The sequence below is a fragment of the Alphaproteobacteria bacterium genome (genome assembly GCA_017308135.1).
In the GTDB taxonomy this organism is placed as follows: Bacteria; Pseudomonadota; Alphaproteobacteria; order CACIAM-22H2; family CACIAM-22H2; genus Tagaea.
The window spans coordinates 1-56,636 of the sequence record JAFKFM010000007.1 but is presented as its reverse complement, the minus strand read 5'-3'; the positions used below and the strand labels follow the sequence as shown (position 1 = coordinate 56,636).

General features: G+C 65.0%; 51 protein-coding genes (1 of these 51 running past the window's edge). 28 read left to right on the top strand and 23 right to left on the bottom strand.

Features of this window, described 5'->3' with window-relative positions:
• A protein-coding gene (locus tag J0H39_04725; protein ID MBN9496041.1) for a hypothetical protein crosses the window boundary here: on the top strand, positions 1 to 936 show its 3' portion. 198 nt of this gene lie to the left of the window's left edge; only the last 936 of its 1,134 coding nucleotides appear in the window; the start codon falls outside the window, past its left edge; the stop codon is at positions 934 to 936.
• Here J0H39_04725 and J0H39_04720 read toward each other — a convergent pair.
• Positions 920 to 2,194 (bottom strand): pentapeptide repeat-containing protein, encoded by a 1,275-nt coding sequence (locus J0H39_04720; GenBank protein MBN9496040.1) that lies wholly within the window; start codon positions 2,192 to 2,194, stop codon positions 920 to 922. The genes J0H39_04725 and J0H39_04720 overlap by 17 nt on opposite strands.
• Positions 2,195 to 2,273: 79 nt before the next feature.
• On the opposite strand from J0H39_04720, the gene J0H39_04715 reads away from it, so the two are divergent.
• Genes J0H39_04715 through J0H39_04705 form a run of 3 tightly spaced genes read left to right on the top strand, consistent with a single transcriptional unit; the run spans position 2,274 to position 5,076 of the window.
• Positions 2,274 to 3,383: a hypothetical protein gene (locus J0H39_04715; GenBank protein MBN9496039.1), complete on the top strand. Its 1,110-nt coding sequence runs from the start codon at positions 2,274 to 2,276 to the stop codon at positions 3,381 to 3,383.
• Positions 3,384 to 3,385: 2 nt separating this feature from the next.
• Positions 3,386 to 4,297 (top strand): SMP-30/gluconolactonase/LRE family protein, encoded by a 912-nt coding sequence (locus J0H39_04710; protein ID MBN9496038.1) that lies wholly within the window; start codon positions 3,386 to 3,388, stop codon positions 4,295 to 4,297.
• 38 nt (positions 4,298 to 4,335) lie between these two features.
• Positions 4,336 to 5,076 carry a DUF4197 domain-containing protein gene (locus tag J0H39_04705; GenBank protein MBN9496037.1) on the top strand — a complete coding sequence of 247 codons (741 nt, stop codon included), beginning with the start codon at positions 4,336 to 4,338 and terminating at the stop codon, positions 5,074 to 5,076.
• 3 nt (positions 5,077 to 5,079) lie between these two features.
• On the opposite strand, the gene J0H39_04700 is transcribed toward J0H39_04705, so the two are convergent.
• Entirely contained in the window at positions 5,080 to 5,550 is a 471-nt protein-coding gene (locus J0H39_04700; protein ID MBN9496036.1) for a MarR family transcriptional regulator, read from the bottom strand.
• Between the two features lie 79 nt (positions 5,551 to 5,629).
• Here J0H39_04700 and J0H39_04695 point away from each other — a divergent pair, with 79 nt between their 5' ends.
• Complete coding sequence (locus J0H39_04695) at positions 5,630 to 7,486, top strand: FAD-binding monooxygenase (protein MBN9496035.1); 1,857 nt, start codon at positions 5,630 to 5,632, stop codon at positions 7,484 to 7,486.
• Between the two features lie 31 nt (positions 7,487 to 7,517).
• On the top strand, positions 7,518 to 9,392 hold the full coding sequence (locus J0H39_04690) for a gamma-glutamyltransferase family protein (GenBank protein ID MBN9496034.1): 1,875 nt from the start codon (positions 7,518 to 7,520) through the stop codon (positions 9,390 to 9,392).
• A 64-nt stretch (positions 9,393 to 9,456) separates the two neighbouring features.
• Here J0H39_04690 and J0H39_04685 read toward each other — a convergent pair whose 3' ends face one another.
• Together J0H39_04685 and J0H39_04680 are read right to left on the bottom strand one after the other, a co-directional pair.
• Positions 9,457 to 10,083, bottom strand: coding sequence for a hypothetical protein (locus J0H39_04685; GenBank protein ID MBN9496033.1), 627 nt, complete (start codon positions 10,081 to 10,083; stop codon positions 9,457 to 9,459).
• A 51-nt stretch (positions 10,084 to 10,134) separates the two neighbouring features.
• The gene (locus J0H39_04680; GenBank protein ID MBN9496032.1) at positions 10,135 to 11,079 is read right to left on the bottom strand and encodes a hypothetical protein; all 945 of its coding nucleotides are present in this window, start codon (positions 11,077 to 11,079) and stop codon (positions 10,135 to 10,137) included.
• A 318-nt stretch (positions 11,080 to 11,397) separates the two neighbouring features.
• Here J0H39_04680 and J0H39_04675 point away from each other — a divergent pair, with 318 nt between their 5' ends.
• Together J0H39_04675 and pcaF are read left to right on the top strand one after the other, a co-directional pair.
• Complete coding sequence (locus tag J0H39_04675; protein MBN9496031.1) at positions 11,398 to 12,912, top strand: 3-hydroxyacyl-CoA dehydrogenase; 1,515 nt, start codon at positions 11,398 to 11,400, stop codon at positions 12,910 to 12,912.
• Between the two features lie 25 nt (positions 12,913 to 12,937).
• Positions 12,938 to 14,143, top strand: coding sequence for a 3-oxoadipyl-CoA thiolase (gene pcaF / locus J0H39_04670; GenBank protein MBN9496030.1), 1,206 nt, complete (start codon positions 12,938 to 12,940; stop codon positions 14,141 to 14,143).
• Here pcaF and J0H39_04665 read toward each other — a convergent pair.
• On the bottom strand, positions 14,140 to 15,837 hold the full coding sequence (locus J0H39_04665) for a hypothetical protein (protein MBN9496029.1): 1,698 nt from the start codon (positions 15,835 to 15,837) through the stop codon (positions 14,140 to 14,142). The genes pcaF and J0H39_04665 overlap by 4 nt on opposite strands.
• Positions 15,834 to 16,832, bottom strand: coding sequence for an NAD(P)H-quinone oxidoreductase (locus J0H39_04660; GenBank protein MBN9496028.1), 999 nt, complete (start codon positions 16,830 to 16,832; stop codon positions 15,834 to 15,836). Before J0H39_04660 ends, J0H39_04665 begins: the two co-directional genes overlap by 4 nt.
• Before the next feature lie 29 nt (positions 16,833 to 16,861).
• Between J0H39_04660 and J0H39_04655 the strand changes: the two genes are divergently transcribed.
• The 3 genes from J0H39_04655 to J0H39_04645 are packed head-to-tail and all read left to right on the top strand — an operon-like array spanning position 16,862 to position 18,618.
• On the top strand, positions 16,862 to 17,044 hold the full coding sequence (locus tag J0H39_04655) for a DUF1192 domain-containing protein (GenBank protein ID MBN9496027.1): 183 nt from the start codon (positions 16,862 to 16,864) through the stop codon (positions 17,042 to 17,044).
• Positions 17,045 to 17,104: 60 nt separating this feature from the next.
• Positions 17,105 to 17,887 (top strand): 3-hydroxybutyrate dehydrogenase, encoded by a 783-nt coding sequence (locus J0H39_04650; GenBank protein ID MBN9496026.1) that lies wholly within the window; start codon positions 17,105 to 17,107, stop codon positions 17,885 to 17,887.
• A gap of 5 nt (positions 17,888 to 17,892) precedes the next feature.
• A complete protein-coding gene (locus J0H39_04645; GenBank protein ID MBN9496025.1) occupies positions 17,893 to 18,618 on the top strand; it encodes a phosphatidylcholine/phosphatidylserine synthase in 726 nt (241 codons plus the stop codon).
• Here the strand turns inward: J0H39_04645 and J0H39_04640 are convergent.
• Positions 18,615 to 19,382: a GntR family transcriptional regulator gene (locus J0H39_04640; GenBank protein MBN9496024.1), complete on the bottom strand. Its 768-nt coding sequence runs from the start codon at positions 19,380 to 19,382 to the stop codon at positions 18,615 to 18,617. The two genes, J0H39_04645 and J0H39_04640, sit on opposite strands and share 4 nt — an antisense overlap.
• A gap of 169 nt (positions 19,383 to 19,551) precedes the next feature.
• Here J0H39_04640 and J0H39_04635 point away from each other — a divergent pair, with 169 nt between their 5' ends.
• Entirely contained in the window at positions 19,552 to 20,694 is a 1,143-nt protein-coding gene (locus tag J0H39_04635; GenBank protein MBN9496023.1) for an iron-containing alcohol dehydrogenase, read from the top strand.
• A 1-nt stretch (position 20,695) separates the two neighbouring features.
• Here J0H39_04635 and J0H39_04630 read toward each other — a convergent pair whose 3' ends face one another.
• Complete coding sequence (locus J0H39_04630; GenBank protein MBN9496022.1) at positions 20,696 to 21,715, bottom strand: LacI family DNA-binding transcriptional regulator; 1,020 nt, start codon at positions 21,713 to 21,715, stop codon at positions 20,696 to 20,698.
• Between the two features lie 88 nt (positions 21,716 to 21,803).
• On the opposite strand from J0H39_04630, the gene J0H39_04625 reads away from it, so the two are divergent.
• From J0H39_04625 to J0H39_04610, 4 genes are read left to right on the top strand one after another with little or no spacing between them, the layout of a single operon-like run.
• Entirely contained in the window at positions 21,804 to 22,937 is a 1,134-nt protein-coding gene (locus J0H39_04625; protein ID MBN9496021.1) for a mandelate racemase/muconate lactonizing enzyme family protein, read from the top strand.
• A gap of 38 nt (positions 22,938 to 22,975) precedes the next feature.
• Positions 22,976 to 24,232 (top strand): sugar ABC transporter substrate-binding protein, encoded by a 1,257-nt coding sequence (locus J0H39_04620; protein ID MBN9496020.1) that lies wholly within the window; start codon positions 22,976 to 22,978, stop codon positions 24,230 to 24,232.
• A complete protein-coding gene (locus J0H39_04615; GenBank protein ID MBN9496019.1) occupies positions 24,232 to 25,164 on the top strand; it encodes a sugar ABC transporter permease in 933 nt (310 codons plus the stop codon). Before J0H39_04620 ends, J0H39_04615 begins: the two co-directional genes overlap by 1 nt.
• A complete protein-coding gene (locus tag J0H39_04610; GenBank protein MBN9496018.1) occupies positions 25,161 to 25,994 on the top strand; it encodes a carbohydrate ABC transporter permease in 834 nt (277 codons plus the stop codon). Before J0H39_04615 ends, J0H39_04610 begins: the two co-directional genes overlap by 4 nt.
• Here J0H39_04610 and J0H39_04605 read toward each other — a convergent pair.
• From J0H39_04605 to J0H39_04575, 7 genes are all read right to left on the bottom strand, one after another.
• Entirely contained in the window at positions 25,991 to 27,277 is a 1,287-nt protein-coding gene (locus J0H39_04605) for a TRAP transporter large permease (GenBank protein ID MBN9496017.1), read from the bottom strand. The genes J0H39_04610 and J0H39_04605 overlap by 4 nt on opposite strands.
• Complete coding sequence (locus J0H39_04600) at positions 27,274 to 27,756, bottom strand: TRAP transporter small permease (GenBank protein MBN9496016.1); 483 nt, start codon at positions 27,754 to 27,756, stop codon at positions 27,274 to 27,276. Before J0H39_04600 ends, J0H39_04605 begins: the two co-directional genes overlap by 4 nt.
• A 19-nt stretch (positions 27,757 to 27,775) precedes the next feature.
• Entirely contained in the window at positions 27,776 to 28,798 is a 1,023-nt protein-coding gene (locus tag J0H39_04595; GenBank protein MBN9496015.1) for a TRAP transporter substrate-binding protein, read from the bottom strand.
• Between the two features lie 18 nt (positions 28,799 to 28,816).
• Positions 28,817 to 29,839 (bottom strand): C-terminal binding protein, encoded by a 1,023-nt coding sequence (locus tag J0H39_04590; protein ID MBN9496014.1) that lies wholly within the window; start codon positions 29,837 to 29,839, stop codon positions 28,817 to 28,819.
• A 4-nt stretch (positions 29,840 to 29,843) separates the two neighbouring features.
• Entirely contained in the window at positions 29,844 to 32,174 is a 2,331-nt protein-coding gene (locus J0H39_04585; GenBank protein MBN9496013.1) for a dehydrogenase, read from the bottom strand.
• 84 nt (positions 32,175 to 32,258) lie between these two features.
• Complete coding sequence (locus J0H39_04580; protein ID MBN9496012.1) at positions 32,259 to 33,059, bottom strand: SDR family oxidoreductase; 801 nt, start codon at positions 33,057 to 33,059, stop codon at positions 32,259 to 32,261.
• A gap of 90 nt (positions 33,060 to 33,149) precedes the next feature.
• Positions 33,150 to 33,932, bottom strand: coding sequence for a GntR family transcriptional regulator (locus J0H39_04575; GenBank protein ID MBN9496011.1), 783 nt, complete (start codon positions 33,930 to 33,932; stop codon positions 33,150 to 33,152).
• A gap of 47 nt (positions 33,933 to 33,979) precedes the next feature.
• Between J0H39_04575 and J0H39_04570 the strand changes: the two genes are divergently transcribed.
• The gene (locus J0H39_04570; GenBank protein ID MBN9496010.1) at positions 33,980 to 34,309 is read left to right on the top strand and encodes an NIPSNAP family protein; all 330 of its coding nucleotides are present in this window, start codon (positions 33,980 to 33,982) and stop codon (positions 34,307 to 34,309) included.
• A gap of 23 nt (positions 34,310 to 34,332) precedes the next feature.
• Here J0H39_04570 and J0H39_04565 read toward each other — a convergent pair whose 3' ends face one another.
• The 3 genes from J0H39_04565 to J0H39_04555 all read right to left on the bottom strand — a co-directional run bounded on the left by J0H39_04565 (position 34,333) and on the right by J0H39_04555 (position 38,779).
• Positions 34,333 to 35,349 (bottom strand): iron ABC transporter substrate-binding protein, encoded by a 1,017-nt coding sequence (locus J0H39_04565; GenBank protein ID MBN9496009.1) that lies wholly within the window; start codon positions 35,347 to 35,349, stop codon positions 34,333 to 34,335.
• Between the two features lie 198 nt (positions 35,350 to 35,547).
• A complete protein-coding gene (locus J0H39_04560; protein MBN9496008.1) occupies positions 35,548 to 37,602 on the bottom strand; it encodes a gluconate 2-dehydrogenase subunit 3 family protein in 2,055 nt (684 codons plus the stop codon).
• Positions 37,589 to 38,779 carry an MFS transporter gene (locus J0H39_04555; protein ID MBN9496007.1) on the bottom strand — a complete coding sequence of 397 codons (1,191 nt, stop codon included), beginning with the start codon at positions 38,777 to 38,779 and terminating at the stop codon, positions 37,589 to 37,591. The genes J0H39_04560 and J0H39_04555 overlap by 14 nt, the downstream gene beginning before the upstream one ends.
• A 192-nt stretch (positions 38,780 to 38,971) precedes the next feature.
• Between J0H39_04555 and J0H39_04550 the strand changes: the two genes are divergently transcribed.
• The 6 genes from J0H39_04550 (at position 38,972) to J0H39_04525 (ending at position 45,677) form a co-directional block, all read left to right on the top strand.
• On the top strand, positions 38,972 to 40,300 hold the full coding sequence (locus tag J0H39_04550; protein MBN9496006.1) for a sugar ABC transporter substrate-binding protein: 1,329 nt from the start codon (positions 38,972 to 38,974) through the stop codon (positions 40,298 to 40,300).
• A 78-nt stretch (positions 40,301 to 40,378) separates the two neighbouring features.
• Complete coding sequence (locus J0H39_04545; protein ID MBN9496005.1) at positions 40,379 to 41,266, top strand: sugar ABC transporter permease; 888 nt, start codon at positions 40,379 to 40,381, stop codon at positions 41,264 to 41,266.
• Positions 41,263 to 42,156 carry a carbohydrate ABC transporter permease gene (locus J0H39_04540; GenBank protein MBN9496004.1) on the top strand — a complete coding sequence of 298 codons (894 nt, stop codon included), beginning with the start codon at positions 41,263 to 41,265 and terminating at the stop codon, positions 42,154 to 42,156. The genes J0H39_04545 and J0H39_04540 overlap by 4 nt, the downstream gene beginning before the upstream one ends.
• 56 nt (positions 42,157 to 42,212) lie before the next feature.
• The gene (locus tag J0H39_04535; GenBank protein ID MBN9496003.1) at positions 42,213 to 43,163 is read left to right on the top strand and encodes a sugar phosphate isomerase/epimerase; all 951 of its coding nucleotides are present in this window, start codon (positions 42,213 to 42,215) and stop codon (positions 43,161 to 43,163) included.
• Between the two features lie 22 nt (positions 43,164 to 43,185).
• Positions 43,186 to 44,298 (top strand): lactonase family protein, encoded by a 1,113-nt coding sequence (locus J0H39_04530; GenBank protein ID MBN9496002.1) that lies wholly within the window; start codon positions 43,186 to 43,188, stop codon positions 44,296 to 44,298.
• A 110-nt stretch (positions 44,299 to 44,408) separates the two neighbouring features.
• A complete protein-coding gene (locus J0H39_04525) occupies positions 44,409 to 45,677 on the top strand; it encodes a hypothetical protein (protein MBN9496001.1) in 1,269 nt (422 codons plus the stop codon).
• Here the strand turns inward: J0H39_04525 and J0H39_04520 are convergent.
• Entirely contained in the window at positions 45,674 to 46,729 is a 1,056-nt protein-coding gene (locus J0H39_04520; protein MBN9496000.1) for a LacI family DNA-binding transcriptional regulator, read from the bottom strand. The genes J0H39_04525 and J0H39_04520 overlap by 4 nt on opposite strands.
• A gap of 140 nt (positions 46,730 to 46,869) precedes the next feature.
• Between J0H39_04520 and J0H39_04515 the strand changes: the two genes are divergently transcribed.
• The 3 genes from J0H39_04515 to J0H39_04505 all read left to right on the top strand — a co-directional run bounded on the left by J0H39_04515 (position 46,870) and on the right by J0H39_04505 (position 50,337).
• On the top strand, positions 46,870 to 47,934 hold the full coding sequence (locus J0H39_04515) for a sugar phosphate isomerase/epimerase (protein MBN9495999.1): 1,065 nt from the start codon (positions 46,870 to 46,872) through the stop codon (positions 47,932 to 47,934).
• Positions 47,931 to 49,091 carry a Gfo/Idh/MocA family oxidoreductase gene (locus J0H39_04510; GenBank protein ID MBN9495998.1) on the top strand — a complete coding sequence of 387 codons (1,161 nt, stop codon included), beginning with the start codon at positions 47,931 to 47,933 and terminating at the stop codon, positions 49,089 to 49,091. Before J0H39_04515 ends, J0H39_04510 begins: the two co-directional genes overlap by 4 nt.
• 61 nt (positions 49,092 to 49,152) lie before the next feature.
• Positions 49,153 to 50,337, top strand: coding sequence for an ABC transporter substrate-binding protein (locus J0H39_04505; protein MBN9495997.1), 1,185 nt, complete (start codon positions 49,153 to 49,155; stop codon positions 50,335 to 50,337).
• Here J0H39_04505 and J0H39_04500 read toward each other — a convergent pair.
• From J0H39_04500 to J0H39_04490, 3 genes are read right to left on the bottom strand one after another with little or no spacing between them, the layout of a single operon-like run.
• The gene (locus tag J0H39_04500; protein MBN9495996.1) at positions 50,334 to 51,812 is read right to left on the bottom strand and encodes a tripartite tricarboxylate transporter permease; all 1,479 of its coding nucleotides are present in this window, start codon (positions 51,810 to 51,812) and stop codon (positions 50,334 to 50,336) included. The genes J0H39_04505 and J0H39_04500 overlap by 4 nt on opposite strands.
• A 7-nt stretch (positions 51,813 to 51,819) precedes the next feature.
• Positions 51,820 to 52,260, bottom strand: coding sequence for a tripartite tricarboxylate transporter TctB family protein (locus J0H39_04495; GenBank protein ID MBN9495995.1), 441 nt, complete (start codon positions 52,258 to 52,260; stop codon positions 51,820 to 51,822).
• A gap of 40 nt (positions 52,261 to 52,300) precedes the next feature.
• Positions 52,301 to 53,440 (bottom strand): mandelate racemase/muconate lactonizing enzyme family protein, encoded by a 1,140-nt coding sequence (locus J0H39_04490; protein ID MBN9495994.1) that lies wholly within the window; start codon positions 53,438 to 53,440, stop codon positions 52,301 to 52,303.
• 162 nt (positions 53,441 to 53,602) lie between these two features.
• On the opposite strand from J0H39_04490, the gene J0H39_04485 reads away from it, so the two are divergent.
• A complete protein-coding gene (locus J0H39_04485) occupies positions 53,603 to 54,625 on the top strand; it encodes a tripartite tricarboxylate transporter substrate binding protein (GenBank protein MBN9495993.1) in 1,023 nt (340 codons plus the stop codon).
• 36 nt (positions 54,626 to 54,661) lie between these two features.
• Here J0H39_04485 and J0H39_04480 read toward each other — a convergent pair whose 3' ends face one another.
• Positions 54,662 to 55,513: a phytanoyl-CoA dioxygenase family protein gene (locus J0H39_04480; protein ID MBN9495992.1), complete on the bottom strand. Its 852-nt coding sequence runs from the start codon at positions 55,511 to 55,513 to the stop codon at positions 54,662 to 54,664.
• A 194-nt stretch (positions 55,514 to 55,707) separates the two neighbouring features.
• Here J0H39_04480 and fliG point away from each other — a divergent pair.
• A partial coding sequence (gene fliG / locus J0H39_04475; GenBank protein ID MBN9495991.1) for a flagellar motor switch protein FliG occupies positions 55,708 to 56,636 on the top strand: 929 nt, incomplete at its 3' end.

The following is a 56,636-nucleotide window of genomic DNA, read 5'->3' as shown; positions in this document are numbered from 1 at the left end:
GGCGCCAAGACCTTCGCCGAAGTCTGCAAAATCCTGAAGACGCGGCCGATCAAGGTCGATCTGCCCTTCACCATCGGCGACGGCAAGGGCGAGGTGAAACCCGTCATCCTCGACCAAGTGGCGCGCCGATACGCGATCTCGCTAACCGAGCATCGCGCCGTCATCCTGTTCGACATCGTCGGCTTCTCGAAGGTCGATCCGCTGGAGCAGGTCGCCCAGCTCGCCAGCCTCGAATACTCGATCAATTCGGCGGCCAAGAAACTGGGCGAGGCCGGGCTCGACGTCGAAATCGCGCGCTCGACCACCGGCGACGGGTTCTATGTCTGGAACCGCGCGCGCGGCTTCGAAGCCGATATGCGCCTTTACGCGGCCCTGGTGCTGATCCTGGCCGACAACGCGGTCGCGCGCTCGCGCGGCGAGCCGCGCCTCGTGCCGGTGTTGCGCACCTGCTATTCGATCGGCAGTCACTACGCCTATCACCAGATCGAAGGAACGCGCCCGCGCGGCTTCGAATATCTGGTCGGCGAAGTGACGATCCAGCTCGCGCGCTTGGTCGGCAAAGCGCAACCGGGCCAGATCTGCATCGGGCGCTTCATCCGCCCGACCGAGCCGCCGGTGGTGCGCGAGCTCGACACGCTGATGTTCCTGGCGCGCGTCGAGAAGATGCTGGAGAAACTTTCCGGCGTGACGATCGGCGGTTACGGCATCGCCAGCGCCAATTCGCAATTGACCGGCGGCAAGATCGGCGAGGCGCAATTCCCCGTGCTGATCTACCGCATCGTCGACAAGCACGGTTACAACCACGATCTGTTCAACGCGCGCATCGCCGTGCGGCGCAACGATGCCGATCCGATCGTGGTGGGTTTGCGGCCCGAACAGTTCAAGGATTTCGAAGCGACGCCGGTACCGTACGAAATACCTAAGACGCCGGCGTGATCTTCTTCTTCATCCGCGCGTCGAGCGTCACATCGGCGAAATCGATCGACATGATCTGCGTATCGTCGATCAGCACGTCGCGCAGATCGGCTTGCGGCATCGGCGTGTTGCCGAATTTGGCGCCGCGCAGATCGGCCGCACGGAAGATCGCTCCCGCCAAATTCGACGGAAACGACCGGCCCGGAATGGGGACGAGCGGCGTGAAGTCGCAATCGCGCAGATCGGAGCGTGTGAGCTTGGCGCCCGCGAGATTGACGCCGCGCAGATCCGCACCCGCGAATTTGCAATCGCGCAGATCGGCCCCGGCGAGACGCGCCCCCTGCAACTGACAGCCGGAGAGATCGAGCCCGACCAGCGTCGCGCGCTCGGCACGTAAACCGACCAGGACCTTGCCGCGCAAGGAGGGCAGGCCGCGGCAATCGACACCGGACAGATCGGCGACCTGACCTTGCGCCCCGCCCGTATCGGCCCACAGCGCATGCAGGCGCAGCAGCTCTTCCGGCGCCATGCCGACTTCGGAAAGCGGCTTGCCCGCCGGCGCGTCGGTGACCGCATCCGTCATATCCACGCCGTCGAGCACGGCCGAACCGAATTTCACGCCCGACAGCACCGAGCCCGCGAGATTGGCGCCGGTGCAATTCGCCCCGGTGAAATCCGCACCCGCCAGATTGGCGCCCTGGAACTTCGCCTTTTGCAGTGTGGCGCGCGCGAATTTGCAGTCGCGCAAAACGGCGTCGGTGAAATCGGCGTGCGAGGCGGACATGCCGTCCATATTCGCTTCGGACAGATTGGCGGCTTCGAGCTTCGCGTCGGTCAGTTCGGTCGCACCGACATGGCCGAGTTTGAGCGCGTGAAGATTTCCGCCCTTGTCCTTCTGCGTCAGCGAGCCTTCGCGCAGATCGGCCTGGATCAGATTGGCGCGCGTCAGATTGGCGCCGCGCATCGACGCCCCGCGCAGATCGGCGCGCATCAGCGAGGCGCCTTCCAGATCGGCTTCGCGGAAATCGCAGGCGAAGAGTTGCGCGCGGTCGAGCACGCAATCCGACATCATCGCGCCGCGGAACGACGCCCCCGTGCAATCCGCCTCGGTCAAATTGGCGCCGGCCAGCGCCATGCCCGACAAATCGGCGAAGGCCAGCATCGCGCGCACGCCGCCGGGCTTGCCCGTGCGAAACCGCTCGTGCAAAGCGACGACATTCGCCAATTCCGCATGCGAATATTTGCGGCGCTGGATTTTCGACGGTGATGCAGACAGCATAGGTTGCGAGCCGCCCCTTTGGCCCGAATGGGTTACCCATTAGAACGTCTATTTAACAAGCCAGACGCGGATTAGGCAAATGAAGTCCCGCAGCACGGAATCTCCGACACCGCCCCGGACACCGCGCCCGCCGGTCCGCCGGGCGATCGACACGGTGCGCGATCTGGCCCCGGCGGTGACGGCGATTTCCGCCCTGACGGCGACGATTTTCCACGTTCTTTACAGCTATCGCATGGGCTTGCCGCTGCTGGGCGAGCTGGCCGCGACGTCGTTCGTCGTCGTCACCTTCGCAGGCATGGTGCTGCTGGTGGCGCTGTTCCAATTCGCCGCATTTTTTCCGTTCATCGCTTTGGGCGGGCTCGACGACCAGGACCAAGCCGATTTGCGCGCCGCGTTGGCCGGGCCGACCGAGACGCGCAAACGCGGCCAATGGGGCGCTTGGACCGACGCCAAAGGATTCACCGTGTGCTTCGGCTGGATCTATTGGGCGGCGTTGCTCGCGCTCGCCGTGCTCGGCGGGCTCGCCGGCAATCAAGGCGACGGCGTGCTGTTGTGGTTCCTGATCTCGGCATTGATCGCGGCGGCCATCGCGGCGAATTTTCGTCTGAAAAGCCCCGAAGCGCCGGCCGAGGTTTTACGCCGCATGGCGGCGACACTGAAACTTGGGCTGCCGCTCGCCTTCCATGTCGCGATCTCGATCGCGGTCTTCGCCATTCCGGCCGGCGTGCTGCTGTTCGATTCGAATCCGCGCGCTTTCGCGTGGCTCGGCATGCTCGCCGTGCTCGGCTCGGCCGCGTTCCATTATCTGGTGGTCAGCGATCGCTTCTCGCGCGATCTCGCCATCCGCATCGGCCTGGCGCTGGCGGTGCTGGCGATCCTCGCCTGGCCGGGGGCGTCGTATCTCTACGCCCGTGCGCTTTACACGCTGGGCACGGGCGGCGGCTTCCTCGCCGAAATCGAAACCAAGGATTACGGCGGGATCGTCAGCGGCTTCACCACCAAGGCGCGCACGCGCTGCGTGCTGCTGGTCACACCCAGCACCGTGTTCGTGCGCGCGGGCAACGTGACGAACGCTGACAGATGCCGCGTGCGCCCGCTGGGCCCGCTGGAATTTCCCGACCCCACGCCCTTGCGCGACGTCGAAGCGATCGCGCGCGTGGAGATCGTGCGCTTCGGCCCGCCGCGATGAACATGAACCCCTTCGCGCCGCTCGAACGCATTCCCGTTTCCCGCTTCACGTCGCTGCCCGACGCGTTGCGCGATCCGCGCCGTTGCGAATGGGCCGACGCCAACAAGCGCGGCGAGGCGGTCCATTCCTTCCTCGAAGGACCGTGCTTCGATGCGGCCGGGAATCTTTGGTGCACCGACATTCCTTTCGGCCGCATCTTCCGCATCGCGCCGTCGGGCGACTGGACGAAGATCGCCGAATACGACGGCTGGCCCAACGGGATGAAGATCGCGCGCGACGGCCGCGTGTTCGTGACCGACGCGCGGCACGGAATCATGATTATCGATCCCGCGCGCGGCGCGGTGACGCCTTTCTTGCGCGGCTATCGCGCCGAGGGCTTCAAGGGCGTCAACGATCTGACTTTCGCGGCCAACGGCGATCTCTATTTCACCGATCAAGGCCAGACGGGCATGCAAGACCCGACGGGCCGCGTGTTCCGCGTGAAGGCGTCGGGCGAGATCGACGTGCTGTGCGACACGATCCCGTCGCCCAACGGGCTGGTGCTCGATTTGGCCGAGCGCGTGTTGTTCGTCGCGGTCACGCGCGCCAACGCGATTTGGCGCGTCCCGCTGTTCGAACGCGGTATCTCGGCGAAGGTCGGCAGTTTCATCCAATTGTCGGGCGGCGGCGGGCCGGATGGAATCGCGCTGGACGAAGACGGCGGCCTTGTCGTCGCACATCTCGGCTTGGGCGTGTGGCGCTTCGATCGGCTGGGCCTGCCCACGCATTTCATCGGCGAGCCTGGCGCCTTCGTCACCAACATGGCGTTCGGCGGGCCCGACCGGCGCACGCTCTATATGACCGAAAGCGAAACGGCCACGATCCTGACCGCGCGCATGCCGTTCCCCGGCAAGAGCATGGCCTCGCAACGTTGATCGGCGATAGACTGGCCCCGAAACTTCGGAGGCCCGCCATGAAACGCCGCACGATTCTGTTGGCCGCACTCGCGTTGCCCGTTTCCGCCCAGGCGCAAAGCCTGCTCGATCAGGGCCGGAACCTGTTGAACCAGGGCGGCGTTGCCATGCCCGGCACCGGCGGCACACGCGGCCGGGGGCTTTCGGCAAGCGAGATCGCACAAGGCTTGAAGGACGCGCTCGAAAAGGGAGCTGGCGCCGCCGTCGCACGGCTGGGCCGCGCGGACGGGTTCCTCGGCGACGCGGCGGTCAAAATCCCGCTGCCCGATACGCTCGCCCGGGTTCAATCAGCACTCCAAACGGTCGGGCTGTCGGGCATGGCCGACGATCTGCAAACACGCCTCAACCGCGCGGCCGAGCAAGCGACACCGGTCGCGCGCGACATCTTTCTGCGCGCGATCCGCGCGATGACGCTGTCGGATGCGCAAGGCATTCTGAACGGACCCAACGACGCGGCGACCGCCTATTTGCGCCGCACGGCGGGCGGCGATATCGGCAATCTGATGCGCCCACCGATCGACCGCGCGCTGCAAAACGTCGGCGCGATCCAGTCCTACGAAAAAATGATGGGCGCCTATCGCAACATTCCCGGCGTGCCCGATGCGCGTGGCAACCTTGCCGACTGGACCCGCGACAAGGGCGTCGACGGCATCTTCCATTACGTCGCGCGCGAGGAAGCCGATATCCGCGCCAATCCCGCCGCGCGCACGACCGAATTGCTGCGCAAAGTCTTCGGCTAAGCCTTAACCTTTGCGCATCGGCGCGCGGCTGAGTTCGTTGCTGGCGTCGATCGCCTTGCGCAACAGCCGCAACAACTGCGCGGACTCCGAAGCGTCGAGCCCGCGCAGCATCGCTTTCTGCGCGGCGGCGACGGCGGGTTCGATGCCGGCCAGCGTGCGCTTGCCCGCAACCGTGATTTCCAGCACCCGCGCGCGGCGGTCTTCGGCGCTGACGCGGCGCGAGACGAGACCCTTCTGTTCCAGCCGATCGACCACGCCGCCGATCGTCGTGCGGTCGTATGCGATCAAGCCCGCGAGCGTGGCTTGGTCGATGCCCTTATGCGCCTTGACCGCCGCCAGCGCCGCCAGCGCCGCGTATTGCACGGGCGTGAGGTCGTAGCCCGCCGCTTCCGCTTCGGCCACGAACACCGACACGGCGATCTGCTGGAATCGCCGCGCCAAATGCCCCGGCCTGTTCAGAACTTCCGCGATCATCGCCGGCTCCCGGTCGTTAAATTGACAAGCATACTGATCATCAGTATTGTGACTAAAATCTCTTCCGGGAGCAAGCGCGATGCAGTTCCATCTCGACGGTTTTCAGCCCGGCGATCCCGATATCGCCGATCCGGTCGCACGGCTGGGCAAGCCTGGGTCGCCCGGCATTTTGCCCGCGACGGCCGACGTATTGATCGTCGGCTGCGGCCCGGCGGGCTTGACGCTCGCCGCCCAGCTTTCGGCCTTCGCGGACATCAAGACCTGCATCGTCGAGCAGAAGCCCGATCGCCTGCTGCGCGGCCAAGCCGACGGTGTCGCCTGCCGCACGGTCGAAATGTTCCAGGCTTTCGGCTTTGCCGAGCGCGTGGTGCGCGAAGCCTATTGGGTCAACGAGACGACATTTTGGAAGCCCGCTACCAATGGCATCGCGCGCAGCGGGCGCATTCAGGACACCGAGGACGGCTTGTCGGAATTCCCGCATGTGATCCTCAACCAAGCGCGCATCCATGATTTCTATCTCGACGTGATGCGCAATTCGCCCGCGCGCATCGAGCCGCATTACTCGCGCAAGCTCGCGGGTCTAACGGTCGATCGTACGGCGGCGCATCCGGTGACGGTCACGCTGGAACGCACCGATCCCGGCCATGAAGGCCAGATCGAAACGATCCGCGCACGTTATGTCGTGGGTTGCGACGGGGCCCGCAGTGTCGTGCGCAAAGCCATCGGTCGCACGCTGGAAGGCGATTCCGCCAATCAAGCTTGGGGCGTGATGGATATTCTGGCGGTCACCGACTTTCCCGATATCCGCTTCAAATGCGTGATCCAGTCGCCCGCCGGCGGCAGCGTGGTGCTGATCCCGCGCGAAGGCGGCTATATGGTCCGCGTCTATGTCGAGATGGACAAGCTCGATTCGCGCGAACGCGTCGCCGATCGCAAGCTGACCGTCGAGGACGTGATCGCCGCCGCGCAAAAGGTCTTCGCCCCCTATACGCTGGACGTGAAGGACGTCGCCTGGTGGTCGGTCTACGAGATCGGCCAGCGCATGTGCGAGCGTTTCGACGACGACGCGACGGCCCCGCGCGTTTTCATCGCGGGCGACGCGTGCCACACCCACAGCCCCAAAGCGGGCCAAGGCATGAACGTGTCGATGCAGGACGCATTCAATCTCGGCTGGAAACTCGCCGCCGTGCTGCAAGGGCGCAGCGATGCGACGCTGCTGCGCAGCTATTCGCGCGAGCGCCACGCGATCGCCAAGACGCTGATCGATTTCGACCGCGAATGGGCAAGCCTGCTGCACGAAGCCTCCAAGCCCGGCAGCACGATCGATCCGGCCGAGGTGCAAAGCTATTTCGTCCAGCACGGGCGCTACACGGCGGGGACCGCCACGCGCTACGCGCCGTCGGTGCTGACGGGTAAGGCGACGCACCAACATCTCGCCACCGGGTTCGAGATCGGCACGCGCTTCCATTCGGCACCGGTCGTGCGCCTGGGCGACGCCAAGCCCGTCGAACTCGGCCATGTCGTGCGTGCCGATGGGCGCTTCCGGGTGATGCTCTTCGCCGGGACGGACACGAAGCTCGACGCCGTTTGCGCTGATCTGACGGGTGTGGTGAAACGCTTCACGTCGAAGGGCGCCGATATCGACGCGGTAATCGATATCCGCGCGATCCTGCAAGCGGGCCATCGCACGCTGGAAATCACCGCGATGCCGCCTTTGCTGTTCCCGACCAAAGGCAAATTTGGTTTGCGCGATTACGAAAAGGTCTTCTGCCCCGATTTGAAGAATCGCCGCGATATTTTCGATCTGCGCGGGATCGACCGGTTGCGCGGCGCCTTGGTCGTCGTGCGGCCCGATCAATATGTCGGCCATGTGCTGCCGGTGACGGCGACGGATGAATTATCGGCCTATTTCGCCGGCTTTCTTCGCGTGGCATAGTCGCGGCTTCATTCAAGGAGCCAACCGCACCATGCCGCCTTCCGTTCCGCCGACCTTCACCACCCGCCCCGAAATCACCGGCACGTTCGGCGTCGTTTCGTCGACGCATTGGATCGCCAGCCAGGTCGGCATGTCCGTGCTGGAAAAGGGCGGCAACGCGTTCGACGCAGGCGTAGCGGCGGGTTTGACGCTGCAGGTCGTCGAGCCGCATATGAACGGCCTGGGCGGCGACGCGGTGTTGATCGCGTGCGAGCATAACGGCACGCCCAAGGTCATTTGCGGCCAGGGCCCCGCTCCCGCCGGTGCGACGATCGCGCATTACAAATCGGAAGGTCTCGACCTCGTCCCCGGCACGGGTCTGCTCGCGGCCGTCATCCCCGGCGCCTTCGACGCGTGGATGGTGATGCTGCGCGACTACGGCACGATGACGCTGGCCGAAGTTATGTCGCCCGCCATCGGCTATGCCGAGAACGGCTTCCCGCTGCTGCCCGGTGCCGCCGGGGCCGTGTCGTCGGTCGCGGAGATCTTCAAGACCGAATGGACCACCTCCGCCGCGTTGTGGATGAAGGGCGGCGAATTGCCCAAGGCCGGCGCCTTGTTCGAGAACAAGACGCTCGCCGCGACGTTCAAGCGCCTGCTGTCGGAAGGCGCTTCCGCCGGACCGAACCGCGAAGCGCAGATCGAAAAGGCGCGCAAGGCCTACTACCAAGGCTTCGTCGCCGAGGCGATCGGCAAGTTCTGCGCGAATAACGCGATCATGGACGTGTCGGGCAAGCGCCATAAGGGCGTGCTGACGGCCGCCGATATGGCGAGCTGGCAAGCGCCCGTCGAAGCGCCCGCGATCTACGATTATCGCGGCGTGACCGTGTGCAAGGCGGGCCCGTGGAGCCAGGGCCCCGTGCTGCTGCAATTGCTGGCGCTGTTGAAGGGCTACGACGTGCCGTCGATGGACACGACCGGCCCCGAGTTCATCCATCTGCTGATCGAGGCGAAGAAGCTCGCTTACGCCGATCGCGAAGCTTATTACGGCGATCCCAACTTCACCGACGTGCCGCTCGAAGCGCTGCTGTCGGATTCCTACAACGCCGAACGGCGCAAGCTGATCGGCGAGACGGCGTCGAAGGAATTGCGCCCCGGCAAGCCCGGCGGGCGCGACTACAAACTGCCCGCCTTCCAATCGGCCGAGGCGCGGCCCGTGATCGCCGGCATGGGCGGTTTCGGCGAGCCCGCGCGCATCGAATCCGACGCGCTGGCGAAGGAGACCTATCGCGACGGCGGTGCGTCCGCGATGGCGCGCCAGGGCCGCGCGGCGCGCGGCCCCGCCGAAGGCGATACCTGCCATCTCGACGTCATCGACCGTTGGGGCAATGTCGTCGCCTGCACGCCGTCGGGCGGCTGGCTGCAATCCTCGCCGACGATTCCGGAACTGGGCTTCTGCCTGGGTTCGCGCGCGCAGATGTTCTGGCTGGAGGAAGGTCTGCCCGCGTCGCTGAAGCCGGGCGCGCGTCCGCGCACGACTCTAACGCCGTCGATGGCGATGAAGGACGGCAAGCCCTGGCTCGCCTTCGGCTCGCCCGGCGGCGACAACCAGGATCAGTGGATCGCGCAGTTCTTCATCCGCCATGTCGATCACGGCTTCAACATGCAGGCCGCGATGGATGCGCCGATGCTGCAGACCGATCATTGGCCGAACTCGTTCTATCCGCGCGCCGCGCGCCCCGGCAAAGTGCAGGTCGAAAGCCGCTTCCCCGCGGCGACGATCGACGCGTTGAAGGCCAAGGGCCACGACGTGGAAGTCGGCGGCGAATGGTCGCTGGGCCGCAACGCGGCGGCGAAGAAGGAAGGCAGGCTGCTGAAGGCGGCGGCCACGCCGCGCTTGCAGCAGGCCTACGCCGTCGGCCGCTGAACGATTTAACGCAAAGGGCGGCGCTCCGTAACGGGGCGCCGCCCTTTTGCATTTCGGCGGCGGATCAGCTCGGCCCTTTGAAATCCCGCCAGCGATCGCCGAGTTGGCGATGCGCCAGCAGCGCGCAGATCCAAAGGATCGTGCAATAGGCGCAAAGCATCGCAAAGAGCGGGAGTCCTAGTAAACGCGGTCTGCGGACGACAATTCCCTGCTGAGATGACAGCCACAAAACCAGCACGAATACCAACCAAGCCGTAAACGCAATCATTCGAATTCTGTACGCCATAGCCGGATCTTTCCGCCCCGCATCGATGGCTGTGCGCACAAACGCCGGCATGAAGGCGAAAGAAAATAAGATAGTCCCGTAGATCGACAGCCACGCCACTGCGAGGATATGGCGGGCATGCGCCGCAATCGGATAGCTCCAGGTCTGGACATGCCGGCGTGGTAGCGAATCCCAGAACGGCACGATCCACCAAAACCAGGGGCCGCATTGTTCGGTCAACACGGCTGCGGCTGATTTCCACACCGCATCGCCGGACAGGACGAAAACCAACCAATAAAGAACGACCGCTATCGGCAAGATCGACAAACGGTCGAACGCATATCGATGCGTGCGATAGAGAAGCGCGCCAAGGCTCGGTAGCCGCGATGGAGAATGGGGAAAAAAGTAAAGCACGACGCCATTCATCCTAGCGGAAACGCGCCGCCGGAACAGCCCCCGGTGCCCTTGGATAAACCGTCAGTTCAACTGAGCCGCGAAATCCTTGAACAGGTCATGGGCGTCGAGTGCCGTCTCCAAATCGAGATCGCGCCACGCCTGACCGTTCCGGAGTTGCGTCAGGAAATCGCGCCAGAATTCGCGCTTGCCCGGAATGTCGTCGGCCCATGCCGCGTCGAATAGTTGCTTGGCTGCCGGCGCATCGCCCGAATAGACGAGTTCGAGCGCATAGCGCCACACGACCGGCGGCGGATTTTCCGGCGTTGCGCCGGGTGCGCGCGCGGCGATCGCCGTATAGACGCCGCCGGCGTTGCGCCATTTCGTCAACGCCGTGCGCGCGTCTTCGGTCCAGCGTTCCAGCAAGCCGGGATCGCGCGCGTAACGGCCGAGCGAATCGGGCTCGACCTCGTAGCGCGTGCCCGTCCAGCCGAGATGCAGCGTCGGCACGGGCGACAGATGATAGGGCGCATTCCAGCCCATGAAGGCGTAGTCGGAGAATTGCACGCGCAACGCCGCCGTCTCGCCGCTTTCGTCGGAACCCGCATAAGTGTCGCCCAGCCCGATCGTCTGGAGCGAAAAATACGGCGCGAGCACGAAAGCGTGCAGGCGCGCGCCCTGCCCGGTCGCCGCATTTTGCGCGTCGACCAGCAAATCGGGGCCTTCGCCCCAATCGCGCTCGCGAAAGGCGATCACGCTGTAGCGGTCGGCGGTGGAGAGATAGACGATCCGCCCGCGCCGCTCGGCGACGAAAATCGCGGGATGTTCGGGCGTCGCCGCGTAGATCGTGAAGATATGGCCCTTAAGCGTGAAACGCTGGGGGACCGGTTCTTTGGTGCGCCGCTCGCTGAGGCGCTCCCAGATCAACCAATCGAATGTCGGCAGCGCCTGCGTTTGCGCGCACGCCATCGGCGCGCCCGCCAAGAGCAGCATCAGACCCGCCAGAATTCCGCCGATCGTCTTGCGCATGTCGCCCTCCATAAGCGGCCCAAAACCGGCTCGGTCGTTGGGACCGCGCCGCCTCCGGCTTTCGAGAGCGTTTCCTCAAAAAGACCTTCTGTCTTCGCAGGTGCAGCATAAATCTGCATAGACCGTGCCGGGCTGCGACTCGCCCGGACACGGTAATTTAATACGTTAATGCCCTGAGATTGGGCAAACTCCAACCGCCGAGAGGCAAGATGACTCATTTGCCCGCATTTTAGCCACGGCGGCTGACGTTGCCTCGTACCCCGGACATTGGCACTCTCCGCCCCGCATGACACCCCATATCGACGACGGATTCGCCCGATGACCGCCCTTGCCCGCGACCGCGCCATCGGCGTGATCGGCGCTGGGACCATGGGGGCGGGTATCGCCCAAGTCGCCGCCACCGCCGGCCATCGCGTGAAGCTGCTCGACGCGCGCCAAGGCGCGGTCGACGACGCTTTGCGCAATATGGGCAAGGCGCTCGACGGCTTGGTCGCCAAGGGCAAGATCGGCCAGGACAAGCGCGACGCGATCCTGTCGCGCATCGAGCCGGCCGATTCCTATATCGATTTCGAAGTTTGCGATCTGGTGATCGAGGCGATCGTCGAAGACCTCGCCGTCAAGCGCCAGCTTCTCGCGGAGCTGGAAGCCGTGGTCGGTGATAGCTGCATCCTCGGCACCAACACCTCGTCGATTTCGATTTCGGCGATGGCCAAGGACATGCGTTTGCCCGGCCGCTTGGTCGGTTTCCATTTCTTCAATCCGGCGCCGATCATGGCGCTGGTCGAGATCGTGTCGGGCCTAGCCACCGATCCCGCATGCGCGCAGATCGCCTTCGATACCGCCGCCGCCTGGGGCAAAGCGCCCGTGCACGCGACGTCGACGCCGGGCTTTGTCGTCAATCGCTGCGCGCGGCCCTTCTATGCCGAAGCGTGGCGCCTGTTGACCGAACGCGCGGCCGATCCCGCGACCATCGATGCGGTGATGCGCGATTGCGGCGGCTTCCGCATGGGGCCTTGCGAGTTGATGGATATGATCGGCCACGACGTGAATTTCGCCGTGACCAATTCGGTCTATGACGCGTATTTCAAGGATCCGCGCTACGCGCCATCGGCGATGCAGGCGGAAATGGTCGCCGCCGGCAGGCTGGGCCGCAAATCGGGGCGCGGCTTCTACGATTACGCCAAGGGCACGACGATGCCCGAGGCCGCGACCGAACCCGCCGCCGCCCCGCCCAAACAGATCGTGTTCGAAGGCGAGCTCGAGCATTTCGATGCGTTGGAAAAGCGCGCCAAGGATGGCGGCCTGCCCGTACATCGCCGCCCGGCGGGCGAACGCGGCGACGTGATCCTGCTCGACGGCGTGGCCTTGCGCCTTTCCGACGGGCGCACGGCCACTTTGCGCGCGGCGGAAACGGGCGAGCGCGAACTCGTGCTACATGATTTGGCGCTCGACTACGCCACCGCGACGCGCATGGCGATCGCCGTCGCCGACCAGTCGCGCGGCGAAGCGGCGGCGCTGGCCACCGCGTTTTTCCAAGGCTGCGGCATGAAGGTTTCGCTGATCGACGACGCGCCCGGTTTGATCGTGATGCGCACGCTTTCCATGCTGGTCAACGAGGCATTGGAAGCCGTGCAGCATGGCGTGGTCTCCGCCGAAGGCGTGGACGTCGCGATGACCAAGGGCGTCAACTATCCCAAGGGCCCGTTCGCCTGGGGCCGCGCCGTCGGCCTGCCGCATATCCAAGCGACGCTCGACAACCTCGCCCGCCATTACGGCGAGGACCGCTATCGCGCCGCGTCGCGCTTGCGCCGCCTCGTCGCGCGCGAATCTTAAGTTCATCGTTCAAGGACACGCCAATATGACCGAAGCCTATATCGTCGATGCGATCCGCACGCCCATCGGCCGCTATGCCGGCGCCCTCTCCGGCGTGCGCGCCGACGATCTCGCCGCGATTCCGTTGCGCGAACTCGTGAAGCGCAATCCGGGCGTGGATTGGGCGGCGATCGACGACGTGATCTATGGCTGCGCCAACCAAGCGGGCGAGGACAATCGCAACGTCGCGCGCATGGCGGCGTTGTTGGCCGGTTTACCGGTCGCGATTTCGGGCACGACGATCAACCGCCTGTGCGGCTCGGGCCTCGACGCCGTGGGCACGGCCGCGCGCGCGATCAAGGCGGGCGAAGCGGATTTGATCGTCGCGGGCGGCGTGGAAAGCATGAGCCGCGCGCCCTTCGTCATGGGCAAGGCGGAAACCGCATTCTCGCGCGACGCGGCGATCTACGACACGACGATCGGCTGGCGCTTCGTCAATTCGCTGATGAAGAAGGCGCATGGCGTCGATTCGATGCCGGAGACGGCCGAAAACGTCGCCGCCGATTTCAACGTCTCGCGCGCCGATCAAGACGCCTTCGCGTTGCGCAGCCAGCAACGCGCGCTCGCCGCGCAAGCCTCCGGCCGTCTCGCCAAGGAAATCGTCGCCGTCGAAACCCGAAAGGGCAAGGAGATGGTGACGGTGTCGCGCGACGAACATCCGCGCGAGACGACGATCGAAACGCTCGCCAAGCTCAAAGCCTTCGTGAAGCCGGACGGCTCGGGCACGGTGACCGCGGGCAATGCGTCGGGCGTCAATGACGGGGCGGCCGCGTTGCTGCTCGCGTCCGAAGCGGCCGTGAAGAAGTTCGGCCTGACACCCAAAGCCCGCGTGATCGGGGCTGCCGCCGCGGGCGTGCCGCCGCGCATCATGGGCATTGGCCCGGTCCCGGCGACGCAGAAGCTGCTCGCGCGCATCGGCTGGAGGATCGGCGATATCGACGTGATCGAGCTCAACGAAGCCTTCGCCGCGCAAGCCTTGCCGGTGTTGCGCCAGCTCGGCCTGCCCGACGACGCCGCGCATGTGAACCCCAATGGCGGCGCCATCGCGCTGGGCCATCCGCTGGGCGCGTCGGGTGCGCGTTTGGCGCTGACCGCGATGGTCGAATTGCACGAGCGTGGCGCCAAGCGCGCGCTCGCCACGATGTGCATCGGCGTGGGCCAGGGCATCGCGCTGGCGCTAGAGAAGGTTTAAGCGCCGCAGTATTCGCGCCACAGGCGGCGATACGCCGCCTCGACTTCGCGAATATGGATATCGCTTTCGAATAGGGTGGAGGCGCGGAATCGATCGCGCAGGGTCCGGCGGATATCGTCGAGCTTTGCGGGATCGCGCGCGAGCTTCACCGCCGCCGCGACGTAACCGTCCTCGTCGGCGCCGACCAGATCGCCGAGGCCCAAACGCGACATGATGCCGAACGCCAGGCGCCCATAGACCGGAAGCCCGCGCTCCGAAATCGTCGGCACGCCCATCCAGGCGGCCGAGCCCGTCGTGCGCCCGCCATTGAACGGCACGCAATCGAGCAGCGCGTCCACGTCCGCGAAGCCATCCCAATAGGCCCCGCCTTCGGCATGGCCGCGCAATTCAACGCGCGATACGTCGAGACCGAGTGCGGCCCATTCGCCGCGCATGCGCGCTTCCTCCGCGCGCTCGAACCGTTCGGGGATTTTCACCAGCAGACGCGCTTGCGGTAGTTCGCGCAGTACGCGCGCCCAGCGCCGCACCGTGCCGCGCGAGATTTTGGCCACACGATTGAAGCTGCCGAACACGACCGGCGCCTGCCCCCGCGCGCGCGGCGGCGGTTTGATCGCGATCTCCGGCAGGAACGAGGTCGAATAATAACCGCCGGGCAGATCGATCACGCGCTCGCCGGATATCGCGCCCAGCGCGCCGTCGCCCGACACCCACGGATCCGCGAGATAGGCGTCGCACGCCGAAATGCCGATTGCGGGCGATTGGCAGAGATACTCGATCTGAATCGGCGCCGCCCTTCGCGCGAACACGCCCAGGCGGTTCTGCTGCCAATGGCCCATCGTGTGGACCAGGATATCGATGCCGTCGTCGCGGATCTTCGCGGCCAAGGCGCGGTCGTCGAGCGCGCCCGCATCGGTCCAGAAATCGGAGAGCCCGCGAAGTTCGTCGGTGATCGCGTCGCGCTCCGGCACGGTCGCGTAGACATGGACGGCGAAGTGCGCGCGGTCGTGGCGCCGCAACGCCGTGCGCATCTCGGCCGAGGCGATATGCGAATAGAGATTGGACGAGAGATAGCCGACGCGCAGCTTGCGATCCGGTTCGCGCGCGTTCTTGAAATTCGCGTCCACCGGCCCGGCGAGTTTCTCGACCTTCGCGCCGAAATCGCGATGCGCGGCGAACAGATCGGCGGCCGGCAGATCTTCGTCGAAGGCGAGCGCGACCAAGCGGCGCGAGGCGAGGTCGATACGCGCGGGATCGAGCGTCAAAGCGCGATCATAGGCGGCGGTCGCATCTTTGGCGCGGCCCCAGATGCCGGTGAGTGCGGTGCCGAGATCGTCCCATGCGCCGAGATTGCCGGGATCGAGCGCCACGGCCCGTTGCAACGCTTCGGCGGCCGGTGCGGGCCACGCGGCGAGCAAGCGCACATGGCCGAGATTGCGCCACAGATTGGCGTCGTCGGGTGCGAGTTCCACCGCGCGTTCGAAAGCGGCGGCGGCCAGGTGATAGCGCGCGAGATCGTAATTCGCCAGCGCCGCCCCCGACCACGAAGCGACTTCGTTCGGCGCCTTGCGGCACGCGATCTCGAACGCCGCCAGCGCTTCGGCCGCGCGCCCCATCGCGCGCAATTGGCGCCCGGCGTCGATCAGCGCTTCGGGCGGCCATTCTTCGGGCGATGGCGGATTTTCGGCGTCGGTCATCGAACCGTCAGCACCAGCTTGCCGATATGCGTATCGGCTTCCATCGTCGCGTGGGCCTGCGCCGCTTGCGCCAGCGGGAAGGTCGCGTGGATCAGCGGGCGCACTTTACCCGCCTCGAGCAACGGCCAAACCTTCGCGCGCAGGGCGGCGGCGATTGCGCCCTTCTGGGCCACGCTGCGCGGGCGCAAGGTGGAGCCCGTATAGGTCAAACGCTTGCGCATGATCGCGTCGAACGACAATTCGGCCTTGGGCGATTTGAGGAATGCGATCTGCACGATGCGGCCTTCCACCGCCGCCGCGTCGATATTGCGCGCGATGTAATCGCCGCCGACCATATCGAGGATGAGATCGACGCCGTTGCCGCCGGTGAATTCCTTGGCGACGGCGGCGTAATCCTCGTCGCGATAATTGATCGCGCGGTCGGCGCCGAGTTTCGTCACAGCCGCGCATTTCTCGGCCGTGCCGCACGTCGCCAGCACCTTGGCGCCGAACGCCTTGGCGAGCTGCACGGCCGTGGTGCCGATACCCGAGGCACCGCCATGGCACAGGAACGTCTCGCCCGCGACCAGGCGCCCGCGCTCGAACACGTTGGTCCAAACGGTGAAGAAGGTCTCCGGCACCGCCGCCGCTTCGACCATCGAGAAACCGTTCGGGATCGGCAGACATTGCAGCGCCGGCGCCGTGCAATATTGGGCATAGCCCCCGCCCGCGACCAGCGCGCAGACCTTGTCGCCGATTTTAGGCCAGGTCACGTCCGGCGCCGTCGCGACGACGGTTCCCGCCACTTCAAGCCCCAGCGTGTCGGGCGCCCCCGGCGGCGGCGGATATTTGCCGTAACGCTGCAAAATATCGGGGCGGTTGACACCGGCGGCGGCCACTTCGATCAGCACTTCGTCGGCTTGCGGCACGGGCACGGGCTTCGTGCCCGGCACCAGCACCTCCGGCTTGCCGGGGGCAGCCATCGTGACGGCTTCCATGACGCTGGGGAGACTCATAAAATGACGACCTCGCACGGGGGACGGATATGGAATTCGACGAACTCGAGCCGCGCCATAAATTGGTCAAGCCCAAGGATTTGTCCAGTTGGGGTGTCGCGGAGCTCGAAGCCTATATAGCGCGTCTGGAGGGCGAGATCGCCCGCGCCAAGGCCGAGATCGGCAAAAAGAGCTCCCACAAGGCGGCGGCGGACGCTTTTTTCAAAAAATAGCGGCGGCGACGGCGTTCCGGCGGTAAAACCGGACAGGACCTGAAATTCGGAGAGCACGACATGTCGTTGAAAGGCAGAACCGCCCTCGTCACCGGCTCGACCAGCGGCATCGGGCTTGGCATCGCCAAAGCGCTGGCGGCGCAGGGCGCCAACATCATGCTCAACGGCTTCGGCGACGGCGAGACGATCGCCAAGGTCCGCCGCGAGGTCGAAACGCTGGGCGTCAAGACCGGCTATTCCGCCGCCGATATGTCGAAACCCGCCGACGTGGAAGCGTTGATCGCGGCTTGCGTGAAGGAATTCGGCGCGGTCGATATTCTGGTCAACAATGCCGGCATCCAGCATGTCGCGACCGTCGACGAGTTCCCGCTCGACGCCTGGGATCGCGTCATCCAGATCAACCTGACAAGTTGCTTCCAGGCGATGCGCGCAGCACTGCCGCATATGAAGAAGCGCGGCTGGGGCCGCATCATCAACATCGCATCGGCGCATGGGCTCGTCGCGTCGGCGGGTAAATCGGCTTACGTCGCGGCCAAGCACGGGCTGGTGGGCCTCACGAAAGTCGTGGCGCTGGAAACGGCGACGCTGCCCATCACCGCCAACACGATCTGCCCGGGCTGGGTTTTGACGCCGCTGGTGCAAAAGCAGATCGATGCGCTGGCCGAACGCAAAGGCATTTCGGGTGCGGCCGCGAAAGACGAGTTGCTATCCGAAAAGCAGCCGTCGAAGGAATTCGCCACGCCCGAACAGATCGGCGGCCTCGCCGCGTTCCTCTGCTCGCCCGCGGCCGACCAGATTCGCGGCAGCAATTTCTCGATCGACGGCGGGTGGACCGCGCAGTGATCCCGATGCAACGCGAGGACGTCACCGAGAAGATCGTCGAAGTCCGGCGCAAGAGTGCTGCTTGGATGGTCCATGCGCTGACGGCGTCGGGCGCGGTCATCGGATTGCTGGCGCTGATCGCGGTCATCGAAGGCAATCCGCGCGAGGCGCTGCTGTGGCTGGGTCTCGCGCTCATCGTCGACGGGATCGACGGGCCCTTCGCGCGCAAACTCGACGTCGCCGAACGTCTGCCGCGTTTCGATGGCGCGCTGCTCGACCTCGTGGTCGATTATCTCACCTATGTCGTCGTGCCCGCCGTGCTGCTCTGGCAGTTCGAATATCTGGGCGATGGCTGGCTCGCTTCGGCCGCGGCGGGCTGGATCCTGTTTTCCTCGCTCTACATCTTCGCCAATCTCGATCTGAAGACGACGGACAATTACTTCGTCGGCTTCCCGGCGATCTGGAACATCGTGGCGCTTTATATCTACGTGCTGGGCACGCCGATCTGGTTCAACCTGATCGCGGTCGCGGTGCTGGGCGCGTTCAGCTTCACCAAGGTGAAGTCGATCCATCCCTTGCGCGTGCGCGATTATCGCGCGTTGACGCTGACGGCCAGCGGCGTGTGGGTGTTCGGGGCGGCGTGGCTGTTGTGGTTCGCGCCCGCCGTGAACCCGATCGTCCTGACCACCTGGATGGCGGCGAGCGCCTGGCTCGTCGGCCTGTCGCTCTGGCGTTCGGTGCGCGGAAACTAACGGCTGCGGATCATCGTGCGGCCGCGCGCCACGCCCACGCCGTCGCGCGATTGATCGACGCGCACGCTGTAGCGCATCAAATCGGCGCGATGGATCGACTTGCCCGCCATCGCCGCGCGCCCCTGACGGTCGTAATAGACGAGATGTCGCACCAGGATCGGCGACTTCGCCGGCAGATGCAGCAATTCCATCTCCTCCGGTCCCGACAACGCGGCCTCGATCGTCAGATCGCTGTGATCGAGATCGATCCGCCGCCAAATCAGATTGATCAGCGGATCGACCGCGTTCTCGCGGCCGATTCCGTCGGCCGCCCAAAGCGGCAAATAGCGCCAATCGATCGACACAGGCGCGATCGGCATGGTGCGCAGGCGCTTGATGAAAAGCACCTCGGTTTCCGCGACGATACCAAGGGCGCGTGCCGTTTCCGCCGGTGCTGCGATCCGCTCGAACGCCAGCAGCGCCGTATCGACCGGCATGTCGCCCGAATCCCATTGGCTGCCGATATGGGACCCCACGCCGAGCTTCTCCGCGACTTTGCGCAGGCTGACGATCGTGCCGTGCCCGCGCCGGCGGCGCAGCACGCCCGCCTCGACCAATTCCGTCAACGCTTCGCGCACCGTGGCGCGGCTGACGTCGAACATGGCGGTCAACTCGTCGTCGGAATAAAAGCGTTTTTCCGGGTCGTTCCACCCGCCGACCATCGCCAGCAGCCGGTTGCGAACCTGGACGTAAAGCGGAATCGGCGACGCGCGATCCAGCGTCATCGCCTCGCCGGTTCGCGTTTTGACCGACGCTACGGCGCCGGCGGACCCCCGCCGGCTCATCGAACACCCCACAGCGAGTCGGCGTAAATTACATTGAATATTTCCCGCATGACTTGAACGCTACCCTAGCGCGCGCGGCCCTGGTAGAAAAATCGCCAGGGAGAAAACCATGCCGCTGATCAAATACGTGACCGACATCCATTTCGACTTCGGCGCCGCGAAGGCGCTGGGCGAGCTTTGCGCCGCGCACGGGATTTCGCGCCCGCTGGTCGTGACCGACAAGGGCGTGATCGCGGCGGGTGTCGCCGCGCAAGCCTTGGCCGCGATCGAGGGCAAGCTGCCCTTGGCGGTGTTCGACGAAACGCCGGGCAACCCGACGGAGGCAGCCGTGGACAAAGCGGCCGCGCTCTATCGCGACCATAAGGCCGACGGGATCATTGCGGTCGGCGGCGGCTCGTCGATCGACCTCGCCAAAGGGGTCGCGATCCTGGCGGGGCACCCCGCCCCGCTCGCGCAATACTGCACGATCGACGGCGGCGCCCCGAAGATCACCAAGAATTGCGCGCCGCTGATCGCCATTCCGACCACGGCGGGCACGGGCAGCGAAGTCGCGCGCGGCGCCATCGTCATCCTCAACGACGGGCGCAAGGTCGGCTTCCATTCCTGGTTCCTGGTCCCGCGCGCCGCCGTGCTCGACCCGGAACTCACCCTCGCCTTGCCCGCCGGTCTCACGGCCGCGACCGGCATGGACGCGATCGCGCATTGCATCGAAGTGTTCTTGGCTCCGGCCTTCAACCCGCCGGCGGACGGGATCGCGCTGGACGGGTTGGCGCGCGGCATCAAATGGATTCGCGCCGCCGTGACCGACGGCAAGAACCGCGAGGCGCGCAAGCAAATGCTCAGCGCGTCGATGCAGGGGGCGATGGGGTTCCAAAAAGGTCTCGGGGCCGTTCATTCGCTGTCGCATGCACTTGGCAGTTATCGTGCCAAGTCGCTGCATCACGGCACGTTGAACGCCGTGCTGCTGCCCGCCGTACTGCGCTTCAACGAAAGTGCCGAGACCGCCATCGCCGAAGACAAATACGCGCGGCTGCGGATCGCCCTGGGCCTCGCACCGGGCGCCTCGGTCGATCAGGCGATCGCGCAGCTCAACCGCGATCTCGGCATGCCGTCGGGTCTGGGCGCGATGGGCGTGGACAAGGGCTTCGTCGAGGAAGCCGTGGGCAAAGCGATGAAGGACCATTGCCACGCCACCAACCCGCGCATCGCCACGCCGGACGAGTATCGCGCGATGATGGCCGAGGCTTGGTGAACTAAAGCGACTTCACCGAGCCGCGCAGCACGACGCGCGCGGGGTGCATTACCCGCCGCCCGGGCGGCGTGCCGTTTTCGATCCGGTCGATCAGAATGTCCCAAGCGCTTTGGGCGATCAGGTCGATCGGGTGGCGCACGACCGACAAAGGCGGCGTGGTGAGTTCGGCCCAATCGGGTTCGTCGAAGGCGACGACGGAAAGATCGTCGGGGATTTTCACGCCCAGCGACGACAGCGTGAGCAGCAACGCTTCCGCGATATTCGAGTTCGACGCCACGATCGTGTCCGGGCGCTTATCCCCGCCCAGCAAATCGCGGATCTGGCCCGCGAAAATCGCGTCGTCGGGATCGCGTACCAGCGTTTGCGCCGCAATCCCCGCTTTCGCCCCTTCGCGCGCGAAGGCCGCCATACGCTGGCGCGTGGTGACGAGTTCGGGCCAGCGCACGACGAAGCGCACATCCTTGCGCCCGCGCGCGGCGAGCGCGTGGACGAGTTCGGTCATGGCGCCATCGTTGTCCATCGTGACGTAATCGAAACGCGGATCGTCCATGCCGCGATCGATCATCACCGCCGGCACGCCCGAATCGGCGATCAGGTCGAACGTCGCCGCTGGATGCGCGGTCGGCACCAGGATCAACCCGTCGACCTGACGTTCGATCAGCGCGCGCGTGCGGCGAAGCTCGATTTCCGAATCGCCGCGATTGAGGACCTGCATCACCTCGTAGCCGAGATCGCCGCCCATCGTTTCGAAGCGGTCGAGCATCGCGGCGAAGTAGGCGCTTTTTGTGTCGTGGACGACCAGCCCGACCACGCGCCACGCCCGGCCGCGCAGGCTTTGCGCGTTGCGGTTGGGCACGAAGCCCAAAGCGGCGATGGCTTCCTCCACCGCCGCCCGGCGACGGTCGCTGACCGCGATGCGCCGGTTGAGCACGTTCGACACCGTCCCGACCGACACGCCCGCCCGGCGCGCCACGTCGCGGATCGTCGGCCGCCCCCCCGAATCATGCCTTGCATCGTCCATGGCCGGAGTATAACATGATTGAACCGGTTCAATCGAAGGCCAAAGACGGTCGCGAGCGCCGGAATTCGGGAGAAACGGCCCAACGCCTATGAAAATCACGAAGATCGAGACCCATAAGCATTGGGTGGATTGGTGCAATTGGATGTTCGTCCGGATCGAAACGGACGAAGGTCTGGTCGGCTGGGGCGAAGCCTCGCTGCATGGCGCGCTGGACTCGGTCGAGTCCGCGATCCGCGAATTCGCGCCGCATCTGATCGGTCAGGACCCCGCCGGCCCCGAGCGCCACTGGCACCGTCTTTACAACGCCTGGCGTTGGCGCGCGGGTGCCGTGTTCAGCACGGCGCTGGCGGGTATCGATCTCGCCTTGTGGGATCTCGAAGGCAAGCGCCTGGGCGTGCCCGTGCATCGCCTGCTGGGCGGCGCGCATCGCAATTCGTTGCGCGTCTATGCCAGCCACTGGCTGAACGCGAAAATGACGCCCGACGAAGCCCATGCCGGCGCCAAAGAAGCCGTGCGCCGCGGCTTCACCGGGTTCAAATTCTCGCCGCTGACGCATGAGGCGCTGAAGGCCGACGAAAGCGGCGCCATCCGCCGCGCGACGGAGGTGATGGCCGCCGCGCGCGAAGGGGCCGGCCCCGACGTCGACATCTTCATCGAATGCAGCGAGTCGCTCAGCCCCCGCACGGCCGTGATGCTCGATCGCGCCTTCGCACCCTATCGGCCGGGCTGGTTCGAAGAACCCGTGCCCTTCGAGAACGCGGCGGTGATGGTGCGCTTGCAGCGCGAAATCTCGACGCCCATCGCGACGGGCGAACGGCTTCTGTCGCGCTACGAATATCGCGAATTGATCGAAGGCGGCGGCGTCAAGATCATCCAGCCCGATCTGATGCATGCGGGCGGCATCACCGAAGTGCGCCGCATCGCGAGCTTCGCCGACACCTATTACATTCCCGTCGCCCCGCATAATCCCGGCGGGCCGATCTGCACGGTGGCGTCGATGCATTTGGCCGCCGCGATCCCGAACTTCTACATCCTGGAGCAGATGGAGCCGCAGCGCGAATTCCGCGATCGCTCGGCCGCCCCGGCGGTGAAGTTCGAGAAGGGCCATTTCATCCTGCCGCAAGGCCCCGGCTGGGGCATCGAGCCCGATCTCGAAATCATGAAGTCCAAGCCCTACCAGCCGCAGTCGCGCGTCGAGCGCGGCGGCGCGCTGTGGTCCTGAACGACAATAACCAAACAACTCATAAAAGGAGGAACCCCATGTCGCGTAATGCCCTGCTCGCCGCCGTCGCGGTGATCGCACTGGCCGGCCCCGCCGCCGCCCAGAACCGCGTCACCATCCAATGGCAGACGCCGAACCTGACCGAATCGCAATACGAGCCGATCTGGAAACAGACGATCGCCGAGTTCGAAGCCGCGAATCCGGACGTGAAGGTCGAACCGATCCTGGTCGCGCGCCGCGACCATTGGACGAAATTCGTCGCCTCGGCCCAGGCGCGCCAAGCGCCCTGCGTCGTCGCCGTCGACCTCACGACCGCCGCCGCCGAAGGCTATCTGCGCCCGATGGACGATTTGTGGGCGAAGGAGCCCGCCTCGTTCCGCGACGCCTGGGCGCCGGAAATGCTGTCGGCCGCGAAGTGGGAAGGCAAGCTCTACGGCCTGCCGAATTGGGGCGGCACCTACGCCGAAGTCTATAACCGCGAACTGGTCGAGAAGGCCGGGCTCGATCCCAAGAACCCGCCCAAGACCTGGGACGAATATCTGCGCTGGGCGAAGGCGCTGACCGGGCCGGATCGCTGGGCGACCAGCATTCTGGGCGGCAAGACCGACACGACGACGCGCGTGTTGCTGACCTGGATTTGGGGCAATGGCGGCGAAGCGTTCAACGCCGACATGACCGAGGCGACCTTCGCCAAGAACCCGAAATCGCTGGAAGCGATCAAGTTCTATCTGGGCCTGTTCACCAAGGAAGGTGTGGCGTCGCCCGCCCCCACGACGACCAACTACCTCGAACAGACCGTGCTGTTCGCGCAAGGCAAGATCGCCACGATGCGCAACGCCTATTGGTCGATCGCCAAAGTGATCGGCGACAACCCCGCGATCGAAGGCAAGATGTTCGTGGCCCCGATGCCCGCGAATATCCCCAACGCGCCCACGCTCGCCAGCGTGTCGGCGCATTCGATCTCGCAAAGCTGCCGCTATCCCGAACAGGCGTGGCGCTTCATCAAGTTCGACATGGATAAGAAATGGGCGATCCAGCGCGCCGTGAAGGCGAACTGGATGCCGCTGCGCCGCGATCTGGTAAACGAGCCCGAGTTGAAGGCCGATCCGATGCTGGCGGAGTTCGTGCGCATCGGCGCCAATGCGCGCTCCTACCCGCTGCCGCATCCGGCCTGGGCCGACATCGCCGTCAACGATATCGTCGACGCGGTGCAGAAGGCGCTGCTGGAGCCCGCGCGCACCGACGAGATCTTCCGCGATCTCGACGTTCGCGTGACGCGCAAGCTGCGTCAGTAATGTCGAACACGACCACCACGACGAACATCCCCGCCCGGGCTTGGACCGGGCGGGGTCTCGCGCGCGAACGCTGGCACGGCTATCTGTTCCTGGCGCCCACGCTGCTGTTCCTGGCGGCGGTCATCGTGCTGCCGCTGTTCCACGCCTTCTGGACCAGCTTCCAGCGTATCCGTGGTTTGAATTCAACCTTCGTCGGCTTCGCGAATTACGTCCGCGTACTGGAGGACGAGGCGTTCTGGCATTCGCTGCGCGTTTCGCTCGGCTTCGTGTCGATTTCGGTCGTCGCCCATGTGGTGCTCGGCCTGCTGCTGGCGCTGGCCCTCAACAAGATCACCTTCGCGCGCACCGCGTTGCGCGTGCTGTTCCTGACACCCTGGATGGTCGCGGCGGCCGTCGGTGCCACGATTTGGCTGTGGCTGCTCGAACCGCAATTCGGCGTGATCAACTACATTCTGCAATCGGCCGGACTCATTTCCGCCCCCGTCGCCTGGCTCGGCACGCCGGGCACCGCCTTCGCGGCCGTGACGACGGTCGAGATCTGGCGCGGCGTGCCCTTCATCATGCTGCTGACATTGGCGGGCCTACAGACGATCCCGGCCGAGCAATACGAAGCCGCCGAGATCGACGGCGCCACGACCTGGCAGAAATTCCGTTTCATCACGCTGCCGAACCTCAAATATCTGCTGGTCGTCGCCTCGACGCTCGACATCATCAATGTCGTCCGCCACTACGACATTATCGGCATCATGACCGGCGGCGGCCCGGCGGGGGCGACCGAAGTGCTGCCCGCCTTGCTCTACAACACCGCGTTCCGCGCCAATCGCTTCGGCGAGGCGGCGGCGATCGGCGTGTTGCTGCTGCTGATGGTGCTGATCTTCGCCGCGATGTATCTGCGCATCACCCGCGTGGGCCAAGAGGACGACCGCCGATGAACCGCACCTCCCCCTTGGGCCAAGCGGGTCTGTGGATCGCGATCCTGATCGCGGCCGTGGTGACGGTCTTCCCGTTCTATTGGATGCTCAACACCGCGTTGAAGCCGCAAAGCGAAGTGTTCCTGTCGCCGCCGGCCTTCTATTCGGCGAATTGGAGCCTCGAGGCGTTCCGCACGCTGCTGGTCGAACGTCCCTTCGCGCGCTACTTCCTCAATTCGCTGATCGTATCGCTGGGATCGACGCTGCTGTCGGTGGCGCTGGCGACCTTTGCGGCCTACGGCTTCACGCGCTTCCACATCAAGGGGGCGGGCGCGTTGATCGTGTTCCTGCTGTTCACGAAAATGCTGCCCGAGACGCTGCTGATCATTCCCTATTTCCGCCTGATGTCGGAATTGGGGCTGATCAACAGCCATCTGTCGCTGATCCTGGCCTATAGCTCGTTCGCGCTGCCGTTCAGCGTGTGGATGCTGATCGGCTTCTTCCGCTCGATCCCGCTGGAAATCGACGAGGCCGCGATCGTCGATGGCGCTTCGCGCATCACCACGCTCTGGCGCGTGATTTTGCCGCTGGCGCGGCCCGGTCTGGTCGCGGTCGCGCTGTTCACGTTCCTGATCTCGTGGAACGCCTATGTCTGGGCGCTGGTGCTGACGACCGATCCGTCGATGTTCGTACTGTCGGTCGGCATCGCCAACATGGTCGGCGAATACCGGGTCCAATGGAACGAACTGATGGCCGCCGCGATGATCGCCGCCGTTCCGGTGATGGTGATGTTCGCGTTCCTCGAACGCCACCTCGTCAACGCGCTGACGGCCGGGGCGGTTAAGGGCTAGCCGCCCCCGTAGCCGCGGACCAGTCGCGGCAGGCCGGTCGACAGGATCGGGAAATAGACCATCACAATGATGGCGCCGATCTGCGCGTAGAAGAACCAGCGCAATTCGTGCCACAGCTGGCGCAGGGTCAGGTTCCCGATCTTGCACGCGACGAACAGGCAGATGCCCACGGGCGGCGAGATCAGCCCCAGCGTGCAGCAGACGATCATCACCATCGAGAAATGGATGTCGTCGATGCCCATCTGGCGCGTGACCGGCAGCAGGAACGGCGCGAGCAGCAGCAACGCGGGGCCTGCATCCAGCGCCAAGCCGATCAGCAGGAACACCAGAACGCAGACGATCATGAAAAGCTGCGGATTGCCGGCGAAAGCTGTGGCGAGGCCCGCCGTCCATTCGCCGATCCCGGCCATGATCAGCACGTAGTTGACGATTTCCACCGTCGCGATCAACAGGAACAGCGACGCGGTCAAGCGCGCGGCGTTGCGCAACGCCAGCATCGCGCCTTTGCGATCCAGCGAGCGGAACACGAAAGTCGACAGGATGATCGCGTAGATCACCGCGATGCCGCCCGCTTCCGTCGCGGTGAACACGCCCGACGTGGTGCCAAACACGATGAAGGCGGGCAGGCTCAGCACGATCGTGCCTTCGCGGGCGACGCGGCCGTAATGTTCGCGCGGCACGTCGATCTGCGACACGGGCAATTCGCCTTTGATGCCCTTCCAGAACACGACGCCACCGCAGGCCAAGCCCAGCAGCAGGCCCGGCACGATGCCGGCGAGGAACAGGTTCAGCACCGAAATGTCGGAAACGGCGGCGTAAAGCACCATGATGACCGACGGCGGAATGATCGGCCCGATCACCGACGCCGCCGTGATCAGCGCCGCCGCGAAGGCCTTCGAATAGCCTTCCTTGGGCATCGCGTTGATGAAGATCTGCCCGAGTGCGGCGATATCCGCGACCGCCGTGCCCGAAATGCCGGAGAACATCACCGCCGCGACGATCGCGGCGTAGGCGGTCCCGCCCTTGATACGGCCGACCAGAATGCGCGACAGCTCGATCAATCGTTCCGAGATGCCGCCGCGATTCATGATCTCGCCGGCCAGGATATAGAACGGGGCCGCGAGCAGGACGAAACTGTCGAGCCCGGCGAACATGCGCGAGGCGACGTTGAGCAGCCCGTAGCCGTCGTACATCAACGCGAAGATCGAGGAGAGGCCGAACGCGAAGGCGACCGGCATGCCGACGAACAAGGTCGCGGTCAGAAGGATGAGAATCGTGGTCACGCGCGCGGCCTCGACAGCAGGGAATCCGCCGCCTTGACGAGATGGATGAAGGTGAGCGCCGCCCCGCCGAACGCGATCGAGGAATAGATCCAGATCATCGGCAGGCCGGTCGTGGGTGCGGTTTGCGCGCCGTTGAGCTGGCAATAGATCAGGCCCTGCCAGGTCAGCACGACGCAGAAGACGACGTTCAGCAAGTGCAGCAGCGATTTATGCCAGGCCTGAAACGTGGCGTTCTCGACCTCGCCGAACAGGTTCATGTCGAGATGCTCGTCCGCCCAGCTCGCGGCGACGGAGCCGAGGAAGGTGATCCAGATCGCGATGTAGCGGATCGCCTCCTCGCTCCACGAGATCGAGTCGACCGCGACGTAGCGCATATAGACGCTGACGCCGTTGAGCACGACGAGAATCGCGAGCAGCCAGCCGGCGGCGTGATCGCACGCCGCCGACAGGCCTTTCGCGAATGCGCGGATCGCGTTCATGTTTTCCGCGCCCTATACGTTACTGACCGTAGACGCGGCGCTTGGAGTCTTCGACCGCCACGAGCAGCTTGTCGACGACGTCCTTGCCGGCCTGCGAGGCGATGAACTCGATCACCGCACCTTGCGACGCCTTGCGGAACGCTTCCTTCTCGGTCGGCGTGTTCACGTAGACCTTGGTGCCCTGCTGGCGGATCTTGTCGATCGCCTGCAGCGAGTCCATCGCCTTGCGCGAGTTGGCGACTTCGGCGTGCATGCGCGCACCGTCCATCAGGATCTGCTTGTGGTCCGCCGACAGGCCGTTGAACACGCGGTCGTTGATGATGATCAGATGCATGCCGAAGATATGCTCGTTCACGCTCATGAACTTCTGCACTTCGAACAGCTTGCCGTCCCAGATCGTCGCGGCGGCGTTTTCCTGACCGTCGACGACGTTCTGCTTGAGCGCCGGCACCAGTTCGGGCCACGCGATCGGCGTGGCCGATGCGCCCATCGAGCGCATGAAGTTCACGTAGACCTGGCTTTGCATCGTGCGCATCTTCAGGCCCTTCAGATCGTCCGGGCCTTTGATTTCGCGCACGTTGTTGGTCAGGTTGCGGAACCCGTTCTCCGAAAGCGCCAGCGTGCGGATACCCGTCGCCTTGCGCATATCCTCGGTCATTTCCTTCATGAACGGGCTGGTCATGAATTCCCACGCGACCGGCGAGGACGGGAACAGATACGGGATCTGGAAGGCTTGCATCGGCTTATGGAAGGAGCCGAGCACCGAATCGTCGGTCAGCGCCATTTCCAGCGTGCCGTTCTTCACCTGCTCGGTCAGCTGCAACGAGCCGCCCAGCGTGTTGAAGAACAGACGGATCTCGAGCTGCCCGCTGCTGCGGAACTCGACGTATTCCTTGAGCGCCTTCATGCCCAGGATTTCGCCGCCCATCGAATCGGGTGCGCCGATCGAAAAGCGGAGCGTCGTCTTTTGCTGGGCGTCTGCGGCGGCGGCCGAGAGGCCGACCGCGGCGAAAGCGGCAAGTGCCAGGACTTTGAGTTTCACGGCTTTCCTCCCTCGGGGTTATTTGCTTTTCGTTTTCAGTTGCGCCGCGTTGACGCAGGCGGCGAGCGAGCCCGTTTCGAGATGGGCGAGCACGTTGGTGAGCGAACTCACGCGCATGTCGACCAGCGAAGCGGGGCTGTAGAAGGCGGCGTGCGGGCTTAGGGTCAAGCGCCCTTCGAGCCAAGCCTCGCGCGCCAGAAACGCGCGCACGAGGCGGTTGTTCGGATTGGCCGGTTCCTCCGGCAGCACGTCGAGACCGGCGGCGGCGACGCGCTTGGATTTGAGCGCGTCGTAAAGCGCTTCGAGATCGACGATGGCGCCGCGCGCGGTGTTGATCAGCACCAGGCCCTTCTTGGCCTTGGCGAAAACGTCCTTGCCGATCAATCCGGCGGTTTCGGGCGCCGAGGGCGCATGGATCGACAACACGTCGGAAATCGCCGCGAGTTCGGCGGGCGTTTTGACGCGCTTGGCACCCACCGCGATTTCGTAGCCGGCGGGCTGGAACGGATCGCAGAAGGCGATATCCATGCCGAAGGCGCGCGCGCGCAGCGCCGCCGCCAAGCCGATACGCCCCAAGCCGACGACGCCGAAGGTGCAGCCGCGCAGGCGGCGCACGACCGGCGCTTTCAAATGGTGCCAATTCGCCGTCGGGTTGGCGCGAATCAGGTCGTGATAGCTCGACGTGCCGCGCGTCAGCGCCAGCATCAGCGCGATCGCGTGATCGGCGACTTCCGACGTGCCGTAATCGGGCACGTTGAAGACGGCGACATTGCGCTTGGTCCACGCCGCGACATCGATCATGTCGTAGCCCACGCCCGAGCGCAGCACCGCGCGCACGTTCGGCCAATCGGAAGTCTTGCCTTCGATCGTCGTACCCGCGGGGTAATGGACGATCGCATCGGCCTTGGCGCGGATCGCGGCCGGGATCGGCTTCGTCTCCGCCTCCTCGCGGGTCTGGATATAAAGCTCGCAGCGGCCTTGCGCCGTGCGCTTCTCCAGATCCGGCACGCCGTGGGGAAATTGGCTGAGGACGACCAGCATCGCGTCACTTGCTCCGGATCGAGGTTAGCGTGGCGCCCATCTTCACGACGGTGCCTTCGGGGAAGAGGTGCTTGCCGACGATGCCGGCGGCGGGTGCTTCGATCTCGACGACCGCCTTGTCGGTTTCGACTTCGGCAACGAGGGCGCCCTGCTCCACCTTCGCCCCTTCGGCCGCGACCCAGCGGATCAGCTTGCCTTCGCTGACGGTCAAATCGCCGAACGGCATCTTCACCGGCTCGCCATCGACCGTCACTTCTTGCACTTGTGCTGCCTTGGCGACGGCGACCGGCTTCACCGGTGCCGCGACGGGTGCAGCCATCGTGTTCGCTTCGCGGCCCAAACGGCGGATCGGATCGGCGTGCCCGGCGATCGTGCGGCGCACGGCATTTGCGATCGCATCGGTGTTCACCAGCATCGCGCGTTCCAGCACGGGCGCAAACGGGTGCGGCACCGGATCGGTGTGCAAACGCGCGACCGGGCCATCCAACTCGTCGAAAGCGAGTTCGTTGATCGATTGCGCGAGTTCCGCCCCCACGCCGAACATCGCGTAGCCTTCGTCGACGACCAGCAGGCGATGCGTCTTGCGCACGCTTGCGGCCACCGTATCGACGTCGAGCGGCTGGATCGTGCGCAGATCGATCACTTCGACCGACACGCCCTCGCTTGCCAAAATCTCGGCGGCTTCCAATGCACGATGCACAAGCTGCCCCGCGCTGGCGATGGTGATGTCCGTGCCCGTCCGCGCGATGCGCGCAAGGCCGAAGGGCACGTAATGATCGCCCTTGGGCACCGGGCCCTTGGTCGCGAACAGCGCCTTGGTTTCCAGCATCAACACCGGGTCGCGGCCGTTGAGCGCCGTCTTCATCAAGCCCTTGGCGTCGGCCGGTGTCGCGGGCAGGCAAACGACCAAGCCCGGAATATGCGCCCAGGCGGGATGATATGTGCCGCTATGATGCGGACCGGCCGAGCGCACGGCGCCCGAGCCCACGCGCACCACCATCGGCGCTTCCATCATGCCGTTGGACATGTAGCGCAGCTTGGCGGCCTGCAACGCGATCTGCCCCGCCGCTTCGAACATGAAATCGGCGAACATGAGGTCCGCGATGGCGCGCACGCCCGTGGCGGACGAACCCAACGCCGCACCGGTGAAGCCGAGTTCGGAGATCGGCGTATCGACCATCCGCGCGGCGCCGAATTCCTGATAGAGATTTTTGGTGTGCGCGAAGGTGCCGCCGCGCTCGCCCGTCCCTTCGCCGAAATAGACGATGTTGCGGTTGCGGCGCATTTCTTCGGCGATGCCGTCGCGCACGGCGTCGAGCCAGCTCGTCTCGACTTCCTCCGCGAGCGGCTTTCCGGCGGCGGCGCGGGCCACGCCGGGATTCAGCGGCTCGGCGAAGACATGCAGATGCACGAGCGCCGGATCGGGCTCGGCGGAATTGCGCGCGAACTCGATCGCGGCGGCGACATCCTTGTCGATCTGCTCATCGATCTGGTCGAGCGTGCGGCCGGTGACGATCGCGAAATCTTCGATCAAGCGGCGGCGGAACGTGTCGACCGGATCCTTCTTCTTCCAATGATCGACTTCCTCCTGCGTGCGGTAGGTGCCGGTCAGTGGGTCGCCTTCGTGATGGCCGACGGTGCGATAGGTCTTGGCTTCGATCAGCGTGGGCCCGCCGCCCGCGCGGGCCTTGGCGATCGCTTCGTTCGCCGCCTGCCACATCGCGACCACATCGTTGCCGTCGACCGCCACGCCGGGAATGCCGTAAGCGGCGGCGCGCGTCGCGATTTCGGGATTGCGCGTCACGTTCTTCAGCGCCGTCGCCGTGGCGTAGAGATTGTTCTCGCACACGAACACGACGGGGGCGTCGAACACGCCGGCGAGGTTCAGCGATTCATGGAACGCCGCATGGTTCGTGGCGCCGTCGCCGAAGAACGCGACCGACACGCCGCGCGACTTGCGATATTTGGCGCTGAACGCGGCCCCCACCGCCGAGGGCAAGCCGCCGCCGACCAAACCGTTCGTGCCGAACAAGCCGACAGACGGATCGTAGAGATGCATCGTGCCGCCGCGCCCGCCGCAGCAGCCATCGCGCTTGCCGTACAACTCGGCCATCAGGATTTTCGGATCCATGCCCTTGGCGAGCGCATGACCATGACCGCGATGGGTGGACGTGATCCAGTCACTGGACTGAAGATGCGCGCAGATGCCGACGGCGGTCGCTTCCTCGCCGATATAAAGATGCAGGAAGCCCGGCGTTTCACCGGCCCGGCACGCGACCTGCGCCGCAAGCTCGAATTTCCGCAGCAGCACCATCTGCTTGTAGAGCTCGACCATCGCTTCGGCGTCGAGCCCATCGGGCAATGGCTGCTGGTTGGGCAGCTTCGTGGCGAGGGCCGTGCCGGCGGGGGGCGTCATCGATCAGAAATCCCGTGCGAAGCCGGCCGTCCAACCGCCGTCGATGGCGAGGATATGGCCGGTGATGTAGGTGTTGCCCGGATCGGCGAGGAACAATGCGCCGCGCGCGATCTCCTCGGGTTCGGCCGGGCGGGCGAGCGGAATATGCGACAGCAGCCTTGCGTGCAGATCGAGTTCGGCGCTGGTCGCGTTGTGAATCCACGAACGCCAACCCGCCGTCGCGGTCGAACCGGGCGCAATACCGTTGACGAGAATGCCGTCGGCGGCGAGTTCCAGCGCCGTCGAACGCGTGAGGTTCACCACACCCGCTTTCGCCGCGACATAGGACGATTGCAGACGCATGGGTACGAGACCCAATACCGACGCGATATTGACGATGCGCCCGAATTTGCGCGCGCGCATGGCGGGTGCGATCGCCTGCGTCATCAGGAACACGCCGGTCAGATCGATCGCGATCATCTCGTCCCACGCGGCGATCGGGAATTGATCGGCGGGTTTGCGGTCGGCGGCTTTGACGCCGATCCCGGCGTTGTTGATCAGAATATCGATGGCGCCGCCGGTCGCATCGAGGGCGGCTTTCGCGGTATCGGCGATCGATTGGCGGTTGGCGACGTCGAGCGTGAAGGCCAGATGTCCTTGCGGGTGCTTGGTCGCGGCAACCGCCGCCGCTTGCGCACCCGCGACGTCGCGATCGGTGTAAATGACGCGCGCGCCATTCGCGGCCAAACCATCCGCAATGGCGCGGCCGATCCCTTGCGCGGCCCCGGTCACGAGCGCATTGCGCCCGTTCAGATCCAGCTTCATTGCGCTTTCTCCGAAGCGCTAGCGTTTCACGTTCCGCCCCTCGCGCGGCGGCTCTCCCGGTTGTTATGACAACTCACGGCCGCCGATCTGTCAAGCGGTCCGGCGCGAAAACGTGTAGGTCAGGCGCGCATCGGCGGCGAGCGCACGGGTGTACGCGGCCTCGATCGGCACGCCGGCGGCATCGCGATACAGCAAAAGCGTGACGAGCAGCGGTTCTCCCGCAATGCACCCAAGGCGCAGCACGTCCGACTCGTTCGCCCCATCGGCCCAAACCGTATGCGACACGTCGCCGATCTCGATTCCGGTCTTGCGCATGAGGGATCGGAACACGACCGTGTCGTCGAAATCCACTTTGCGCATTTTCGTGCCGATCGCCGGCGCGAAATAGATCGTCGAGCGCGCGTAAGGCCGCCCGTCGCGCTTCAGGACCGAGCGCAAGCAATGCAGCCGCGCATCGGGCTTCTCGCCGAACAACTCGGCGGCTTCGGGCCGGCGCTCGCGCGCGTAGCTTTCGACCGTCAGCGTGGCGCCCGCCACCATCGCGACGACGTCGCCCAGCGATTCCATCGGATAGCCCAGGCGCTTGACCGGGCCGGTCGCGACGATCTCCGTCCGGCGCGCGCGCGCCTTGCGGATGACGCCGTCCTGTTCCAGCAATGCCAGCGCATGGCGCACGGTGATGCGGCTCACATTATATTGCTCGGACAATTCGGCTTCGGTCGGCAAATGGCCGCCGATCGGCCATTCGCCGCGCCGGATCTTGTCGCGCAGCGAGTCGAGCAGACGTTGATAGAGCGGCGGCTGTCCGCCTTGTTCATTGGTCGCCATGATGGCGCAATTGGTAACGCGAAGCATCGCTTGACGGAAGGGCATGCGCGCGGCGAGGCTTCCGCCCCTCAACGTCCGGAGGAATCGCGACGATGTACTACGAAATGCGCGTTTACTATTGCCTGCCCGGCCGCCTGCCCGCCCTCAACAAGCGTTTCGCCGACGCGACGCTGAAATTGTGGGACAAGTACGGCATCAAGCAGGCCGGCTTCTTCACCGATTACATCGGCACGAACTGCAACGCCAAGCTCACCTATTTCATCGCCTGGGAAAGCATGGCCGAGCGCGAGACGAAATGGGCCGCCTTCATGGCCGATCCCGATTGGATGGCCGCGCGCGCCGCCAGCGAACAAGACGGCCCGATTCTGGAGCGCGTCGAATCCTCGATCCTGCAGCCGACGGCCTATTCGTCGGTCAAGTAAGCCGCGCGGCCCCGGTCGCGGGCTTAAAGCAAGCCCGCCGCGGTCATCAGATCGGTGACCTTATTGTTGTCGAGGGTCGAGGCATCGACCGTCGGCGGCTGCAGCTTGGTGAGCGGCTCGAGCTTGGGATCGGATTCCGCGCCGACGCCGATCGCGTATACGTGGGATTCGCCCATGCGCAGCACGTCCTGCCCACCCTTGCCCGCGATCCAGCGCAGGAAGGCCTGGGCCTGTTCCTGGCGCTTAGACGCCGCGAGCACGCCGCCGCCGGACACGCTGACGAAGGCGCCCGGATCCTGATCGCGGAAATAGTGCAAAGCGATTTTGGCGCTGTTCTCGCCGGTCTTCGCTTGATCGTCGAAGTAGTAATAGTGGTAGATCAGCGCGCCGTCGACCTCGCCGGCATTGGCACCGCGCATCGCGTTGCCGTTGCCGCGATAGGGTTTGAAATTCGCCTTCATGCCTTTGAGCCATGCGGCGGTCGCGGCTTCGCCCTTCAACTGAAGATACGCGCCGACGATCGCCTGGAAATCGGCGCCCGAAGGCGAAGCGCCCCAGCGGCCTTGCCATTTCGGCGCGGCCAGTTCGGCCATCGTCTTGGGTAGATCTTCGGGTTTCAGCTTCGTCTTGTCGTAGACGAACACGGTCGAACGCGCTGCGACGCCGATCCACATGCCGTCGGCCGGACGATATTGCGCGGGAATCAGCGCGTTGGTCGCGGCGTCGATCTTGGCGAATAGGCCCTTGCCGGCGACGAGCTGCATCGCGGGCGAATTCTCGGTCAGAAACACGTCGGCGGGCGTGCGCGCGCCTTCCAGCACCAGCTGGTTGGCCATGTCCATGTCGCTGCCCTTGCGGATCGTGACCTTGATGCCGGTTTCCTTGGTGAAGCCGGCGGCCCAATCGCGGGCCGGTTTGTCGCGCTGCGCGTTGTAGACGACGATTCCGCTATCGGCTTGCGCGAACGCCGGCAACGCGCCGGCGGCGAGAAACAGGACGCCGGCCGCAAGAGCGCGGAAGGCGGATTTTAGCGCTTGCATATGTATGGCCTCGGCCAGGGGGGCACGCAACTTCGTGCCGACGAGGGGAATTTTAGATTCGCTTGCGATTCAAGCGCAAATCACTCTCGATCCTTTTATCAATTCACTGATAAAAAACACTTATTCGTAAGAGATGCAGGTTAGCCGCATTTTCTATGGGCGCATCCGCGCCGCGCGGCACAATTACGCCGTGCAGCATTAAATTGACGCGGCCAATTTCGTCGCGTTGCGATAGGCCAGCGCCAGGATCGTCAGCACCGGGTTGAACCCGCCATTGGTGACGTGCAGCGACGCGTCGGCGACCACCAGATTGGGGCAGGACCATACGCGGCCATAAGAATCGGTGACCGAATTTCGCGGATCGTCGCCCATGCGCGCCGTGCCCGCCTGATGCTGACCGCCGGTCAGGCGCATGGGCTGCGGCGAGGTCCAGATCTTCTTCGCCCCCGCCGCTTCGATCCACGCGACGGCTTTGCCCAGCATGTAATCGGCCGTACGGAAGGATTCGGGATGCGCCGTGCCCGACAGGCGCGCGACCGCCAGGCCGAAGCGATCCTTCACGTCGCCGTCGAGCGTCACCCGTGCGTCGGGATTCGGGATCTCCTGGATCGGCCCGCGCACTTGGGTGATGCGCCGGTAATTGTCGCGCATGTAATCTTTGGCGCCCTGCCCCCAGAACGGCGCCTCGGGCGGAAACATCGTTTGCGCGAAGATCGTCGGTACGACGATGAAATCGTCGGCCAGCATGCCGCCGCCGACGATGCCCGGATTGCCGTGGTTGAAGTCGCAAGTCGCGATGGTGACGCCGGGCCCGCGCGAATCGTAGACCGGTTCGTCGAACAGCCCGATCGCGGTCGGATAGATATGGCCCTGCAAATGCCGCCCGACCTGATCGTGTTCGTTGCCGATGCCGTGCGCATGTTTTCCGCCCGCCGAGAGCAGCAGCAAGCGCGCGGTTTCGATCGCCCCTGCCGATAGCACGACCGACCGCGTCCGCACGCGGATGCGCGGTGCCTCGGCCGAGAATCCGTGACGGAAAACGACGGCGTTCGCTTCGCCGTTCGCGGCCGTTTCGATCCGCTCCACCGTCGCGCGCACGATGAACGTGCAGCGCCCGGTCGCGAGCGCGCGCGGAATCGCGGTGTTCTGCGTGCCGTTTTTGCCGTCGCTGGGGCAGGCAAAGCCCGCGCACGACCCGCATTCGATACACGCCGCGCGACCCTGATAGGGCTTGGAATTGATCAGCAACGGCGGGCTGAAGGTCGAATAGCCGAGCTTCGCCGCCCCGGTTTTCAAAATCGATTGGATGCGATAACAGGGCAACGGCGGCATCGGATAGCCGCGCTCGCGCGGTGCGGGATGGCCGGTATCGCTGCCCGCCACGCCGATTTCCCATTCCGCGCGTTCGTAATCCGGCGCCAGATCGGCATAGCTCAACGGCCAATCGGCGAGCGACGATCCCGCGGGCACGCCGTAGCGCGAGGCCATGCGAAAATCGTCGGGCAGGAAGCGCCAGGCTTGCGCGCCGTAAACGGCGGTGCCGCTGCCCGGCCCCGCCGCGTTCGAATGATATCGCTTGTCGTGCGGAGCGACGATATGGGCACCCCCCGCCGGATCGACGAAGACGCGCGGATTGCCGTCGAGATCGGGCCCGGTATTGTGGCCATAGACCTGATTGCGATGATTGCGCAGATGGTCACGGCGGCCCGACTGGTCGTAGTCGTAAGCATCGCCGCGTTCGAGCAGCAGCACGCGCTTGCCCGCTTCGGCGAGCACGCAGGCCGCAACACCGCCGCCCGCCCCCGCGCCGATCACCACCGCGTCGTAGACAATATCGTCGGGGCGTTCGTCGCGATGCTTGGCATAGGAAATACGCGGCACCGGTTTGGCGGGCAAACGCGGTTCGTAACCGACCATTTTCCACGACGCATTGCCCGCGTTCCCGCCATTGCCTTCGTCGGCGTAGAAGCCTTCGCGCACGAGTTCGCACAGGCGCCGGAACCACGGCGCATCTTGCCGCGCGGCCAACAGCGCGTCGCGCGCGGGCCCGTCGAGATCGGCGAAGGCGTTCAGCGCGGCGGCGTCGAGTTCGGCCAATCCCGCTGCGATCGGCGCGGCGTCGGCCGCCGCCTCGCGCGCCAAACGCGCACGCACATAAGCATGCGTGCCGAGATCGATGGCGCCGGGATCCTTATCGCGCGGCACGATCCGATCGATCGCGGCGGCCAATAGCCGGATCTCATGCGGCGTCATGGCGTCTCCCTTTCGCCAATTCTTCGGCGATGCGATGCCGGAAGAGAAACAACACGGCCAGCGACGCGATGCCCAGCGCCGCCGCGAACAAATACGCCCCGCCGCCATAGGCGTGGTAAAGCGGGCCCGAGGCGAGGGTGATGAAGCCCATCATCGTTCCGCTGATCGTCACATAGGTCGCTTGCGCGGAAGCGCCGCGCGCCGAGCTGATCGTGACGGCGACGAAAGCCTGCAAGCCCAGATGCACGCAGCTGAAGCTGACCGCATGCAGGGTTTGCAGGAACAAGGTCGGCCACGGCCCGGGGTCGAGCGCCATCAGACCCCAGCGCAACGCCGCGCCGCCCGCCGCCAGCGCCAGCGTGCCGACGGGGCCGAGAAACCGCGCGACGAACGGCCCCATCCAGAACATCGCCATTTCGGCGATCGTCGCGATCGACCACATCATGCCGATCATCGTTTCGGGCGTGCCCAGCTCGCGCAGATGGATCACGCTGAAGCTGTTCCACATCGCGTGGCTGCTCATCACCAGCGCCGCTGCCACCATCATCGCCAGCACGGCGGGCCGGCGTAAGGCGCCCGATTCCGGGCCGGTGTCGCGGCTGAAATGGCTGCGATCGGTCTTCGGCAGCAGGAAGGACGCCAAACCCATCGCGCAGACCGACAGGACGAAGGCGGCATAGACCGAAGCCGATCCGCCCCAGCCCAGCAAGACGCCCCCGATCAGGCTCGTCACCGCGAAACCCGCCGAACCGAAGATCCGCAAGCGCCCGAAATTGCGCACGATGCCGCGCCGCACAAGATCGACCGCACCCGCGTCAAAGACCGGCGGCACGTTTTGCAGCGCCATCATCATGGCGACGTAGAAAACGAGAATCGCAAGGAAGCCCGAGACTTGCCAAAGGATCAGCGCCAGCGCCACGCCGACGAACGCAAGCGCTTGGATCATCCGCCGCGTATCGCCCACGCGATCGGCGACGCGACCGATGATCGGCGTCACGAACAAGCGCGCGAACATAGGTGCACCAACGATCATCGCGATCTGCGCCTCGCTCAAGCCCCGCTCGGCCAGCAGACTCGGCAGATAGGGCTGGTTGAGGCCCGACCACGCGAAAATCGTCAGATAGACCAGGCAGGTCCGCGTCACGAGGCTGCGGTTGCCCGATACGGTCGTCTCCACTTGGCGCGTTTCCTTCCCTTAGTCCGCGACACTAATCCGCGCCGACCGCAGGCGCCAGCGTGAAAAGTCTGAAAACGATTACATGCCTATTTTACGGTGGACAAACGCGGCCGGTTGTATTGTCATGCGCGGCGGATCGATGACCCGGATCAACCGGCGCGATCGCCATTCGGCATGTAAGGGAGGAATCAGATGGAGATGAAATCGGGCGGTCTCAGCCGGCGCGACACCATCATCGCCGGTCTCGGCGGGTTGTTCGCCCTCGGCTACAAGGGCGCGAACGCGCAAGGCCAGGCGAACTTGACCTTCTGGTCGGTGCGCCTCAACACGCCGGAACTTTCGGCGGCGCTGCGCGGAATCCTGGAGCAGTTCCAGCGCGAGAACCCCAGCATCAAGATCACGCACGAGCCGGTGTCCGGCAATCTCGTCTATCCGAAATTCATGGCCGCGATCCGCGGCCAGTCGATGCCCGACATCGCCGAAGCCTATTCCTACCATCCGCTCCAGTTCGCCGCGGCGGACCAGATGGAGCCGATGGACGACATCATCAAGGAATGGCAAGGCAACGGCCTGCTCGCCGACATCGCCAACGAGTTCGCCTACAAGAAATTCCTGTGGAAGGACCATTATTGGGGCGTGCCCTACAATTTGGACATCCGCGCGATCTACTACCGCAAGGATTTGCTCGAAGCCAAAGGCATCCAGCCGCCCAAGACCTGGGCCGAGTTCGAGAAGGCCGTGCTCGCCACGCACGATCCGTCGAAGGGCGTGTACGGCCTCGCCTTCCCGGCCGGCAATTTCCACATCGCCCAGCACTACTATATGGCGTTCATGTTCCAGGCGGGCGGCTCCATCCTGGACAAGGACGGCAACCTGATCTTCGGCACCAAGGCGAAGGACGCCAACGTCCGCGCCCTCACCTTCCTGACCGACTTCCATACGAAGCATAAGGTGACGCCGCCGGGCATCGCGTCGCACAACACCGACGACTCGCACACGATCTTCGTGCAAGGCCGCGCGGCGTTCGGCATGGGTGCGGGCCTCATGATCTCGCGGATCATGAAGGAAAATCCGAGCATGTTCGACAAGGTCGGCATCCTCGAAGTTCTCGAAGGGCCGGCGGGTCCGTCGGGCCGCCTGACGGCGGGCTTCTACAATCCGATGTTCGTGTGGAAGCACAGCCCGGGCAAGGAAGCGGCGAAGACCTTCGTGCGCTGGTTCGTCCAGCCGGGCCGTTTGGAGCCGCTCTACCGCGCCGCGCCCGGCCAGCATTGGCCGATCTTCAAGCGCGACGCCAACACGCCGCGCGTGACGGAGAACCGCCTGCTGCGCGAAGCGCTGACCAACGTCGTGCCCTATGCGACGGACTTCGCCTATCCCGGCTTCGGCCGCCCCGAAATGGGCGTCATCGACGGCGAGAAGATGTTCGCCGCCCCGGTGAACGAAGTCGTCGTCGGCGCGAAGACGCCGGAGAAAGCCGTCCTCGACGCGCACGCGGCGATGGCGAAACTGTTCGTCTAAGATCGGTACAGGCGGGGTCCGGACGCAACCGGGCCCCGCCGTTTTACTTCACGCAGAACGACGTCGGAGAACGCGGGCATGTTGGTCCAGCAACGAAAGCGGATGGCCTTCTGGCTGATTCTGCCGACCTTGCTGCTGATCGTCGCGTTCAAGATCGCGCCGATCATCGAAGGCGTCGTCGTCAGCTTCCAGGCGCAATCGATGATGCGCCCCAATCCCGACGCCTTCGTCGGCTGGACCCATTACAAGCGCGCGATTTTCGACGAAGGCGTTTTCGGCGCGGCCTTGTGGCGCACGATCGTGTGGACTTTCGGCTCGGTTGCCGGCGCCTATATCGTCGGCCTGTCGATCGCGTTGCTGCTCAACCGCCAATTCCCCGGCCGCACGATCTTCCGCGCGCTGTTCCTGATCCCCTGGGTCATTCCGGAAGTCGCCACCGCGCTGCTGTGGAAATGGGCCTATGGCGACGAATTCGGCGTCATCAACTTCCTGCTGATGCGCCTGGGCGTGCTGGACACGCCGATCCTGTTCCTGTCCAGCCCCGGTGCCGCGATGGCCTCCGTCATCGTCGTGCAGATCTGGAAACTCTACCCCATCATGTTCATCACGCTGCTGGCAGCACTTCAAAGCGTGCCGCGCGAATTGCACGAATCCGCCGAGATCGACGGCGCCACGGTCTGGCAGCGTTTCGTCTACGTCACCTTCCCCTATATCCGGCCGACCAGCGTGATCATCACGCTGCTGGCCGCGATCTGGACCTTCCAGAATTTCGACATCATCTATCTGCTGACCGGCGGCGGCCCGGCCGATGCGACCAAGATCCTGCCCACGCTCGTCTACGAGAAGGGCTTCTGGGGCCTGGAACTGGGCTACGCCTCGGCGATCAGCTTGCTGATGCTGCTGTGCCTGACGGTGCTGAGCGTGGCCTACCTCTTCGTCTATCGCGCGCAACGGGAAGAAACATGACCGACACCGCCCTCAACCCCGGCGGCGCGCCGCGTTCCGAAGCCGCGATGAACGCCTGGCGTTCGCGCGAATTCCTGATGCGTCTCGGGCTCTATCTATTCTTGAGCGCGCTGACGATCGTGGTGCTGTTCCCGATCCTGTGGATGGCGTCGTCGTCGTTCAAGCCGCAATCGGAATTGTTCGCGCGCGACATGACGCTGCTGCCGATCGATTGGACGCTCGCGAGCTACGTCGCCGTGTGGCAAGGCACGAATTTCCCGACCTATTTCCTGAACAGCTTCAAGATCGCCGTCGCCTCGACCGCCTTGTCGGTGATCGTGGGCATGTACGCGGCCTACGCGATCGCGCGCATCAGGTTCCGCGGCCGCTACGCCTTCGGCATGCTGCTGCTGATCGCGCAGATGTTCCCGCAGATCATGCTGGTGATCCCGCTCTTCATCGTGGTGCAGAAGGCGGGGCTGCTGAATACCCATATCGCGCTGATCGTCTGCTACGCCGCCTTCGCGTTGCCCTTCACGGTGTGGATGATGCGCGGCTTCTTCGAAACGATTCCCGAAGAACTCGAAGACGCCGCCGCCGTCGATGGCGCGGGTATTCTGACGACCTTCCACAAGATCATCCTGCCGCTGGCGGGGCCGGGCCTCGCCGCCGTCACGATCTTCGCCTTCATCCGCAGCTGGAACGAATTCCTGTTCGCGCTGGTCTTCCTGCAATCGCGCACGATGTTCACGATGCCCATCGGCCTCGCCAGCTTCCAGGAGGAATATACCTTCCGCTGGGATCTGATCATGGCGGGAGCCGGCATCATCACCCTGCCGATCCTGTTCTTCTTCCTGCTGATGCAGAAATTCATCGTCGCCGGCCTGCTGGGCGGCGCCGTGAAGGGTTAATTCCCGCCGCCCTATTCACCCACCACCCCATCCAACGCAACGAGGAGTAGAGTATCATGAAGTTCGGAGCCAGCTGCTGGCCCTTCCAGTGGGAACCGCCCTATGACGAGGCCATTCGCCGCATCGCCCGTCACGGGTTCAAGGCGACCGAGTTGATCGGCTGGAACAAGGATTATCTGCGCGACTACTACACGCCGGACACGATCAAGAACCTGAAATCGGTTCTGTCGGGCGAGGGCGTGTCGATTTCGCAATTCGTCTCGACGCCGCACGATTTGTCGAGCCCCGACAAGGCCAAGCGCGACGCCGCGATCGATCATTGGGCGCGCGCGGTCGAAGTGGGCGCCGAATTGGGCTCGCCGATCATCAACATGGTCAGCGCCTATCCCTTCGGCTTCCGCGACGCCGAATATCCGCGCATCACCACGAAGCCGCTGGTCCAGACCTTCACCAACAAAATTCCGAAGGGCTTGAACTGGGACCAGAACTACCAGGACTACGTGACGTCGCTGAAGGCGTGTTCGAAACTGTGCGAGAAGGCGGGCGTGAAGCTCTCCATCGAGCCGCACCCGTTCCGCTATCTCGCCAATACCGACGGCGCGCTGCGCTTGATCGAGGACGTGAACTCGCCGGCCTTCGGCGTGAACCTCGACCCGAGCCACACTTTCCCGGTCGGCGATTTCCCGAACGTGTCGGTCTATCGCCTGGGCAAGCACCTGTTGCACTTGCACGTGTCGGACAATGACGGCGTCACGAACGTCCATTGGCGTCCGGGCATGGGCAAGATCGATTGGAAGGAAATGTTCATCGCCCTCAAGGAAGTCGGCTATGACGGCGTGGTGTCGATCGAGCTCGAAGACGTGCCCGGCACGTCGCGCGGGCCGACCTCGACGGCGCCCGGCCTGTTCCGCAACCCGACCGCGACGGATCAATTCGTCGAGGAAACGGTGCTGGCGATGAAGTACCTCAAGGGTATCTGCGCCGAAGTCGGTATCAAAGTCGAGTAAGCGCGAGAAGGACCAAAGGCCGATGTCGAACGACGAATTGGTTTACGTAGGCACCTATAGCGAGCCGATTCTGTTCGGCACCGGCCAGATCCTGCAGGGCAAGGGCAAAGGCATCTATTGCTATCGCTTCGATCGCGAAGCGGGGAAGCTGCACCTTCTCGGCATTACCGAGGGGGTGCGCAATTCCTCCTATCTCGCGTTCGATCCCAAGCGCCGCTTCCTGTTCTGCGTGAACGAGTACAAGGAATACGAAGGCAAGGCGAGCGGCGCCGTCAGTTCCTTCCGCATCGATCCCGCGACCGGCAAACTTACCTATCTCAACACCAAGGCGAGCCACGGCACCGATCCGTGCCATCTGATCGTCGACGCCACCGGGCGCTTCGTGCTGATCGCGAATTTCGCCAGCGGCAGCGTATCGGTGCTGCCGATCGCCGAGGACGGATCGCTCGGCGAGGCCGTCGAGTTCATCCAGCACAAGGGCGGGACGGGCGTGGATCCGCGCCGCCAGGCGGGCCCGCACGCCCATGCGGTCGCCATCGACGCCGCGAACCGCTTCGTCTTCGTGCCGGATTTGGGCCTCGACGGCGTCGTGGTCTACGCGTTCGACGCGCAGACCGGCAAGCTGACGCCGCACAAGACCCAGCCGCTAGTGAAAACGGCCCCGGGTGCGGGTCCGCGTCAGTTGGTGTTCCGCCCGGACGGCAAATTCGCCTACCTCATCAATGAACTCAATTCCACGATGACGGCCTTCGCCTACGATGCGGGCGCCGGCACGCTCGCGGAGATTCATACGCTGCCGACCTTGCCGCCCGGCTATCACGGGCATTCGACCTGTGCGGAAGTACAGATCACGCCCGACGGCAAGTTCCTTTACGGGTCCAATCGCGGCCATGATTCGCTCGCGATCTATGCGCTGGATGCCGCCACCGGCCGCATGACGATCGTGGGGCACGAACACACGCGCGGGCGCATCCCGCGCAACTTCGAAATCAGCCCCTGCGGCAAATTCATCGCCGCCGCGAATCAGGACACGAACAACGTGCTGCTGTTCCGCCTGGATCCGGCCACCGGCAAGATCTACCCGACCGGCGACGTGGTCGATCCGGGCACGCCGATCTGCGTGCGGTTCCGCTAGCCCGTCCGAAGACGAAAAACTTTCTCGCCCGCCACCCCGACTCGGGGCTAGCTTAGCGTCGAGGCTGCGCGCGGCGGGGGCCGTGCGCGCCGCGGGGGATGGCGGCCGGTATGGCGGACGAGCAGGCGACACTCGAAGAGCGTCTGAAATTCATCGGCTTCGGGCCCGGGGACGCCGCCGCCTTGCGGCGGATCAAGCCGCTTTTGGCGCAGAATCTCCAGCGGATCCTGACCAAGTTCTACGCCCATATCGAAGCCTATCCGAATTTGATGGCGATGTTCGGCGGCGCCAAAGGTGTGGCCCATGCCCGCGCTGCTCAGGCGGACCATTGGCTGCGCTTGTTCGACGCCGGGTTCGACGCCGAATACGTCAAACGCGCCTTGCGCATCGGCGATGCGCATCACCGTATCGGGCTGGAGCCGCGCTGGTACATCGCGGGCTACGCGACGGCGGTGGCCGAATTGACCGCCGTGATTTCCGAATCCGTGCGCTGGCGCGCGGCCGAACGCACGGCGGCGCTGAAGGCGCTGAACAAGGCCGTGTTGCTCGATATGGACTACGCGATCTCCGTCTATATCGCCAAGGGCAAGGTCGAAACGGCGTCGCGCGTCGCGGGGCCGATCGAACAGATCCGGGGGGCCGCCAACGAGATTTCGCAGGCGAGCGGCGACCTCGCCCGCCGCACCGAACGCCAAGCTTCGGCCTTGCAGGAAACCGCCGCCACGATGGCCGGGATCACCGCCGCCGTTTCCCAGGCGGCCGATAGCGCCTCGCGCGCCAGCGCGCTGGCATCCGAAGCGCGCGCGCTGGCCGAGGACGGCGGCAAGGCCGTGACCAGCGTGGCGCAAGCGATGACGCGCATCGAAAGCTCGTCCTCGCGCATCGGCGTGATCAGCCAAGCGCTGGAGGAGATCTCGTTCCAGACGAAGCTCCTGTCGCTCAACGCCGCGGTCGAGGCCGCGCGCGCGGGCGAATCCGGCAAGGGCTTCGCGGTCGTCGCGCAGGAAGTGCGCGCACTGGCGGAACGTTCGCGCCAGGCTTCAATGGAAGTGCGCGAGCTGATCGCCGAAAGCTCGGTCGAGGTCGGCCAGGGTGTGCGGCTGGTGACGGCCGCCAACGAAGCTTTGGGCGCCATCGTCAAAGTGGTCGCCGAAGTCGACGAGATCGCGCCCGAAATCGCCGCCGGCAGCCGCGAAGTCGCGCGCAGCATGGCCGAAATCGACAAGGCGCTGGGCGAACTCGACACCACGACCCAGCAAAACGCGGCGATGGTGGAGGAAAACTCCGCCGCCGTCGGCTCGCTCGCGCGTCAAGTCGCCGACATCTCGGCGGTTCTGGCGAGCTTCTTGGGCGACGAAACGGCCCAGAAGCGGCGTTAACGCGGGCCGGGCGCCGGGCCGGTGCTGCCGCGCACCCGCAATTCGGTCGCAAGGCGCACATGGGCGGGCACGTCGCCCGAACCGGCCATCAAATCGGCCAGCATTTCCCCCGCCGTTTCGCCGATCTGGCGGCGCGGCACGACGACCGTGGTCAAGGCGGGTTCGCTGAACCGCGCATAATCGATGCCGTCGAAGCCGACGATCGACATGTCGCGCGGCACCGAAACGCCCGCCGCGAGCACGGTTTTCAGAAATCCGATCGCCATTTCGTCGGATGCGGCGAACAATGCCGTCGGCCGGTCCTGCGGTTTGCCGCGCAGCATCGCCTCGGCCGCCGCCACGCCCGACGCGAAATAGTAGTCGCCCGTCCATTCGAGGCCTTGCGCACCCGTCAGCGCATCGCGAAAGCCCAAGCGGCGCGCGGAATCCAAATGGCTGCGCGGCCGTCCCGACAGATAGGCGATGCGCTTATGGCCAAGGCCGACCAGATGTTCGACCGCGCCCCGCGCGGCGGCGCGGTTGTCGACCTCGACCTGCGGGAACTTGGCGCCGCGAATACGCTCGCCCACCGCGACGATCGGCAAGCGCGCGTCGAGCATGGTGCGCACCGGCCCTTTCGGGACGTAGCCGTTGAGCAGCAGCACGCCGTCGACCTGGCCGGCGGCGGCGAGATCGACATAGCGTTCCTCGTGGTCGGGCGAATTGTCCCGCGTCGAGGTCAGGTCGAGATTGGCGATGATCAGGCCGTAGCCGCGCCGCGTGAGCGCGGCGTCGATGCCGCGCAGCAATTCACCGAAATAAGCGTTGCCGATATTCGGCACCACCACCAGGGCCATGTTGCTGCGCCGGGCGCGCAGATTTCGCGCCGCCACATTGGGCGTGTAGCCCAAACGCTTGGCCGCCGCGACGACGCGCGCGCGCGTGACCGCTTCGACCATGCCGGGCTTGGCCAGCGCCCGGCTGACCGTCGCGACCGAAACGCCGGCGATACGGGCGACATCCGCGATCTTGGCGGTCTTGATCCGGCGGGTGGATTTATTCTTCGCGGCCATGCTGGGGAACGAATGTGGCCGGGTTCGCGGGGACTGACAAGCATCGGCTTCACGTCCGGTCTTGCGCTGCCGCCGAAACCCCGGATAGGTTGTATGCAATCGTTTTTTAAATAGACAATCGGTACCGGGAGAAGCGCTTCATGCCTGCCACGATGAAAGGACCCGCCATCTTCCTCGCCCAATTCGCGGGCGACGAAGCGCCGTTCAATTCTTTCCCCGCCATCGTCAAATGGGCGGCCTCGCTCGGCTATAAGGGCGTGCAGGTGCCGAGCTGGGACAAGCGCCTGTTCGATCTGGAAAAGGCCGCGTCGTCCAAAACCTATTGCGACGAGATCGCGGGCATCGCCGCCCAGCACGGCGTGACGATCACCGAGCTTTCGACCCATTTGCAGGGCCAGCTCGTCGCCGTGAACCCGGCTTACGACGAAATGTTCGACGCCTTCGCCCCGGCGGAAGTGAAGGGTAACCCGGCCGCGCGGCGCGAATGGGCCGAACGGCAAGTGCGCCTCGCCGCCAAGGCTTCGCGCAATCTCGGTCTCAGCGGCCATGTCGGCTTCCCCGGCGCGCTTGCTTGGCCCTATCTCTATCCCTGGCCGCAGCGCCCGGCGGGCCTGATCGAGGAAGCCTTCGCGGAACTCGCGCGCCGCTGGAAGCCGCTGCTCGACGCGTTCGACGAGAACGGTGTCGATGTCGGCTTCGAGATCCATCCCGGCGAGGACGTGTTCGACGGCATCACGTTCGAGATGTTCCTCGCGGCGCTGAACAATCATCCGCGCTGCAAGATCAACTACGACCCGTCGCATTTCCTGCTGCAGCAGCTCGACTATCTCGCCTTCATCGACATTTACGCCGAGCGCATCAGCGCTTTCCATGTGAAGGATGCGGAGTTCAACCCGAGCGGGCGCCAAGGTGTGTATTCGGGCTATCAGCCCTGGATCAACCGCGCCGGGCGCTTCCGCTCGCTGGGCGACGGGCAGATCAATTTCAGCGGCATCTTCTCGCGCCTCGCCACGCACGGCTATTCGGGTTGGGCGGTGCTGGAATGGGAATGCTGCCTGAAGCACCCCGAAGACGGGGCGCGCGAGGGGGCCGAGTTCATCAAGCGCCATATCATCCGCACGACCGACAAAGCGTTCGACGATTTCGCCGGCGGCGAGACCGACAAGAATCAGATCGCGCGTTTGATCGGGACGGCGAAGCGATGAGCGCGCCGTCCCCCCGCATTCGCCTGGGCATGATCGGCGGCGGCGAAGGCGCTTTCATCGGCGCCGTGCATCGCATCGCCGCGCGGCTCGACGACCGCTACGAATTCGTCGCCGGCGCGCTGGCCTCCACGCCCGACAAGGCGAAACGCTCGGGCATCGCGTTGGGCTTGGACGAAGCGCGGTCCTATCCCGATTACGCCGCGATGATCGCAGGCGAAGCCAAGCGCAAGGACGGGATCGAGGCGGTGGCGATCGTCACCCCCAATCACGTCCATGCGCCGGCGGCGCTGGCCTGCCTCGCCGGTGGCTTGCATGTGATTTGCGACAAGCCGCTCGCCCTCGATCTCGACCAAGGCCGCGCGCTGGCGGCGGCGGCGGCGAAATCCGATCGCGTCTTCGCCGTCACCTACAATTACACCGGCTATCCGATGATCCGGCAGGCGCGCGCGATGATCGCCGCCGGCGAGATCGGCAAGCTGCGCGTCGTGCAAGCCGAGTATCCGCAGGATTGGCTGTCCACGACGCTGGAGGCGACCGGCCAGAAACAAGCCGATTGGCGCACCGATCCCGCGCGCAGCGGCAAGGCGGGGGCGCTGGGCGATATCGGCACGCATGCGTTCAATCTGCTGGAATTCGTCACCGGCGATTTGGTCGACGCGGTCGCGTGCGATGCGCAGGCGACGCTGCCCGGAAGACGCGTGGACGATAACGCGCAGATGCTCCTGCGTTTGAAAAGCGGCGCGCGCGGCGGCTTGTGGGCGAGCCAAATCGCCGTCGGCCACGAGAACGGCTTGCGCTTGCGCGTCTATGGCGAGACCGGCGGCTTCGAATGGCACCAGGAGGAGCCGAACACGCTGCGCTTCGCGAAATTCGGCGAAGCGCCGCGCCTCATCACCCGCGCCTCGCCGACCGCCCTGCCCGCCGCATCGCGCGTGACGCGCATCCCCAGCGGTCATCCCGAAGGCTATCTGGAAGGCTTCGCCACACTCTATGCCGAAATCGCGCGCGCGATCGACGCCAAGCGCCAGGGCCGCAAACCCGACGCCGACGTGACCTTCCCCGGCGTGACCGAGGGCGTGCGCGGCATGGCGTTCATCGATGCGGCCGTACGTTCTTCCGCATCCGACGGCGCTTGGACGAAGCTCGCGACCGGCTGAGTCTCGAAACGCGATTTAAGCTAGTATGCCGGCCGAATCGTTTCGTCCGGGTCGTATCGCCATGTCCAAATCGCCGTTGAGCCGCCGCGCTGCCCTGAAACTCGCCGGTGCGGGGGCGCTGGGCCTTGCGGCCCCGGCGATCGCGCAAGCGGCCCCTTTACGCATCGGCATGATCGTCACCTATACCGGCGCCTATGCCGATTACGGCCGCCAGATGGATAACGGCATGGCCGTGTGGCTGGCCCGCCGCAACGGATTGGTCGGCGGGCGCAAGGTCGAATTCGTCAAACGCGACACCGCCGGCGCCGCGCCCGATCTCGCCATCCGCATCGCGCGCGAATTCGCCACGCGGGACGGGATCGACGTGGTGATGGGACTGGATTTCAGCCCCAATGCCATCGCCATTGCACCCGTGCTGACCCAGGCGAAGCTGCCGTGCTTGGTGCTGAACGCCGCCGCGTCAGTGATTCCCGGCCGCTCGCCCTATATCGCGCGGCTTTCCTTCACCGTCGGTCAGGTCAGCGCGCCGATGGGTATTTGGGCCGCGAAACAAGGGATCAAAAGCGTCGTCACGCTCGTGTCGGATTATTCCGCCGGCCACGACGCTGAGAAAGCGTTCACCGCCGGCTTCGCCGGCGGCGGCGGCAATGTCGTCTCGGCGTTGCGCGTCCCCTTGGCCAATCCCGATTTTTCGCCCTTCGTGCAGCGCATTCGCGACGAGAAGCCCGACGCGGCGTTTTTCTTTTTCCCCTCCGGCGATCAGCCCAACGCCTTTCTGAAGATCGCGCGCGAACGCGGTCTCGCCGAAGCCGGGATTAAGTTGATCGCGACGGGCGAAGCGATGGACGACAGCTATATGCAGGCGGCGGGCGATGCGGGGCTGGGCCTTATCACCACGCATCATTATTCGACCGCGCATGAGTCGGCGCTCAATCGGCAGTTTGTGTCCGACTACCGGATGGCCAATGGCGCCTATCCGCCCAACTACATGGCGATGACCGCGTGGGACGGGCTGAACGTGCTGGACGCGGCGCTGGCCGCCACCGGCGGCAAGACCGATGGCGACGCGCTGATCGAGGCGATCAAAGGACGACAGATCGAAAGCCCGCGCGGGCCGATCGAGATTTCGGCCGCGACGCGCGATATCGTGCAAACGGTCTATGTCCGCCGCACGGAACGGATCGACGGCAAGCTCGCCTGCGTCGAATTCGACAAATTCGATCGCGTCGCCGATCCGCTGGTTTAGCGCTTCCGCTGCAACAGCGGCGGCAGGACGAGGCTCAGCACGGTCAATCCGATCAATGTTGCTGAGATCGGGCTGGCGACGAAAATCGCCGGATTGCCGTCGGAAATCGTCAGCGCTTGGCGGAAGGACTGCTCCATCGCATCGCCCAACACGAGGGCCAGCACCAAGGGGGCGGCCGGAATGCGTGCCCAGGCGAAAAGATAGCCGAGCACGCCGAATCCGATCAGCAGGTAGAGCTCGAAATCGAGCGTGTTGAGCGCATAGACGCCGGTTACGCCAAAACCCAGGATCATCGGCATCAACAGATGCGACGGCACATAGAGCAATCGCGCGAACACGCCGACCAGCGGCAGGTTCAGCAATAGCAGCACGACGTTGCCGATATACATACTGGCGACCAAACCCCAGACCAGATCGGGTCGGGCTTGGAACAGCATCGGGCCGGGCTGGATACCGTACATCACGAACGCCGCCAGGATGATCGCCGTGGCGCCCGATCCGGGAATGCCCAGCGACAGCAGCGGCACCATCGCGCCGGCCGACGCCGCATTGTTCGCCGATTCCGGTCCCGCCACGCCTTCGATGGCGCCCTTGCCGAAACGTTCGGGTTCGCGCGCGAGTTTGCGTTCGGTGACGTATGAAAGGATCGAGGCGATCGTCGCCCCCGCCCCCGGCAACACGCCGACCGCGAAGCCGAGCCCCGTGCCGCGCAGGATCGCCGGCACCGAACGGCGCCATTCCTCGCGCGTCAACCACAGCGTCCCGGTCAGGCGGCTCGGCGCCACCGTGCCTTGGCGCAAGGCTTCGAACCCGCGGAAGACCTCCGTGATCGCGAACAGGCCGACGACGACGATCAGGAAGTCGATTCCTTCCATCAATTCCGGCACCCCGAAAGTGAAGCGCGGCAAGCCGCTTTGGAGGTCGATACCGATCGTCGCGATCATCAATCCCAACGTCGTGGCGATGATCGCGCGGCCCAGCGATCCGCCGGTCATCGACGACACGGCCGACAGCACGAAGATCATCAGCGCGAAATACTCCGCCGGGCCGAAGCGCAGGGCGAATTTCGTCAGCGGCACGGCCGCCAGCGACAACAGCACGATGCCCACCGTGCCCGCGAAGAACGAGCCGATCGCCGCGACGGCGAGGGCGGCCCCCGCGCGGCCGTTACGCGTCATCTGATGGCCGTCGATCGCCGTCATCACCGACGACGCTTCGCCGGGCGTGTTGACCAGGATCGAGGTGATCGATCCGCCATACATGGCTCCGTAATAGATGCCGGTCAGCATAATGAGCGCCGCCGTCGGATCCATGCCGAAGGTCAGCGGGATCAGCAGGGCGATCCCCGCCGACGGCCCGATCCCCGGCAACACGCCGATGATCGTGCCCACCGTCACGCCGATCAGCACGAACAGCAGATTGGCCGGCTGAACGGCGACCGCGAAACCGGCCAGGATATGGGGCAGGCTTTCCATCGCGCGCTCAGAACCCCAACACGCCGCGCGGCAGCGCCACGCCCAGCAATGTCGCAAACAGCAGATAGACCCCGACCGCAAAGCCGATCGACGCCGCGAAATTGAGTTTCCAGCGCGTGCGGTCGAGCAGCTGCGTGAGGAACGCCATCTGCAGCGCCATCGCCACGACGAAGCCGAGCGTATCGAGCAGCACGGCAAAAGCGATCAACGACGCGATCCCGGCGAGGACGATCGGATCGAAGCGCGGCGAATCGCCGGCGTCCGATGCGGCGGGTTCGGCGCGTCCCAGAACGATCTCCGCGACTTGGACAACGGCACCGATCAACATCAGAACGCCCAGCAATATTGGGAACGCCGTCGGCCCCAGCGGATCGCTGATCGCCGCGCGCGGCAGGGCCGCGACGGCGACGAGATAGACTATTCCCGCGACGGCGGCGGCGGCAGCCACGACAAGTTCGCGTTTGAATCGCCGCCTTACGCCGCCCGTTTCAGGCGTCATAGCGCTCGACCGTGAATTCGCGCACCGCGTCGTCGTTCCAGTCGAAGCCAAGGCCCGGGTGATCGGACGGCGACACGCAGCCATTCACCGGCTCGGGCAGCCCTTTGTAGAGGATGCGCGAGGTCAGCCACTCGATCAGATGGAATTCGGCGCGCCAGCCATTGGGCATGCCGGCCAGCAGATGCAGGTCGAAATGATCGCCGTTGGCGATCGGCAAATTGAAGGCCTGCCCCACCGCCGCGACTTTGGCGCCCATCGTATAGCCGCCGACGGCGCCGACCGTGGGGTTGAGGATCGCGACCGCACCATCGCGCGCCAGATCGACGAGTTTCGCGAAATTGTCCCATTGCCCCGCCGAAAGCGGGATCGACGTGTGGCGCGACAATTCGGCCATCAGACGGCTGTCGTTGAATTGTAGCGGCTCCTCGAACCACGCGATGCCGTAGGGCGCCAAGCGCTCGCACCAGCGTAAAGCCGCTTCGAAACGTAGCAGGCAAGCGGCGTCAATCGCCAATTCGATCCCTTCGCCCACCGCGTCGCGCACCGCTTTGACGCGCGCTTCGTCCTCAATCGGATTGGCTTCGCGATGGGCACCGGAGGCACCGCGCTGATCGATCCGTCCGTCGATATCCAGGCGCGCCACCATCATCTTCAGGCGCGTATGGCCTTGCCCGACCCAATACGCCGCCGCTTCGGCCAATTCCTCGCGCGAATAATCCCGCAAGCCGAACGTCACATAGGCGGGCACCGATGTCTGCGCGCCGCCCAACAGGCGCCACACCGGTTGCTTCAAATACTTTCCCTTGATGTCCCACAGCGCCACGTCGATCGCGCTGACCGCGTGATTCCACACGCCGCCATGGCCGCGATTATTGAATCGCCACAGCATCAGATGCATCAGACGCTCGGTGTCGAGCGGATCCTTACCCCTCAAAAACGGCGCCAATTCATCGCAGATGAAACGGATCGTCGCGGATTTTGGCGCGTATTTGATCTCGGAGATGCCCAAGATTCCGGCATCCGTCTCAACCGAGACGAGTATCGTCTCCGCGCGGATTTTCTTTCTTGCGACGGGCGGCGCGACCTCGATCCCCGAAAGGGCGAAAATTCTGATGCCTGTGATCTTCAACTTAACATCCAGTCTTGTCTGGCGCGGATGATGCATATGTATGCGTGTACGGTCAATCGTAAATCCGTAAAAAAATCTACTGTCGATGTTATTTTTATCGACGCCCCCTGCCGGCCCATCGCGCCTATCGTGCGCCTTTCTTTCGTTGAAGGAGAGCATTCGATGCCCGTCGTTTCGTCATTCGACACGCCGTTCGGTTCCCGAATTTTCGCGACGCTCGCGGGGATTGCCCTGCTTGCTTGCGCAAGCGGCGATGCCGCCGCGCAGGCCCAAGCCTGGAAGCCGCAGAAGACCGTGGAGCTCGTCGTGCCCGGCAATCCCGGCGATTCGGTCGATCGCACCTTACGGCTCGTGCATTCGATCTGGCAGGCGGATCAGCCCGCGCAGTTCACTTCCGCGGTCGTCAATAAGCCCGGCGGCGGCCAGTCGGTGTCATGGGCCTATCTGGCGCAGCACAAGGCCGATGGACACTATTTGGCCGTCACGTCGCCCACTCTGCTGATCCGGCGCATCACCGGGCAATCGACCACGTCGCACGAGAAGGACGTGACGCCGGTGGCGCTGTTGTTCGACGAGTATCTCAGCGTCATGGTCCGCGCCGACAGCCCGATAAAGACCGGACGCGATCTTATCGAAAAGTTGAAAGCCGATCCCCGTGCCCTGACGATCGGCGTGTCGCCGGGTCTGGCTGGGCCGCCGCATCTGGCGATCGCGCTGGCGCTGAAGGCGGGCGGCGTGGATGTCAGCAAGCTGCGCAATGTTGTATTCGACGGCTCGTCGAAATCGGTGACCGCCGTGCTCGGCGGCCATGTCGATGTCGCGACCTTGCCCGTGTCGGTGGTCGCGGCGCATCTCCAATCGGGCGACGCGCGCGTGATCGCCGTCTCGTCGCCCGAGCGCCTGGGCGGCCCGTTCGCGAGCGTACCGACCTGGATCGAACAGGGCGTCAACGCGTCGTTCGGCAATTGGCGCGCGATCATCGCGCCAGCCGAATTGCCGCCGGCCCAGATCGCCTATTGGGACGCCAAATTCGCCGCGACGGTCGGCGACAGCGAATGGCGCGGCGATCTGGACAAGAATGTCTGGAGCGCCAAATACCTGAACAGCGCGCAGACCCGCGCGTTTCTCGACGAGCAATACGCCGCTTTGCGGGGCGTGCTCGCCGATCTCGGCATGGCGAAGTGACAAGCGCGAAGTCCGGCGGCGCATGCCGCCGGACGATTACGCGGGCTGCGGTTCGGCGTGGGGCTGCGGCGAATTGAACTTGGCGTCCGCCGCCACGCCGCGCGGCGCTTCGCGCACCGCCGAGTCCGGCAGCTTATGCAGCTTGGTATAAGGCGGGTGCGTCCCCACCGATTTGAAGGGGCTGTTGCGCGCCGCGTTGTAGCAGCACAGCAGCACGTTGCGCGACTTCTCGGATTTGTTCTGACCCGAGGTGTGCAGCAGATTGGCGTGGAAGAACAGCGCGTCGCCCGGCGCCTGCTCGACATAGACGTGTTCGAGCACCTTCATCGCCGCTTCGACGCGTTCCATATCCGCGCCGACCTGGCCGCCGACGGTGCCATGCTCCAACCGGCCCAGCAAATGCGAACCCTTGAGAACTTCCAGACACCCGTTCTCACGCGTCGACGGATCGACCGAGATGAACACGCTGGCCATATCCGGGAACAAGCAGCCGTTGCGATACCAATAGCCGTAATCCTGGTGCCAATCCCAGGCGCCGCCGACCTTCGGGCGCTTCATCGTCAGCTTCGAATGCCAGTGATAGACCTCGCCGCCGAGGACCTTCTCCATCGAATCGACGACGCGCCGGCAGCGCGCGACCGCGCCGAACACGTCGTTCGCCGGATGGTTCCACAAGGCAAGCTCGGTCGACGCCCCCTTGCTGTCGGGGCGGACATAGGTGGCCTTGGCGATCGCCGGATCGTTGCGGATCGCGTCGGACAGCATCTCGATTTCGTCGGCCGCGAACAGGCCGCGGCGCAGCACGTAGCCGTCGCGCGCGAAAGCGGCCAATTCGTCGGCGGATAGGCTCAAATCGGGCGCGGCGCCCGCTTCGGTCGTCGTCGGCATGTTTCCTCCAGCGCCGCCTTGCGCGGCTTTATTCCGCCATAGAGTCTCATGATCGCGCCGGAATTTCCAGACCGACGGCGGGGTGGCGGCGCGTGTCTCGTGACGGAACGCCGCAATTCCTGTTACAATTGGCTTCGCCCGTTCGAAGGCGCGCTCCCGCGCCGACGCGCCGGCCGTCCCAAGGGTCTGGCGACATGCGCGTCCGCGACGATTACCGAACGCTCACCGGCAAGGACAAAGCCTCGATCCTGCTGCTGTCGCTGGGCGAGGAAGTCGCCGCGAAGCTTTTCGCGCTGATGACCGACGACGAGATCAAGGAGATCTCGCAGTCGATGGCGGGCCTCGGCAACGTCAATTCCTCGATCATCGAACGTCTTATCGTCGAATTCGCCGACCAGATCTCGGCCACCGGCTCGCTGGTCGGCTCCTTCGATTCGACCGAACGCCTGCTCGGCAAGATTCTCGACAAGAATCGCATGGCCGGGATCATGGACGACATCCGCGGCCCCGCCGGCCGCACGATGTGGGACAAACTCGGCAACGTCAACGAAGGCGTCCTCGCGAATTATCTCAAGAACGAATATCCGCAGACCGTCGCCGTCGTTCTCTCCAAGATCCGCGCCGATCACGCCGCGCGCGTCATCGGCACGCTGCCCGAAGCCTTCGCGATGGAAGTCGTGATGCGCATGCTGCGCATGGAAACGGTGCAGAAGGACGTGCTCGACGACGTCGAACGCGTGCTGCGCAACGAGTTCATGTCCAACCTCGCCAAGACGACGCGAAAGGATACGCACGAGTTGATGGCCGAAATCTTCAACTCCCTCGACCGCCAGACCGAAGCGCGCTTCACCACGGCGCTGGAGGAACGCAACCGCGACTCGGCCGAGAAGATCAAGGCGCTGATGTTCAAGTTCGAGGATCTCGGCCGCCTCGACCCCGGCGGCGTGCAGACGCTGCTGCGCGCGGTCGACAAATCGAAGCTCGCCATCGCCCTCAAAGGTGCGAACGAAACGCTGCGCGATCTGTTCTTCTCGAACATGTCGGAACGCGCGGGCAAAATGCTCAAGGAAGAAATCGAAGCGTTGGGCCCGGTGCGCGGCAAGGACGTGGCCGAAGCGCAAAC

What these genes read in the sequence shown, in the direction of transcription:
- J0H39_04565 (MBN9496009.1), bottom strand. Translation starts at nt 35,349, where the DNA reads ATGCAAGCGCTAAAATCCGCCTTCCGCGCTCTTGCGGCCGGCGTCCTG.
- J0H39_04585 (MBN9496013.1), bottom strand. Translation starts at nt 32,174, where the DNA reads ATGGTCGAGCTCTACAAGCAGATGGTGCTGCTGCGGAAATTCGAGCTT.
- pcaF (MBN9496030.1), top strand. Translation starts at nt 12,938, where the DNA reads ATGACCGAAGCCTATATCGTCGATGCGATCCGCACGCCCATCGGCCGC.
- J0H39_04665 (MBN9496029.1), bottom strand. Translation starts at nt 15,837, where the DNA reads ATGACCGACGCCGAAAATCCGCCATCGCCCGAAGAATGGCCGCCCGAA.
- J0H39_04520 (MBN9496000.1), bottom strand. Translation starts at nt 46,729, where the DNA reads ATGGCCGCGAAGAATAAATCCACCCGCCGGATCAAGACCGCCAAGATC.
- J0H39_04695 (MBN9496035.1), top strand. Translation starts at nt 5,630, where the DNA reads ATGCAGTTCCATCTCGACGGTTTTCAGCCCGGCGATCCCGATATCGCC.
- J0H39_04580 (MBN9496012.1), bottom strand. Translation starts at nt 33,059, where the DNA reads ATGAAGCTGGATCTGAACGGGCGCAATGCGCTCGTGACCGGGGCCGCG.
- J0H39_04625 (MBN9496021.1), top strand. Translation starts at nt 21,804, where the DNA reads ATGAAAATCACGAAGATCGAGACCCATAAGCATTGGGTGGATTGGTGC.
- J0H39_04650 (MBN9496026.1), top strand. Translation starts at nt 17,105, where the DNA reads ATGTCGTTGAAAGGCAGAACCGCCCTCGTCACCGGCTCGACCAGCGGC.
- J0H39_04575 (MBN9496011.1), bottom strand. Translation starts at nt 33,932, where the DNA reads ATGCCCTTCCGTCAAGCGATGCTTCGCGTTACCAATTGCGCCATCATG.
- J0H39_04685 (MBN9496033.1), bottom strand. Translation starts at nt 10,083, where the DNA reads ATGAATGGCGTCGTGCTTTACTTTTTTCCCCATTCTCCATCGCGGCTA.
- J0H39_04550 (MBN9496006.1), top strand. Translation starts at nt 38,972, where the DNA reads ATGGAGATGAAATCGGGCGGTCTCAGCCGGCGCGACACCATCATCGCC.
- J0H39_04705 (MBN9496037.1), top strand. Translation starts at nt 4,336, where the DNA reads ATGAAACGCCGCACGATTCTGTTGGCCGCACTCGCGTTGCCCGTTTCC.
- J0H39_04710 (MBN9496038.1), top strand. Translation starts at nt 3,386, where the DNA reads ATGAACCCCTTCGCGCCGCTCGAACGCATTCCCGTTTCCCGCTTCACG.
- J0H39_04510 (MBN9495998.1), top strand. Translation starts at nt 47,931, where the DNA reads ATGAGCGCGCCGTCCCCCCGCATTCGCCTGGGCATGATCGGCGGCGGC.
- J0H39_04675 (MBN9496031.1), top strand. Translation starts at nt 11,398, where the DNA reads ATGACCGCCCTTGCCCGCGACCGCGCCATCGGCGTGATCGGCGCTGGG.
- J0H39_04690 (MBN9496034.1), top strand. Translation starts at nt 7,518, where the DNA reads ATGCCGCCTTCCGTTCCGCCGACCTTCACCACCCGCCCCGAAATCACC.
- J0H39_04660 (MBN9496028.1), bottom strand. Translation starts at nt 16,832, where the DNA reads ATGAGTCTCCCCAGCGTCATGGAAGCCGTCACGATGGCTGCCCCCGGC.
- J0H39_04590 (MBN9496014.1), bottom strand. Translation starts at nt 29,839, where the DNA reads ATGCTGGTCGTCCTCAGCCAATTTCCCCACGGCGTGCCGGATCTGGAG.
- J0H39_04485 (MBN9495993.1), top strand. Translation starts at nt 53,603, where the DNA reads ATGCCCGTCGTTTCGTCATTCGACACGCCGTTCGGTTCCCGAATTTTC.
- J0H39_04615 (MBN9496019.1), top strand. Translation starts at nt 24,232, where the DNA reads ATGTCGAACACGACCACCACGACGAACATCCCCGCCCGGGCTTGGACC.
- J0H39_04680 (MBN9496032.1), bottom strand. Translation starts at nt 11,079, where the DNA reads ATGCGCAAGACGATCGGCGGAATTCTGGCGGGTCTGATGCTGCTCTTG.
- J0H39_04560 (MBN9496008.1), bottom strand. Translation starts at nt 37,602, where the DNA reads ATGACGCCGCATGAGATCCGGCTATTGGCCGCCGCGATCGATCGGATC.
- J0H39_04720 (MBN9496040.1), bottom strand. Translation starts at nt 2,194, where the DNA reads ATGCTGTCTGCATCACCGTCGAAAATCCAGCGCCGCAAATATTCGCAT.
- J0H39_04525 (MBN9496001.1), top strand. Translation starts at nt 44,409, where the DNA reads ATGGCGGACGAGCAGGCGACACTCGAAGAGCGTCTGAAATTCATCGGC.
- J0H39_04535 (MBN9496003.1), top strand. Translation starts at nt 42,213, where the DNA reads ATGAAGTTCGGAGCCAGCTGCTGGCCCTTCCAGTGGGAACCGCCCTAT.
- J0H39_04500 (MBN9495996.1), bottom strand. Translation starts at nt 51,812, where the DNA reads ATGGAAAGCCTGCCCCATATCCTGGCCGGTTTCGCGGTCGCCGTTCAG.
- J0H39_04600 (MBN9496016.1), bottom strand. Translation starts at nt 27,756, where the DNA reads ATGAACGCGATCCGCGCATTCGCGAAAGGCCTGTCGGCGGCGTGCGAT.
- J0H39_04610 (MBN9496018.1), top strand. Translation starts at nt 25,161, where the DNA reads ATGAACCGCACCTCCCCCTTGGGCCAAGCGGGTCTGTGGATCGCGATC.
- J0H39_04545 (MBN9496005.1), top strand. Translation starts at nt 40,379, where the DNA reads ATGTTGGTCCAGCAACGAAAGCGGATGGCCTTCTGGCTGATTCTGCCG.
- J0H39_04505 (MBN9495997.1), top strand. Translation starts at nt 49,153, where the DNA reads ATGTCCAAATCGCCGTTGAGCCGCCGCGCTGCCCTGAAACTCGCCGGT.
- J0H39_04635 (MBN9496023.1), top strand. Translation starts at nt 19,552, where the DNA reads ATGCCGCTGATCAAATACGTGACCGACATCCATTTCGACTTCGGCGCC.
- J0H39_04630 (MBN9496022.1), bottom strand. Translation starts at nt 21,715, where the DNA reads ATGGACGATGCAAGGCATGATTCGGGGGGGCGGCCGACGATCCGCGAC.
- J0H39_04715 (MBN9496039.1), top strand. Translation starts at nt 2,274, where the DNA reads ATGAAGTCCCGCAGCACGGAATCTCCGACACCGCCCCGGACACCGCGC.
- J0H39_04530 (MBN9496002.1), top strand. Translation starts at nt 43,186, where the DNA reads ATGTCGAACGACGAATTGGTTTACGTAGGCACCTATAGCGAGCCGATT.
- J0H39_04640 (MBN9496024.1), bottom strand. Translation starts at nt 19,382, where the DNA reads ATGACGCTGGATCGCGCGTCGCCGATTCCGCTTTACGTCCAGGTTCGC.
- J0H39_04620 (MBN9496020.1), top strand. Translation starts at nt 22,976, where the DNA reads ATGTCGCGTAATGCCCTGCTCGCCGCCGTCGCGGTGATCGCACTGGCC.
- J0H39_04700 (MBN9496036.1), bottom strand. Translation starts at nt 5,550, where the DNA reads ATGATCGCGGAAGTTCTGAACAGGCCGGGGCATTTGGCGCGGCGATTC.
- J0H39_04480 (MBN9495992.1), bottom strand. Translation starts at nt 55,513, where the DNA reads ATGCCGACGACGACCGAAGCGGGCGCCGCGCCCGATTTGAGCCTATCC.
- J0H39_04655 (MBN9496027.1), top strand. Translation starts at nt 16,862, where the DNA reads ATGGAATTCGACGAACTCGAGCCGCGCCATAAATTGGTCAAGCCCAAG.
- J0H39_04540 (MBN9496004.1), top strand. Translation starts at nt 41,263, where the DNA reads ATGACCGACACCGCCCTCAACCCCGGCGGCGCGCCGCGTTCCGAAGCC.
- J0H39_04515 (MBN9495999.1), top strand. Translation starts at nt 46,870, where the DNA reads ATGCCTGCCACGATGAAAGGACCCGCCATCTTCCTCGCCCAATTCGCG.
- J0H39_04570 (MBN9496010.1), top strand. Translation starts at nt 33,980, where the DNA reads ATGTACTACGAAATGCGCGTTTACTATTGCCTGCCCGGCCGCCTGCCC.
- J0H39_04645 (MBN9496025.1), top strand. Translation starts at nt 17,893, where the DNA reads ATGCAACGCGAGGACGTCACCGAGAAGATCGTCGAAGTCCGGCGCAAG.